This is a genomic window from Treponema putidum (assembly GCF_024401155.1).
Taxonomy (GTDB): Bacteria; Spirochaetota; Spirochaetia; order Treponematales; family Treponemataceae; genus Treponema_B; species Treponema_B putidum.
On the sequence record NZ_CP038804.1, the window covers coordinates 1325784 to 1383454 of the forward strand.

Below are 57671 nucleotides of genomic sequence, written 5' to 3' on the forward strand. Positions count from 1 at the left end.
GTTTACCTATTATCTTTTTTACCAATTCTCTCGAGTTTATTATTATATATTTTTTTTCTTCATTGTTCTGTGCATATAAAGGAATCATGGTGAAACTATATACCGAAAACAAAATTATAGCAGCACTCTTTTTAGTTAATTCTTTCATTTCTCTTAAAATTATTTTTTTAAAACCTATCTTTTTCATAACTGTCTCCTTAATATTTATTTTTCATACTCTATATGTACAAAAGTGTCAGGAAAATTGTCTTTCGGAGATATTATTCCTATAACTCCGGCTTCTCCTTCCCCCAGTTTATACTTATCGGGATTTTCTATTATATAATCCGAAGGAACTCCTTCTTCATCATTAAAATAGATTTCAATTGCCTTTCCGTTTTTTTTAACTCTTATTGTGTTTGTTACTCCAATACCTTTTTGTAATTTTTCACATTCTCTTTTCCATACGATAGTTTCATATTTACCGTTTACAGCATATCCTACACTATACTTTCCATCCATGTATACCAATATACACAAAAAACGATCTTCATTATTCTGCTTATTTCTAAAGCAAATAAGGCCATAACCAGCCCCTGCTTCTCCTTGAAGTTTTCTTACCTTAATTTTAGGAGCCAAGTTATCTACAATTTCTTTATTAAAGAATTTCCACAAGGTATACCCCCTAACACTCCAATATTTTAAATTATTTGTATAAAGCGTTATTTTTTCTCCTTCTTTAATAAACAATTTATCAGAAAATTCTCCTTCATCTTCATTTATTATATTCTCATTTTCTTCCACCTCAGTGCCTTCTTCAAAAGGCTTATAAACAGTTTTAATACTTTCATTATAAACATTAAAACAGCTTGTTAAGCACAAAAATAAAATCGATATTAAAAAACACAAAAAAAGTTTTTTCATTTTTCTTCTCCTTCAATATATTTTTCATATAAATATTTCAATTTTTCATTAACGGTTTTCTTTTTTTCACTTATTTTATGAAGATAAGGAACTATATATATTACCATTTCCGTTACTGTTTCAGATGCATGTAAGTCTTTAAATCCGTAACCTAACACAGGTATATCGCCTAGCCCAGGCACTTTTTTTTCATCCGTATTTTTTTCAAGTTGTAATAAACCGCCTATTATAATAGGTTTCCCGGATTCACTTCGCACCTTGGTCTTTACTATTTTTTCCGAAGTTGGAGGCAGCACTCCGCTGGTACTTCCGCCCGATCCTTGTTTTGATACTTGCGCACTAACTTCCATAGTAATCATTTGGTCTCCAGACACAACTCCTTTTATTTTTAAAAGCAAGCCGGAGGTTATCTCACGCAAAGCTCCATACAAAGGCTTTCCATTTGCATCAAGCGTTTTGTCTACATAACGGAAAGTGTTTGTATTTTGAAAGTTTACTTCTTCTCCGGTCAAACCGTTAAGAGTTGTATCGGCTAACACTCTTGCTTTATTTTCACTTAATTCAAAGTTAAGTTTTGCAATAAATTGATAACCAAATTTAGATACTATGTCAAAGTTTATGTTAAAAATATTACTCATTATTCCGCTAAACTCATACATCGGCGTTTTTTGATTGGAAGAACCTGCTACTTCTTTCTTATTTAAAGACAAGTTCTTAGCCCAATTTAAATTATCGCTTTTTTCATATTGGACTACCAAAAGCTGATACCGTATCTGAGGCTTGGGTTTATCTACCATATCAAGTTCTTTTGTAACTTTTTCCTTTTTACTCTCACTGCCTTTAAAGAATATAAGATTGGGGTTTCCTGTTAAAATTATATTTTCTCTCGATGCAGAAGGAGGTAAATATTTTATTAATTCTTCAGAATTTATATATTTTAATTCAATAGGATAAATATCTTGTTCTATATCTATTTGCTTAATGTATCTTACTATCGTACTATGCTCTTTCTCACCTGCAGTTATTATAAACCCATTCAATCCTTCAATAATGCTCGGTCTTCTTTTTTTTATTTCTTCAGGAAGCGTTTCAATAAACTGTTTTACATTCATGTATTTAATTATATATTTTTCACTTTTTAAAATACCATCCAATTCTTCACCGTATATTTTTTGAGAAAAAATCAGATAAACAAAACTAAAAGCTATAATTATTTTCTTTATTACACTTATCATCATACCTCCTAGTCCTGTATTGCAGTCTCCGACTTCAACTTCAAAGTATATGTATAAAATGCACTTGCAGTTAAAGGTGAAAAAAGCGTTTTGTCTATTTTTATTTTAAAATAAAAATATTTTTCCTCATGATCGTCATTACGTATTTTAAAAGGTGCATCGCTTGCAGGTTTTAACTCATCTCCGTTAGGAGGTAAGCTCACAATAAATATGGGCTGAACGGCAGAATACGTAATAGTTATTTCTACCATACGTTTTGCCTTTATTTTTACTTTATACCAATCAACATCTTCAATTGCGGTACCTTCATAGGAACTATAATAATATAAATTTGCTCTTTTAGGATCTTCAAGAAAACAGGCATTTTCTTTTATATCATTGGGCTCATACTCATCCCGTTTTTTATCATTAAACACACCTAAAAAATGCTTTATTCCTATAAACCGTGATGAGCCTCGAATTTTATCTAATCGGTAAATATATTTTTTATTATCCGGCAAATTCATATCGATGTATGATAAATCTTCACCTGAGTATATTTCTTTAAATTTTAAATTCTGTATATCGTCACTCCGCATAAGAATGTATTTATCTGCAGCAAGATCTTTTTCCCATGAACATTTTATTTTATTTTCTTCATCAAATGAATCTACTTTCATACTAAAATCATAAGGATCATTTTGAGGTCTTGACACTAGTTCATACATTCCGGAATCACATGAAATTAAACATAAACATACAAGAAAAATTATCAATCCTTTCATTTTACTTTATACTCCTTTTTAAATACTTCAAATTCTATACCGAATTTACCTCTAAATTTACTCATAAGTTTAGAGTAAAAAATTATTTCTTCCCCAAACTCAAATATTAATTTTAACTTCGGCTTTACCGTATATTTATATCCCCCGCCGATAATTAAGCCGAAGGCTCCGCTTACATTCACTTCTGCAGCTCTATATTTATCCTTATAATACAGTAAATCAAGACAATAAAGCATACCTAAGTTTGCATATATATTATGAATATCATGAACATTAAGATATGTATTTGTATAAACGTTGGAACTTATTGTATTAACATAACTTTGTAAACTTCCTTTCTTGCTTACACCCAATAAGTAATCTATCGAAAGTCCTATAGAAAAATATAACGGTTTATCTTTTATATAAATAACTTTATTATCGGGTATCACCTCAAATCCGTTTTGCAAACTCACCGTTCCGGTCAGATGTTTTACCCAAGAACCTGATGTATAAGCCCAGTATCCTATTCCCGTTTCTACATTGATTATAGTTTCCTTATTGATATCTTCCTTCTTAGGAATAAAAAATAATTCATGTAATTTTTTTAATATTTTTCCACTTATATTTTCTATAAATTTTTCATAATTCTCTTTTCCGTCTTTTGCATATACCGTAAATATATTTTTACGGCCTTCTCCATCGAATATTCTAATTTCACACTCATAAGTATATTCGGTTTTCTTAACCCACCCGTATATTAAATACGATATTTTTTCTTCCTTGCATAATTTTAATGCATCATAAGAAGATCTTATATTTTTTATGTGACTACGCGTTTTTATAACCTCAATACCTAAAAATTCTTTTTTTTCATTTAATTCATACGTTAAATCATCTTGAAAATTTTCATCCGCTTCATACCGTTCTTCATTTTCATCTACAAAAAGTATCGGAGCCACATATATCTGTTCAGCATTTAATGTTATGATTTTAATTAAGCTAAAAAATATAAATAATTTTAATCTTCTCATTTTTCAATCAAAGCCTCTCTTTCCAATTTAATGGCTTCTTCTATTTTGTATAAACTTACCTCATTTATCCCTTGACTTTTAAGATATTTTATTTCTTCTTCTATCTGCTTATAACTTTCAATATCCAAAGGATTAGAATAAAACCTACAATAAACGGCATAGTACCTTGCAGTCAGCCGTTCAGGATCACTTTCAATTATTTCGCTAAATATTTTATGCGCTCGGGCATATTTACCTTCTTTGTACAATATATAAGCCTCTCCTTCTTTTTTAGAAAGGTAATTTTCGGCATAAAGAAGTTTTACCTCCTGTTTTTCTTTATCGCTTTTCAGATCTTTTTGATTTTTTAAAATATTATCCATTTTTACATATAAGTTTTTATTTTCACTATTTAAAAACTTTGTCAGCTCAATCTTAGTATCTTTTAATTCTTCATATAGTTTTTCTATATCTTTGTTTAATTTTTCATAAGCACTATCACTTTTTTCAGTATGGTTTGCAATTCTATTCTCAAATTCTTTCTCAATATTACTTAATTTTCTATCTAATACCTTTAGATAATATATATTATAAAAAAGAGCAGCACATATGATAAAAAAAACAAGTTCTGTAATAAAAACTTTCCTTTCTTTCATCCTAATTACCCTCCTTTTCAGCTTTATTTCAGCCGTTCCTTTAACTTTTTTACATAAATATTGTCTTTTAACTTCATTAAATCTAATAATTTTTCTGCTTCCTTTTTATCTCCTTCTTTATATTTAATCACTGCTTTTAAAAAAAGACCTTCATCCCGATACTCTTCTATCTTTATAGCCCTATCTATAGATTCTTCTGCCCGTCCATATTCTTTTTCATCTATCAAATTTTCAGCTTCTTTTAATATATCTTCTCCGCTTTCCATCCTTATATGCAATAAGCTCATCGGCTCATAATAAAATACATCCTCTATTTTTTCATAGCCTTCTTTCTCCAGCTCTATCCTTTGTTCTTTTTTATCCTTGATGTCTGCATATAAAAATTTTAAGATAAATCTGCCCTGCCCGTCCGATACGGCCTTTAGCCAACCGTTTACTTTTACACTTACTCCTGAAACCCCTTCTTCATTCCCATCATATATCATCCCGTACATAACGCCTGCATCGTCTTTGTATTTCTTGCTCCATACGCTTGAACAGCCGGTTGCAAGGATTAAAGCAGAGAATAATAAACATAAAATCTGTTTAATATTTAATTTTTTCATAAAAGTGATTTTCCTAAAAATAAAAGTATTAAGCCGTCAAATTGAAGGGAGAAAATGATACGCACACAAAACGGCCGATTTGTAAACCTATCATACATATATTAATTTGTCAAGACGCAAATTTAAAAAAAAATACATTTTTTTACTTTTTTTGAGATATTGCTTAAATATCTCTCTTTAGGCAAGCCTTAAGGCTAGCGAGTGATGCGTCTTTATCATTATAATATAATAAGTAACACTTTACCTATAAAAGTGTTTTACTAAGCAGTTATGCCAGCTTTTAAAGGAGCTCAATATGATTTTTTTTAAATTCGGTTTAAAAGTGAAAGTTTTTTTTGTTTTATGCTTTTTTATGATAGGATCGGCAGTTTTTGCCTATGATCCCATGCCCGGAGGGGAAGAAAAGCCCGCTCTGCAATCCCCATCAGTTGCCGGAGGACAGGCCTCTGTTACAGGCGGACCTTTCGGGGACACTGTGCCGGGCAGTCTTGCCGTAAATCCGGCTTTAGGCGGGGCAGAACAAAGGCCTATTCTCGATGTTTCCTATTTTTTACTTGCAGGCCTCAGCAAAGAAAAAGGAGCCGGCCATGCAGCCAATGCAGGAGTCCTCTACCCCTTTAGATGGGGAAACCTTGCAGGAAGTCTTCACTTTTTAAATTCGGAATTTGATTCCTTAAAACTTGGAACAATGGGAGGCTTACGCTTTTCATATTCAAAAGATTTAACCGATAAACTTTTAGTAGGAGCCGGAGCCTATGCCGACTTTGGAAAGGACTGGGGACTCGGGCTCGATATCGGGGCTCTTTATATGTTCGGAGACCTCGGATTTTTAAAAAACTCCAAGCTGGGCGTTTCGATAACGGGACTCGGCAAAACCTATAACCCAAAGTCAACAGGCATAAAGGGCGGAGCTTCAAGCGGAAGCCCTGCAATACTCACTCCGAGGGTAGGCTTTGCTTCAACCTTGGTAGATATTGACGGCTTCCAACTCGGAATGCACGCAGACCTCTTGGCTCCCTTTTTCCAAAATCTTATTTTTAATACGGGACTTCACATGCTCATGGCCGATATGATATCCTTTAAAACAGGCTTTGTCATCAACACGGTCGAAGCAATTAACAAAAAACAAACATTTATCCCCTCCTTCAACATAGGAGTAAATATAAAGATTAAATCTAAAGGATCAAACGATTCCTTCTTAAAGAAAAACGGCTGGGAAGAAAACGAAATCCGTCCCGAATTTGCTGCAAAACCATTCCATAACGGAATTTGGGCATTCGGCGGAGGCGTAAATGTTCACTTCGGGGTAAAGGACAACGAAGGGCCTAAAATCCAAGCCGAAATGCCCGAAAACGGCACACTGTACTTTTCTCCCAATAATGACGGAGAAAACGACGCAATGGAAATCCCCTTAAAAATTACCGATAAAAGGTATGTAACGGCTTGGAACTGCGAAATAAAGGATGAAAAAGGAAACACTGTCCGCACAATTTCAAACAAAACTCCTTTACGCGAAATGAAAGATGCCGCTTCATTCTTTAAACTTTTAGGAAAATCAAAAGAAAGCGTTGAAGTGCCGGAAACCCTTCGATGGGACGGACGCACTGATTCGGGAGAAATAGCCCCCGACGGAAAATACAGCTTTGTAATAAGAGCCGAAGACGATAATAAAAATAAATCGGAATCTCAAGTTTACACAGCCTATGTGGATAAAACTCCTCCCGCTCTTACATTTAATAAACCTCAAAACCAAGAAGCCCTCATCTTCAGTCCTGACGGGGACGGAAATAAAGATGTCTTTGTTTTCGACAATAAGGGTTCAAATGAAGACCGTTGGACGGCAAGCATAAGCGATGCCCAAGGCAAGGTCGTAAAAAAAATAGAGGTTAAAAATAATGAACTTTCTCCTTTAAGCTGGGACGGAAAAGACGATTCGGGTATTTTTGTACCTGACGGAGTTTACAGCTATAAAATCGAATCTATCGACAGGGCAAAAAATAAAACAGTATCAAGCCTTTCAAACATCATTGTAGATACCTACAAGCCCTCGATTAACATAAATATAGATAAAAACGCCTTTTCGCCGGTAAGCAGCTCAAACAATAAGATAAGCTTTATTCCTTCAATTCCTATTACCAAGGGACTTGAAGAATGGAAGATTGAAGTAAAAAATCAAACAGGTGCAACCGTAAAAACATATATGGGAAGCCCCTCAAAGATAGAAACCAAAAGTTTTGACGGAAAGGACGAAGCAGGAAAGCTCTTGCCTGAGGGCACATACAAGGCCTTTATTTCCGCAAGGTATATAAACGGGCATAAGCCTTCAACTCAAACGCCCTCTTTTACCTTGGACATTACACCACCCAAGGCTGAAGCAAGTACAAACCAAAAACTATTTTCTCCCGACGGCGACGGAGAACTGGACAGCATCATCTTTACCCACAAGGAAGAAAACCCCGGCTTATGGACGGCGGAAATCTATAAGGCCTCAAGCGGAAATACAATCAGCGGCACACCGGTTTATACAAACAATTTCGGAGGTAAACTTCCGGCTCAATTTGAATGGAACGGAAGAAAGTCCGACGGCAGCTTTACCGAAGACGGTAAGTACATCTATGTGTTAAGGGGAATTGATGAGGCTCAAAACGAAGCTTTATCCAATCAGGTACTAGTAGAACTTAATACCGAAAAAGCCGATATCATTCTCCAATCAAATTATACGGCCTTTTCTCCCAATAATGACGGGGTAAAGGACAGTATGGAATTCTATCCTGTCATAAAATCAAAAACGGCTGTCAGCTCATTTAGTCTTAATATTAAGGACTCAAATGGAAATGTTATTAAAACATACAATGGCAGCACAGCTCCAAAAAAGATAACTTGGGATGGAATGCCCGATAAAATTTCTTCTTTAGAAAAAAATAAACCGGCTCCTGACGGCGTTCCTGACGGAATATACTCTGCAGAATTTGAAGTAGAGCTTGCAAACAAAAACAAGGCAAAATCCGTTATTTCATCGATAACGATAGACACCGTTTATCCTGAAATTGAAATTTCCGCTCCCTATTTGGCCTTTTCTCCTGTTGAAGGAAACAACAAGCCGAACCTTCCCATAGGTCAAATTTCTTCTTCCGAAAAAGAATGGGTAGGACGCTTTGTCGATTCCAAAAACAAAACTGTAAAAACCCTAAAATGGAAAAACAAGGCAGATAATTTTATATGGGAAGCAGATGACGATAAGGGCAATAAGGCTCCCGATGAAAAGTATACCTATGTCGTAGAGGCTGAAGACGAGGCAGGAAACAAGACCGTTCAAAAACTTGAAGGAATCATCGTAGACCGCCGTCAAGCCAAGGGTTATATAACCGCCGAACACAAGGTATTTTCTCCTACAGGTAACGGAATAAAGGATGTTCAAAATATTTCGGTACTTACAAACATTGATGCCGAAATAGATAACTGGAATATACAAATTTCGGATGTCGAAAGCGGTAAGATTTTTGCCGAATGGACTTCCAAAAAGGACGGAAATCTGCCTAAAAAACTTATATGGGACGGCAAGAGCGGAAATTCAAAGGCTCCCGACGGCAGATATCTGGCAACTATGTACATAGAATATAAAAAAGGCGATATAGTAACGGCCTTTACCGATGTCTTCATCCTTTCAACTGAAGCACCTAAGATCGGAGTCAGCACAAGGCCTAAATATTTCAGCCCCGATAATGACGGCACCGATGATGACCTCTACATAAGCCTAAAAGCCGATTCAAAGGCCGGTATCGAAAACTGGAAGTTTGAAATTACCGAACCGGAAGAAAACGGCGGAAAGCTTTTCTGGAAAACAGACGGAAAAGAAAAGATAACTAATGAACTCATCTGGGACGGCCGCTCTCTTTCAGGAGAAACGGTACAGTCGGCAACGGATTATCCTTTTACCTTTACGGTAACCGACAAGGTAGGCCTTACCTCGGTTTACAGGGGCTACATTCCGGTAGATATCCTTGTTATCAGGGACGGGGATAAACTTAAAATAGCCGTACCTTCGATTATTTTTAGAGGAAATGCAGCCGACTTCAACGGTCTCGATAAAGCCATTGTCGATAAGAACAATAATATCTTAAAGCGTATTGCCGTTATCCTCAATAAATTCCCCGAATATCAGGTTCAGGTTGAAGGACACGCCAATACTACGACAGGTACCGAAAAAGAAGAAAAAGCGGATCTCCTCCCCTTATCAAAACAAAGGGCGGAGGCTGTCCGCCAATTCCTTATAAAGGAAGGCGTCAGAAGCTCCCGTCTTTCTTCGGTTGGAATGGGAAGCTCCAAGCCCGTTGCCTCCTTTAACGACAGGGACAACTGGTGGAAAAACCGCCGAGTAGAATTTATTTTGATTAAGCAGTAAAATTTAAAGCTTTTTAAATAAAACAAAAGGCTGTTCCCCATACGGGATCCACACAAGGGGCTCCCATAAGGGCGGACAGCCTTTTTACTGTAAAGAACCTTTTTTTAAACTATACGGGACCTCTAAAAACTAACCGAGTTTTTAGATATGCCCGACACTACCTTACCAAAAAACAAGAACAGCAGTTTTGATAAATTTGTTCTGCCAATGCTTCCATAGATTTACCTAAAATCTCGGAAACGGCGGCATAGGTGTATTCTATTAAAAGAGGAGTATTTATCTTTCCTCTAAAAGGAACAGGGGCTAAATACGGGGCATCCGTTTCAAGCAAGAGCTTATCGGCAGGAATGGCCTTCACAAGCTCTGCAATCCTATCCTTATCGGCCTGCTTTTTAGCATAAGTTACATTCCCGGGAAAGGAAATATACCAACCCCTTTCCAAAAAGGTATAAGCCTCTTTAAGCCCATAGGAATAGCAGTGAATTATCCCTTTGTGATGTCCTACCTCATCAATACATTTTAGGGTATCTTCGTAAGCATCCCTTGAATGAACGATTACGGAAAGATTTTTTTCTTTTGCGATTTTTAACTGCTCTTTAAAAAGAAACTCCTCCCCTTCTATATCGCTTGTGCCTTTTTCTTCGGAATTTAAATCCCCTCCCCTTTTTTCGGCAGCAGGACCGTTCCAGTAACGGTCAAGCCCGCATTCTCCAAGGCCGCAATAAAAGGGCTTACCCGAATTAGTCTTTTCCGCTTCGGCTTTTTGCAAAAAAAGAGTATCAATATCGGTTTTTAAGGCTGCAAGAGCATTTTCTGGATCGGCAATACTTTCGGCATGGGGCCAAAGACCTGCCGCAAAATGCATAAAATCGGGAAAACGCTCAGGCTCATGAACGGTCGCTTGCATGGTCATTTGACCGTGCATTAGCCCGGGCATTTGCCCTTGAATTTTGTCGCTAAAAACATCCGAAATAAATTTTTGCCTTTCTTTTAAATCACCCGGCTGAGTACCGATATCCATAGCAAACTTAAAATTTCTTTCTTTCATTGTATGTAAAAACGAAGTATCTCCTTCATTCCTTTGAAAAATCATAAAAAAATGCGCATGAGAGTCGGAAAACATCTTGACCTCCTTTAAAATTTATGATAGTATACCACATCCGCTGAAGTGGTGGAATAGGTAGACACTAGGGACTTAAAATCCCTTGGCAGTAATGCCGTACGGGTTCAATTCCCGTCTTCAGCACAAAAGCCCTAAACTTAAACGGTTTAGGGCTTTTTTCTAATCTTATTTTTTTTTATTCCGATACTGAATATATGAGATTTTAATTCGGGAGGAATTAAATGAAAAAAACAATCTTTATATTAATTTTGTCCTTGTCAATTATAGGTTCATTAACGGCACAAGGAGAAATTATAAGCGAGGAAACCTATGCTTCGTATTACGGAGAAGCCTTTAACGGAAGGCCTACCGCAAACGGGGAAATATTCGATATGAATACGTATACTGCAGCGCACAAAACGCTTCCTTTTGGAACTCTTGTTGAAGTTACCAACTTAGAAAACGGAAAAAAAGTCATCGTAAGAATAAATGATAGAGGCCCCTTTGTAGGTAACCGTGAAATAGATGTCTCAAAGGCAGCTGCAAAAGCCTTAGATATGCTCTCTCATGGGGTTGTAAGGGTAAGGCTAAGAAAGATAGACCCAGCCAATATGGAATCCTTTACTAATACCGAAACTTCAAAAAAACCGGTGACTAAAGAAAATATTCCAGTAAAAACGGAAGAAACTGCCGTGCAATCCGTAAAACAGTCTCAAAGTCAATCCCCGAATTACATACCTGATACAAAAAATCGCGATCTTGTTTATATACCGGCTAAGGCTTCGGAAACAGAGGGCGTTTTATGGAGAATTCAACTGGGTTCATTTAAACGTGAAGAAAACGCTATGAGGCTTGTAATCAAATTAAGAAAAATAGGCTTTGAACCTGCCTATGAAAAAACCGAAACAACTACAAGAGTTGTCTTGTACGGTATCAGACCTCATGAACTTGAAAAAGTAAAAAAGGTACTTGAGCTAAATTCCTTTACAGATTATATCCTCCGCCAAGAAAGTTGGTAATACATAAAACCTGCCGAACTGTTTATCATACCTCCTAAAATAATTTTACCCGGGCTCCAAAAGAGCTCGGGGTTTTTTATTTAAAATTATCAAAAAAAAATCTATTTTATTATATGAAAAATAAAGCCTAAACTTATACGGCCGCAGTGCAGGGAAGCTCCGGCAGCACCTGTAGCTGAATAGCTTTTTAATAAACCTGATTTTAAAAAATAAACAAAGGATTTTCCGTTATAAGCCGTAATCGAGGTGTAGTCAACTGAAGAAAAAAAAGAAAAATACTTTGAAAGTTTTTTTGCTGCCGAAAGATATAAGTAAAAAGATATATTTTTCTTTTCAAATACATCTACAAATTTTAGTCCGCTGCCATCTCTCTTATAATGAAAATCCTCTGCAAACCCAATAGCACTCGGACAAAGTTGGGTAGATAAATCAATCTTCCAGTCTCTTGGAAGCTCAAACCTAAATAGCATCCCGATATAAGGCAAGATAAAAGCCTGCTTATAACTTATGCCTATACCGCTTACGGGAACTATAGGCGTATCGGGTAAAACAGGACTTGGAGGCTCGGTATCAGGAGGATACTTGGTATAACCGTCCACGGCATCCCACGAATTTAAAATATATCTTATTCCTAAAGACGGCCCGCAATATATTTTTATATTTTTATTTCCAGACGTCTTATATATAACAAGAGACCTCACCCAACCTAAATTAAAATTTAAATCTACGCCTTGCCTTATATAAGACTTATGTTCAGAAAACTTAGTCAACATAAAAGGATCAGAATTGTTAAGGTAATCATAGTCAAATATCTGGCCGGAATAGGAAGGAATAATAAATGAAGAAAAAAAAGAAAGGTAAAGGCCTTTTTTAAACCTAAATTCGGTATTAGCCGTAAACCCTCCGGAAGGTAAAAGAGGCCAATCTAAACGGCTTCTAGTTATATCATATTTTAAAACATATTCAAAACCTGAGCCTATTATCAGACAAGGAGAAGCGGAAAAATTAAAGGAAGTCTCTTCTTCCGGACTTATAGCTTTAGCCGTAATAAAAAAAATGAAAAAAATAGCGATTAACCTATTAAATTGCCTCATAACAAGTATTAGTTTAGTTGGTCTTGCAGATTCTGTCAAGCACGGTTAGACATGTCACGGTCAAGACATGAACATTTAAAACACGATTAAGAGTTGTTGTCAAAAAAAATCATTTGTGATAGAATAAACCCGCCTATGATAAATTTTGATTGGAGCTATATAAAATGAAAATAGGAATTTTTACCGATTGCTATTACCCTCAAATAAACGGAGTTATAACCTCCACGATGAACTTACAAAAAGAATTGGAAAAACTTAATCACGAAGTATATATAATTACAACAACTTTCCCTGGGTTTAAGGATGAGGATGAAAAACATATTATACGCATTCCTTCAATTCCGTTCTTTAAATGGTCGGAATTTAGAATAGGATTATTTTTAAAACATACAAAGGCATACAATAAAGTAAAGGCTTTAAATTTCGATATAGTGCATACTCAAACGGAATTTTCTATGGGCAATTTCGGTACTTACATTGCTAAAGACCTTAATATTCCCTCATTGCACACATATCATACAGTTTATGAAGAATATACCCACTATATTTCTAATATTGGAAAAATGCCTTTAAAAAAAATAGTGCGAAAATTCTCAAAACATTATATTGCCCATTTTTCAGGAATTATAGCCCCCACAGAAAAAACAAAGGACTTGCTTTTAAGCTATGGAGTAAAAAATAAAATTTATGTTGTCCCCACAGGAATAAATCTTGAAAAATTTAAAAAAAGTTTTACTGACACCGAAATAGACAACTTATTAAAATCTTTTAATATAAAAAAAGATTCATTTAAAATTATATTTTTAGGAAGAATCTCAAAAGAAAAAAATATTGAAACTTTGATTAATATAATGCCTGAAATAATAAACAAAGATAAAAATATTCAATTAATTATTGTAGGTGACGGACCTGATAGATTAAAACTTGAAGAAAAAGCAAAAGATTTGAATTTAGAAGATAATGTTATATTTACAAATAGAATTCCAAACGACAAAGTTCCCATATATTATAAAATAGCAGATATATTTATAAGTCCGTCAAAAACGGAAACACAGGGACTAACTATTCTTGAAGCAATGGCTGCAGGGGTCCCCGTTTTGGTATATGATGACACAAATGTTAAGGGACTTGTGTTTCATAAAAAAAACGGTCTATTGTTTAAAGAAGACCATGAGCTTTTAGATAATATTAAATTTGCTTTACAAAACAAAGCAGAAATAAAACACTATGCAGAAGAAGCATTTAAGCTTGCCGATAATTTTTCGTCTGCTAACTTTGCAAAAAGAATAGAAAAAATTTATAAAGAATTAGTAAATTAGTCTGGTAAAATCTTAAAAAGCATTATATAATATTAGAGAGGGGGACGTCTATGACAAAAGTTCTTTCTATAATATTAGGAGGCGGAAAAGGAACACGTCTTTATCCGCTTACCATGCATCGATCTAAACCGGCTGTACCTTTTGGAGGCAAGCATCGGATTATCGATATTCCTCTTTCGAATTGTATAAATTCCGGTTTTAGGAATATTTATATTGTAACACAGTTTAACTCGGCATCTTTGCATATTCATATTGCAAAAGCCTACACTTTTGATACGTTTTCAAACGGATTTGTAGAGATTCTTGCAGCAGAACAAACTTTTGACAATACGGGCTGGTATGAAGGAACGGCCGACTCTATCAGAAAGAACCTTCATCATTTTAGACATCAAAATCCATCCCACTATTTAATTCTTGCAGGTGATCAGCTCTACCGTATGGACCTAAAAAAGTTTTTAGAATTTCACAATGAATCGGGCTCAGATATTACCGTGGCTTGCACCCCTGTGACAAGGGAAGACGCTTCAGGTTTCGGGATTATGAAGGTAAATGCGGATTCGGTAATTACCGAGTTCATGGAAAAACCGGGAACAGACAAAAACATAGATGATTGGAAAATCCCTGAAAAATCCCCTATCAAACCTGATGATCCTAATAAACTGTACCTTGCGTCAATGGGTATATACATTTTTAGTGCAAAGATTATGGAAGAGTGCCTAGACAGTGATTATACCGATTTCGGAAAAGAAGTTATTCCTGCAGCAATAAACAGCGGATACAAGGTCTCGGCTTTTCCTCATAACGGCTACTGGTCAGACATAGGAACAATAAAATCTTTCTATGATGCAACCCTTGACCTAACGGAGATAAAACCTAAATTCGACTTTTACGATGCTGAAAGGCCGATATACACCCATAACAGAAATTTACCGCCGTCAAAGGTAAACTATGCACACTTAAGCAGATCTATCTGCAGCGAAGGCTGTGTTATAACCAATTCCACAATAAATCATTCCGTAATAGGAGTCAGATCCATCATAGAAACGGGCAGCTTTGTAGAAGACTCTATCTGCATGGGAGCGGACTATTATGAAACACATGAGGAAAAAGAAGCTCGATTAAAAGAAGGCAGCCCCAGCTTGGGTATAGGAAATCATTGCAGAATACGTTCTGCAATAATCGACAAAAATGTACACATAGGTAATAACGTATCAATAGGTATGGACCAAATTCCGCCTGACGGAGACTACGGGTTTTATCATGTAATAGACGGAATCTATGTTATAATAAAAAATTCCATCATTCCGGATAATACGTCAATATAAAACTTTCCAGCCAAGGCCGGACTTGGCCATCAACATCAGTCGGATTCAGCTTCTAATCTGGCTGATGTGCTGTAGCTGTTTTCATAATCGTTATTTTCTTTAATGCTTATAGTTATATCATCGTCTTCTGCCGAAAAGTCAACAAAGGCTGTTTTTCCTTTTGAAAATTCTCCGTTTATTATTTTAATTGACAAAGCATCTTCTATCTTATTTTGAAGAAGCCTTCTCATAGGACGGGCACCATAGGCAGGGTCATAGCCCTTATCGGCAAAGAAGTCTTCAGCTTCCCTTGAAAGCTCTATAAATAACCCCTGCTTGGCGATTCTATCTTCAAATGTTTTAAGTTCAAGTTCTAATATTCTTTTAATATCATCCTTATCCAATGGCCTAAAAACCAGCATCTCATCAATTCTATTTATAAATTCGGGAGATAAAAATTTTTTTATTTCGTTAAGAGCACTTGCTCTTATTTCAGAGTATGCCATAACTCCATCTCCTGTAAGATTAAAGCCCAGCTGCTGCTCCTTTATTATCGATTTAGATCCGGCATTGCTTGTCATAATTACAACGGTATTTTTAAAATTTACAAGATAGCCTTGGCTGTCTCTAAGCTCCCCCTCTTCCAGAATTTGCAAAAGAATATTAAATACATCAGGATGAGCTTTTTCTATTTCATCTAAAAGCAAAACAGAATACGGATTACGCCTTATCTTCTCTGTCAAAAATCCGCCGGACTCAAAGCCGACATATCCAGGAGGGGCGCCTATAAGTTTGGCCGCATTATGTTTTTCCATGTAATCACTCATGTCCACACGGATTAAGGCTTCCTTTGTGCCGAATAAAAATTCTGCCAGAGTTTTTGCAAGAAGAGTTTTACCTACACCGGTGGGCCCTAAAAATAAAAATGAACCTATGGGTCTATCAGGGGAGGAGATTCCTGCTCGGGAACGCCTTATAGCATTAGCAAGAAGAGAAACAGGTTCATCCTGACCTATGACCGTTTTTTTTAATTCTTCTTCCATATGCAGCATTCTTTCAACTTCATCTTGACCTAAACTGTTTACAGGAATATCCGTCATCATTGAAACAACGTCGGTTATATCCTTTTCAGTAACGTAAGAAATAGGATTTTGATAATCGTTTATCCACTTATTTTTGACATGATATAGATCATGCTTTAAATCCAATACTTCATCTCTAATCAAGGCAGCTTTTTCATAGTTTTGCATCTCAACCAATTCGGATTTTTCTGCCAACAAAAAATTAATTTTTTCTTCTATTTCAAAAAGCTCGCTCGGTTTTTTATCAATTATAATTTTTTTCATTGCACCGGCTTCATCCAAAACATCAATAGCCTTATCAGGAAAAAATCTGTCGGGAATATATCTCTTTGCATACTCAATTATCTTTGTAACCGTTTCCGGTTCATAAATTACATTGTGGTGTTCTTCGTATTTGTGTTTTATACCGCATATTATATCAAAGGTTTCTTGTGCATCAGGTTCTTTTACGGATATAACTTGAAAACGGCGTTCAAGGGCTAAGTCATTTTTAAAAAACCTTCTATATTCATCTATTGTTGTAGCCCCAATACATTGTATTTCTCCTCGTGCAAGAACAGGTTTTAAAATATTGGCAGCATCCATAGCTCCTTGCGATCCACCCGTGCCTATCAGGGTGTGAATTTCATCTATAAATAAAATTATATTTTTATTTTCTTTTACCTCATTTATAATCTGCTTTAACCGCTCTTCAAACTGGCCTCGGTACTTTGTACCCGCAATTACCGAAGCCAAATCCAGTGAAATTATGTTTTTGTTAAGAAGATTATGCGGAACATTGTCATTGATAATTGCAAAGGCTAATCCTTCAACAATGGAGGTTTTACCTATTCCGGGCTCCCCGACCAGAATAGGATTATTTTTTGTACGGCGGGAAAGTATTTGAATAAGTCTTTTTATTTCTTTTTCTCTGCCTATTATAGGGTCAAGAGAACCCGATTTAACCGTTTCAGTAAGATTGCGGCCGAATTCCAAGAGAGCCGAATTTTTGTTTTTTATGCTGTCGGATGTCTTGCTTACTTTAGCCGATACTGTTTGATCTATTAATTTTAAGACTGCAATTCTTATATCTTCCGTTAAGATACCGTACCTCATAAAAAATTCGGAAATTATCGAATTTTCTTCTCTAACAAGTGCAATAAGAATATGTTCTGTCCCTACAACACTGTGTCGCATAGTTCTGGCTTCTATGGTAGCAAGATCAATCAAAGTCTTAATTCTTCGAGAAGGAGGAATTTCGCCTATAATTCTATCGCCGCTGCGAACCGGAATATTTTGTTCTATAAATAACTGTAAATTCAAAATGTCTATATTTAACCGTTGCAGAATTAAATAAGCACGGCCAACCTTGTTTCTGATAAGAGCAGACAAAATATGCTCCGGTTGAAAAAGGTCTGCATTAACCCGTCTTGCCTCTTGTTGGCCGAAAAGAGTAAGCAGCTTATGAGCATCTTGTGAAAGACCTTGACACATATAACACCTCACATTATAATTCGGACTTTTGAACATAGTTCTTGAATGATATGAGCCCGATATTCTTCAATCGAGTAATCATTTAAGGCCTTATCGGATAGCAGCATATTACTGTTAAGCATCAAAAAGGCAAGATGCCCCATCTGAGCTTTAAAAACCATAGAATTACATTCTTCATTAGTAATACCCGTAATTAAGCCTAAATTTAAGCCCAATTTAATTTTAAAAACTATATCCGCCGCTTCCTTAAAGTCCATAAGTTTTGCAGCTTGAGATAAGGCAAGAGACCTCCTAAGCATATCTTCAAGTTTTAAAGTATTTTCATTTAAAAAAGTTTGTCTTAAATCTCTTTCCATTTTTATTATTTCATTTAAGCTCGAAATAAAGTCCATAATTTGGGTATCCTCATTATCTCCCGTCGATACGGCAGTTGAAATCAAAAAAAGGGCTCCTATAGAATTTTTTGAGCTGGGAGAAAAATAGCCTGCAACATTAAGATTATTTTTCTTCGTTAGTTCCAAAACATAAGCTATGGAATTTGAATATAATATTCCGGGCAGAGAACATAAAACCGAAAATTTTAAGCCGGTACCTATTCCCGTAATATCGGAAGATAAAAAACCTATTTCTTTATCTTCTGAAAATATAATTTTTTTCCGCATTTCCAATTCTATGGAGGAAGACCTTGCATATACGTCTTCAGTATCCAATCCAGAGGTAAAAGAAGATATATTTATATGATCTTCAAGATTTAAACCTACATAGAGAGAACCGTTTTCATGCATTATTACAGCTTTTTCCGATTTTGCAGGCATATCCGTAAAAAGGACTCCTTTTTCTTCAAGCAATTTTACGGAAAGAGGGCCTATGGATTTAAGTTTTAATTTTTTAAAATAAGCGGCATCTTTTAAAGAATCAAAAAAAGAAAAAACAAGCGAAATCACATCAGAAGAATCTGCAGTATCTATTTTATTAGGAAATAAAAAACCCGATATATTGCGTGCCAGATTGCAACGGCTATATAGGGCAACGTCGGTATCGGGACCGCCTTCTGCATACCAGCCGTCATACTTTGAGATCATTTTTCTTCTCCAAAGCTTTAAGCTCATCCCGCAAAGCGGCTGCCGTTTCATAATCTTCAATTTCGACGGCTTCCTTGAGCTTTTGGCGAAGTTCTTCACAGCAATTTTTTTCTTTAAAAGAATTATCTGAAGAACCTTGTAAAAGTCCCAAATATCTTAGATTTTTCTTTTTTTGTCCCAATATTTCCAAAATTTCGGCTCTAAAAAATGAAAAACATTCGGCACATCCTATTTTTTGCTTAGATTTTATATCGCTTAAAGACTGACCGCAAACAGGGCATTGAGCATATTTTTTGTCTTCGGACATGCTTGTATCGCTATTTTCCAAGAGTTTGGTTATAGAAATATCAATATTTTCAGAAAACATACCGAACCCAAGACGCCGCGAGCAGCTCAGACAAAGATAAATATGTTTAGTAACAACGTCTGTAACTTGTTCCACAGAAACTTTAGCCTCATTTAACTTACATATATCGCAAATCATAACATCCTCATAACTTTCTCATAATTTCTATAGGCTTTTCTTTTCCTGCTCTTACTGCAGGAACCAAACAAACTACTACAGATAATATTAACATAGAAACGGCTATTATGTAAAGATCAAAAAGGTTTAATTTTACAGGAATATATTCCAAATAATATGCAGGGTCTAAAAGATGAATTTCAAGCGGCTTTCCTGTTCCGTTAAAGAAGCTATAAAAAAAATTTTGAAGATAGTTTAAAATTTTTTCTACATAGTCAAATATTTCGTTTATATGTAAGGCCGTCAAAATCCCTAAGGGCATCCCCAAAATGATACCGCCCAAACTTGTTAAAAGGCCGGCAAGTAAAAAAGCAAGGCTTATAGACGAAGGATGAGCTCCGGCAGCTTTGAGTATGGCTATTTCCCGCCGTCTTTCCATAACAAGCATAACAATAGCAGATGAAATATTGGCAGAAGCGACTAAAACAATCAAAAACATTATAAACATCAATATATTTTTTGTGGTCTTAAAAGAAACAAAAGAAGAACGGTTTAAATCGGACCAAGCATATATCGAAAAATTTTCCGGTAATATTGAGCTTAATTTAAATTGAAGAGCCTGCATCTTATCTTCATCAAATGGGTCCTTAGTCGAAATTAGTATTGAGGTTAAAGAAGAAGCCATCGGCATAATCTTCAAACCTTCCTCTAAGGGGATAAAAACCCATAAGGCATCCAGCTCTTGATAACCTGAAGATATAAGGCCTGAAATTTTAAATAAACTTACACGGGGAATTGTTTTACCTTTTTCATTTTTGTTTAAAGTTATAATCCTGCATGTATCTCCTACTTTTAAGCCGAGTTTTTCAGCTATTTTTGAACCCAAAACGGCAGACTTATTATTTTCAAATTCCAAAGAACCGGATATGACCTTTATCAGATTACAAGCTCTACTATTTTGAGTAAAAAACTCAGGCTCTACTGCACGGATAGTACCTCCGCTTCTTCCGTTTTTACCGATAACCAAACCGTTTCCCTGCCTTTCAATCCAAGCATTTTCAACAAAGTCATCTTTATTAAAATCAAGAATCAATGAGCGCACATTTTTTTCGGTTTCGGCATTTTTATAACTTGCGATAGGCCTCATATCTATAGCTTGCAGATGTCCTGTTCCAAGCTCGATTGTTCGGGAAGTTATTCCTTGAATCATACCGTCAGAGACAACTAAAACGACAATGAGGGGAATTATACTTATGCCTATACCTAAAACGGCACCGAATAAACTTTTACGTGCATTGGAAACCGTTTTTCCTGAACCTATACCTAAAAATCTAAATGCCATTTTTATAAAGACGAAATTTTTCATACTTCTTCCAAATTTCCCTTGTAAAGTTTATAAGAAATGTCCGTCATTGATGCGATATTTTGATCGTGGGTAACAAGAACCAAAGTTTTTTTGTGTTTATCTACTACTGAAAATAAAAGATTTTGAACAGTCTCGGCATTGGAAGGATCTAAGTTTCCCGTAGGCTCATCGGCAAGAATAAGTGACGGACTATTTATCAAAGAACGGGCAACTGCAACCCTCTGCCTTTCGCCTCCCGACAGCTGAGACGGAAAATGATTTTTGCGTTCGGCCAATTTTACATCCTCTAAAAGGGAGAGAGCCTTTTCTTTTATTTCTTTTTTCGGTCTGCCTGCAATAAGGGCGGGAAGCATCACGTTTTCAAGAGCCGTAAAATCCTTTAATAAATAATGAAATTGAAAAACCAGACCTAAAAACGAGCTTCGATATTCGGTAAGAGATTTTTCATCAAGGGAATGAACTTTATAAGCACCTGCAATAATCTCACCGCTGTCTGCCGATTCAAGACCGCCCAGTATATTTAAAAAGGTACTTTTACCCGAACCGGATTCACCTGTAATCGAAATCTTTTTCCCTTCTTCAATAGAAAAATTCAGTTTATCGAATATTACAAGTTTTTCGCTTGCCGAAGAAAATATTTTGGTTAAACCTGAAATTAAAACTATATCCCTACTCATAGCGTAATACCTCCGCCGGCTTTAATTTTAATATCCGTCTCGCAGCTATCATAGCCGCTGCGGATGAGGAAAAAATGCCGAACAAAAAAATCAATAAAATTTCATTAAAAAATATTCTAACCGGAACGGTCTCCATGTAAAAATAGACAGGACTAAAAACGGCAAAATCCGCATCGGACGAATTTTGAAACAATACGGACACAAAATTCAAAATCGAATTTACTGCATTTTCTATTAAATTAAAAATAGAATTTATTTGAACCGAGAGCAAAAGTCCCAATAAAAGACCGGCACTTGCACCTATCAAACCTATTGTAAAACCGTTTGCAATAAAAAGGGCCTGTATATGTTTGGAGTAAGCACCAAGAGAAGCAAGAACGGAAATTTCTTCTCTCCTTTCATAAATGGAACGCCTCATTCCGTTGTAAATATTAACCGACACAACCAAAAAAATTAAAATAACCAAAAGCATCATCATATTTTTTTCTATTCTAAGAGCACCGAAAAAAGCATGATTATAAGTGCGCCATGATTCCGATTTTAAATTAAGGGATGCAGCATTTAGGGAAGATATATAGGAAGCATCATTGTTTTGATTTTGCAGCTTGACTGAGGCATAGAGCTTCGATTCTTTTCCGAATAACTTTTCTCCGTTTTCTAAAGACATAAAGGCAAAAGAAGAGTCGACCTCATAATATCCCGTTTTAAAAATACCTGTAACAATTAAGTCTTGATTTTCAGGAAAAAGACTTGTTTCGGATGAGCCTGAAACGGCTATGATATTTACATTGTCCCCTACTTTTATCCCGATTTGGCGGGCTAATTCATAACCTAAAACTACCGCATTTTCTTTTGAAATGTTAAAGGAACCTGAAGACATTTTTAACGCATCGGCAAGCTCTTTATCTTTTTGCATTATATCTTCTTCCACTGAACGGATTAAAACACCGTGCTGTTTACCGTAATTTCCCTGCATAAGAGTTTGCGATTCTTGAAACACAAAAAAGGCCTTATGGAGTTTTAAATTTTCGGCTTTTTTTAGGTCATCTATTTCGCCGTACAACCTTATATGCCCCGAACTAACTTGTAAAATTGTATCTATGTATCCCATCTGGAGACCGTTCATTATGGATAGAACAACAGTCAAGACCATTACGCCGAAGGCAATCCCCAAAATAGAAAAAAGAGTGGAGATGGAAGAGCGCCCCTTTGTATCTGCAGAATTAAAACGATGTAAAACAAAAAAAATCCATCCATAACTATTTTTTTTCATTTTAAGTTTCTTCCTCCACAACACCGATTTCTTTTCCGTACTCGAATAAATGAACTATTTTTTTATCCGTCATATATTCCGTATAAGAAATTTTATTTCCGTTTATAAAGTCGGTTTTAGATTTTATTTTATTTTCATTTCCGTATTCATATTTTGAAATATATTCGGTTCCTTCTTTTTTTAAAAAAGATTCGATCAATAAATTATTTTCATTATAAGTATAAATATTTTTTTCAAGTTCGTTTTTACCTTCTGCATCATAAATGTTTTTTTCCGTTTCCATTCTTTTTTTATTATATTTTATTTTGATAAGTTTATCCGATAAAAAAATATCGCAAGAATCAAGATAACTTTCTTTGTAGGTATATGTTTTTTTTTCTATGAGCTTATCTTTTTCATATAGAACGGAAAGAAGAGGTCTGCCGTGGTCATCAAGTTCTTCAAAAAACCATCGGTCTCCGAAACCGGTTGTAAGCCCTGAGCTTTGAATAGAGTAAAATCCGTTATCGGGTTCTTCTTCAGTTTTTTTAGCTTCATCTTCTTCAGCAATTTTTTTTTCTTCGGATTTAGTTTTATCTTCTTCAGCATTTTCTACGGGAATTTTATTTTTAACATCATCGGCATTTTCCGTTCCGTCTGCAAAAATAAAAAGAGAAAAAACAAGTAAAAAAGGAAAAAACGTTTTTTTAAAATTCATTTATATTTTTCCGATAAATTCCTTTACATAGCTTTCGGCGGAAAACGGCGATATATTTTCATATTTTTCACCCGTTCCTACAAAAACCATAGGAAGATTAAGCTCTTTTCCTACAGTAACGGCAACACCGCCCTTTGCTGTAGAGTCATACTTTGTTAAAAAAACGGCATCAACTCCTATCGCTTCGTGAAAAACTTCGGCTTGCCTTAAACCGTTTTGACCGGTAGTTGCATCCAATACCAGTATCTTTTTATAGCAGCCTTCAGAAGCCTTTGTTTTTGCAATCCGGTCTATTTTTTGAAGCTCCCTAACCAGATTTTCCTTATTATGAAGCCGCCCTGCCGTATCTGCAAGAACAAGGCCTCCGCCTGAGGCAGCCATAGCATCTCCTGCATCAAAGATAACTGCACCCGGATCCCCCCCGTGCTGATGAGCGACAACTCTCACATCATTTTTTTCACCGTGAAATTTCAGCTGTTCGATTGCAGCAGCCCTAAAGGTATCTCCCGCAGCCAAAATAATAGGAATGCCGGATTTTTCTTTATAATAATGAGCCATCTTTCCTATAGATGTTGTCTTTCCAACTCCGTTTACACCTAAAACAAGGTAAATGGAAACCTTGCCTGCTTCAGGATTTAAGGAACAGACCTTTACATAGGGTAATAAAATTTTGTAAAGAGAATTTAAAACATCTTCTTCAGAAACAAGTTTTTCTCTTTTACAAATTTCCCGTAAGGCCTTTTCAATTTCAAGAGCGGTTTTTGGCCCAATATCACCTTCGATTAAAGTATCCGTTAATTCTTCAAAAAAGGTCTCATCAGGCCCCTTATATAAACCGAACAATTTTTTTAATCCGTCGGCAAAACTTTTATTTTTCATTTTTATTCTCCTCGGCATTAATGGTAACATCATTATCCGTTTTAACTTCAGAATAAACAGGCTCGGCATAATCTGGTTTTATTTTTCTTGGCAATGCCTTATCCGTTTTTACAAGATAAATTATCAATTGAATAAAATAATTTACACCCAAAACAATAGTAATACCTTGAAAAACATTTTGAGTCATTCCAAATCTGTTTATACGGTCAACCTCGGACTGTGCATAGGGAAGTTTACGGTTTTGAAAAGCATATATTTGGTCATCTAAACTTGCTTTTAAAATCATAGTTATGGGCAGGCTTATGTAAAAAGCGCCTAAAGACCAATACAATATTTTTCTTTGAGTTTCAATGGAATCTTTTATGTTTTTTTTGTTTAATTTTATAATCATATTTCTAACATTATTCGATAAAAGAATATCCGGAGAGGGTTCAAAAAAACCGAAGGTATGAACTCCTTTTTCTTCAAACTCTAAAATAGACTTTGTTTTGGGCAAATCTATAATACCAGGTATCCTAATAGAATATCGGGATTTAAAAAATAAATCGGGCGCGGCACTTTTTAGATTAAAACCGATTTTTAAAGTTTCAGCTTGTTTTAAATTTATTTTCAAGGTATATGAGTCTTTATCTTTTAATTCTATTTTTTTTGTTTCTTCAACATAATTTTCCGCAGAAGCGCTTACTTGATAAACACCTTCACGCAAAATTACGGGCTTTAAAAAATCATTTATCAATTTACTGTCAATATAAACTTTTGCATTTTTAGGACTTACATCAAAAAATATTTTAACTTCTTTTGTATTTTGTATAATTGTGTATATTTGGCGGGCAATAGTTTCAACAACAGTTTCAACATCATCATATCTCCCTGCTCCTGAGAATTCGTAAACCTTCATTCCGGGAAGACCTGTATCCAAATAAGCGGTTATTACCATGTAGCCTGAAATATCTTTTACCGATCCGTAAATAATGGCCGATATGTTTTCTTTTTTTAAATTTTCACCTAAATTAGAATTTTCCGGTATTTTATATAAAGTTTCTCCATGCTTCCACAAACTTATAGCTTTAGGATCACCGGAAGTAAAAAAACGGGTATCTTCTATTTTTATGTCTATGTCGGCAGCATAAATATCTTTTTCTTTTTTTAAAATTTCTTCTTTAAGTTTTTTTTCTTTTTCGTCTTTAGTTTTTTTGTCTTCAACCGATAAAAAAAGGTCATCCCTGTCTTTGATAAGTTTTGCTCTTTCTTTTATAAGTCTAAGTTTTTTATTTGAAACTTCCATCAGAGCTCTCATTTTTTTTTCTTCAAATGGAACTATTCTTTTTGCTCCTGTGTCCATATAAATTAAAAACATTTCAGGCACTATTGTTTTATAACTTTGATAAGAAGACGGAAGGTCTTCCGTTTTAAATTCCGAAACGGCAATAGTCCAATCGGAATTGGGATTTTCACTCTTTTGGGCACACAAATCAAAAGACATAAAAAAAAGTATAAATAATATAAAAGAAGTTTTAACCCTAGAAAAAAAAATCATAAGCAGTTTATAACTCCTTTTTCGGTAAAGGGACGCAGTAAAAAATCCGCAGCTCCGCATATAAGGGATTTTTCAACCAGATTTTCATCCCCGATGGAAGCAACTGCAACAAATTGGGTCTCGGGGCTCCTTTGTCTAAAAATAGCCGTATCCGTAAAAAGGCCTGCATCAAAAAAAACAAGCCTGACATTTTCATTTATTAACGTATTTATAAGAGATGCCTGAGGTAATATCTTAACAGCCTCTTTTACATGAGAACAGCATATCATTCTTATTTGAGATGCTAAAAATTCCGACTTGCATACAATGCAGATCATAGAGCTTCGTCCTCATCAATGCTCATATCTTCGATTTTTGTGTTTAAAAAACTGTTTATAAATTCGTCTATACCGCCGTCCATTACTGCTTGAATATTTCCCGTTTCACATTTTGTGCGGTGGTCCTTTACCATTGTATAAGGCTGAAAAACATAAGACCTTATCTGGTTCCCCCATGATATGCCTTTTTTTTCGGCTGCAAATTTCATATTTTCTTTTTCTTTTTGTTCTTCATAATAATTATAAAGTCTTGATTTTAGAACATTCATAGCGGTGGCCTTGTTGCTGATTTGGCTCCTCTGTGTTTGACAGGCTACAACTATTCCGGTAGGAATATGGGTAATACGCACAGCCGAATCGGTTTTGTTTACATGCTGGCCTCCGGCTCCTCCTGCACGGTAGGTATCAATACGCAAGTCTTCAGGGCGTATGTCCACCTCTATTGTATCATCAAGAACAGGAAAAACAAAAACTGAGGTAAAAGATGTATGTCTCCTCCCGTTGGAATCAAATGGGCTGATACGTACCAGCCTATGAATCCCCGTTTCACTTTTTAAAAGACCAAATGCAAAATCTCCTGAAATTTGAAAAGTCGCAGATTTAATTCCGCCTTCGGCTTCAATAAGGTCTATTGTTTCTGTTTTAAAACCTCTCGATTCACACCAGCGTAGATACATGCGCACAAGCATACTGGCCCAATCGCAGGCCTCCGTCCCGCCTGCCCCTGCGTGGACTGTAAGATAAGCATCGTTTTTATCGACTTCTCCGGAAAGTAAGCTCAATATGCTTAATTTTTTATATTTTTCATAAATAGAGTTGTAAGTTTCTTCAACTTCATTAGATAGCTCGTCATTTTCAGATTCTTCAGAAAGCTCCATTAAAACTTCCAAATCCGAAATCTCATCCATAAGCTCCTGCCAAGGATAAATTCTATTTTTGAGAGCCTTTATTTCTCCCATAATTTTTTCGGCCCTTTTACTGTCATTCCAAAAATCAGGAGCCAGTGTTAGAGCCTCCTTTTCTGTAATTTTCGCCTTTACCGCATCAGAGTCAAAGACGCCCCCAAATATCATAAATATCGTTTTTTAAGTCTTCCAAATTCGATCTATAATCTTCCATAAAGTTTAAATTCTCCAATTACTTTGCAGGCGGGCGGACAAGCACCCTCCTCCATTTTTTTTTATAAAGCGTAGTTACGGCAAGCACCTCTTGAATAGGGTATTGGTAAAGGCGGACTATATCATAATAGTCGGTAACGCGGTCTATATCCTGCTTTAAGGTAACAAGGCCTTCATCATTGATTGTTACCGATTCCCAACAGGCATGCTGAACCCTTTCAAAGCCGTTGGCCGTTAGGACTTCTGCGAGATGAGAAGCCGATTCCTTCCCTCCCGGGTCTATAACAACTGAAACAAACATAAGGATAGAATACGACAAAAGAGAAAAATTGTCAAACCCCTTTCAATAGTTTTAACATATTTTAAATGGAACCTCTAAAAACCTATGTTTTAGAGTCTTACCTTAAATTTAATTTTTCCAACCGTTCTTATCTCGCTCTTATCTCGCTCTTAGCCTCGACAAAAATTTAAAAAAGCGGTATAATGCCCGTAATGAAAAAAACACTAATTCAAACTAAACTTTTTTCTTTTGAAGATAAAAAGTACAAGGACTTTAATAAAAAGCTGATTCCCAATATTGACGAAAATACGATGATAGGAATCAGAACTCCAGTCTTGCGTAAATTTGCAAAAGATTTTTTTAGAGCCGAACCGGAACAGGTTTCGGCCTTTATGAAGGAAGTGCCTCACAAATATTTTGAAGAAAACAACCTGCACGGCTTTTTTATTGAAAACATAAAAGATTTTGATGAGGCGGTAAAAGAAACGGAAAAATTTTTACCATATATCGACAACTGGGCAACCTGCGACAGCTTCTCTCCTAAGATATTTAAAAAGCACCATGAAGAAATTTACAAAAAAATTTTGATATGGATAAAATCAAAGCACACCTATACCGTTAGGTACGCTATAGGTCTTTTATTATCGAATTATCTTGATGAATATTTTAAACCTGAAATGTTGGAGCTTGTTTCAAAAATCAGATCCGATGAGTACTATGTAAATATGATGATAGCTTGGTATTTTAGCTTTGCCCTCATCAAGCAATACAAAACGACCCTCCCCTACATCGAAAACAAAAAGCTTGATACTTTCACTCACAACAAGGCTATTCAAAAAGCCATCGAAAGCTACCGAATTACGAAAGAAGTAAAGGAGCTTTTAAGGGGGATGAAGGTGGAGGGTTAAGGCTTATGTTAGCCGTTCTTCTACTACACCCTAATCTTCAATTTTGCTTTAAGAGCATTTTGCAATTCTTGCGAAAAATTAAGATTGGCAGTTTCGGCAGCTTCTGCAAGCCATGCGGGAAGCGATACATTTTTTCGCACAGCCCTAGAATATGTCATAGCTTGATATTTTTTTGTATCAGCTTTGATAATAGAAAGTGTATCATTTTGAGTATGTATAATTTTCTGTTGAGGTGTCGCATTAGGAATATCAAAGCCTTCATCTTCTGCAACACAAAGCCAAGCTGACATTGCATCCTCCATTTGCTTTATTGCATCCTGTAAGTTTTTACCGGTTGTTATGCAGCCTTTAAGGTCAGGTACCCGTGCATACACCTTATCCTTTTCTTCCGTAAAAATAGCAGTATAAACATATTTCATTTTTTAGCTCCATATTCAATCTCTTTTTGAATGTACCGCAAGTCATTTTTATCAAAACTATGTCTTTTAAGCGGAATAGAACATCTTAACTCGGTGTTATAATATATATCGTGATTTGCTCCATGCCGTTTTAAAAAATACCCTGCTTTTTCTAATGCTTTTATCGCCTGCATTCGTTCATATTAGAAGTATACACAATTATTACACATTCCGTCAAGATTATTTTCTCACCCAAAAATTCTCAAATTCAAGACTGTCAAATTCAAGACTTGACAAATCATCGTTTATATATTAGTATAGCCTTATGGTAAACTTAATTTTAAACGGCTTGCAATTTAATTTTTCTCAAAGCTCAAATTTGGAGCTGAAAAATACAGAGAAAAATGTTAGCCTAAGTTTACCCCCCCCCCATTTTCTCTATTAGTTCTAATATCTCTAATCAGTAGATTTTTATCTTATTTTTATTCTTATATAAAGAATTCTTTTTGCAAAATAATTAAACTGCAAATAAGGCAAGAAGAATTTAAAATATATGGTAATACTATATTCTTTTACAAATTTTTTAATTACACAAATTTTTATAATCGAAGATATGTTAGGTTGGCGAGTTATTCTCTTGAAGAAAAACTTGTGCGGAACCAATTTGATATCTCTTCGGAAAAAAATAAAATCATAGGAGGATTTTATGAGTAAAGGGTTGATTGCTGCTGAAGCGTTGATTGACGCTGCAATTGAGTATGATTCTTCTGTATTGAAAAATAAGGAGATTCTTGTTGAAAAAGTGCTTAAAGCTGTAAATTCAGTTTTGAGTTCATCTTCTAAATATGTAAATGAAGGAGCTCATTTAAAGTGTTATGTTAAACAGTATTTGGAGGACAAATAATATGAAAAAAACAGTTCTATTTTTTATTATTTCTTTATTTGTAAGTTTTTCAATTTTCTCACAGAGTTCTGATTCTGATTATATCCATGAATATCTTTCAAAAGAATCATCATGTAAAAGTGGAGCAATAACTGATACTTATGGATATGTTGTATTGTCAGGAAGAAAGTATGCAGCATGGTCAGGTATTCCACGATCATTGGCAGAGTATTTGCAGAATGAACTTAATGCTGGAAGGGTTATAGATGATATTTGCTTAACCGAAAAAGGTTCATGGTATTGTGTTGGTGACAAACTTTATGGAGAAGGATGTCCACAAAGTATGCATGATGAAATTAGCGAATATCTAAAAAAAGGAGATAGGATAAACTGTGTTACTTTCAATGATTATGGTGAATGGATGGTAATTACAGATAATCATTTTTCTGCATCTGATGATTATATTCTAGATATTATGAAAGAAGTATCAAAAAAATATGGTTTTATACATGCTGCTTCAATGAATAATCAAGGATTAATCATCGTAGGAAATGATGGTTTTCAATCAAAAGGTAATATTCCAGATTCTTTAGACAAATATTTAAGGTATGATCAATCATTTGACATAAAATACATTAAATTTACAGAAAACGGATCATGGCTTGTTACTGATGGATATTCTAAATATGCATATTCCCTTTACTAAGTCTTACAAGAATATATTATCCTAGTTTCTTTGTGGTTAATTAAATAAGGGAAAATATCTTATTTAATGATAGGAAATTTATGATTTAGCTGCATAAATTTTTTACTATGCCTGTGTATAAAATGAGAGCTGGAGCTTTGACAGGAACACTAGCATGGGTTGGGTCAGCTGTTGGTGGAGGAATTGCTCTAGGTATAGCAACAGTTGCAGCTATACCTCTTGCCGTTGGAGGAGGTGTTTTTGGATTATGGTATTTGTTAGGAGCAGATAGACTAATATTGACAGAGGTACAAATAGAATAGTACTTGAAATTTTTGAAAATGAACAAAACTTTCTAAACAAAATTTGCTTTGGTACGAAGTTGGCGAGAAAAATGAGCAACAGGCAGGTAGTTTTTGAAGCAACCTTCGTACCTGTTTTTATCTTCATAAATAAGCAAACCCGCTCAAAACCAACACTTTATCCCTACCCTTGAATTTTTCCCTCGGTTCAAGTATACTTATCTAAAATCCATCGGAGCTTAAGAGGTTGTCTATGAATATTTACCGATTTTGTGTTAAAAGTAAGAAAGGCTTACACTTCCAAATACCCAAAAATGAGGAGCTTTTAAAGCAGGCCCATATTCTCGGCTTTAAAACCGTTAAAGAAATAAATACCGAAGCCCTTTATTTTGTACGCGGAAATCTTTCAAATGAAGAAAAAAAGGTACTGGCCGATTTCTTGTTTTGCGATGAGCTTTATGAGTACAGCCAAACCGAAGGCTTTACAATAGAAGATAAAAAAAATATTTTCCATATTGAAACAGCCTTAAAGCCGGGAGTTACGGACTCATCTTCACGCGAGGCCTTGAGGGCAGTCAAAGAACTCGGTATTCTCGGCGTTGAAGAAATTACCAGCGGAAAAGCCTACGATATTCAGGGCGAACTGAGCCAAGCCGAAATAGAAAAGATTGCAAAAAGCCTTTTATGCAATGACGTTATAGAACAGTATAAAATAGGCTTTGTAGAACCTGCATGGGCTCATGAACATGACGGAAAAAATGAACCTAATACTAGCGTTGAACTCATAGACATAGCCTCCATGAACGATGAGGAACTTTTAGCCCTCTCAAATGAAAGGCGGGCTGCCTTGGATATTTACGAGATGAGGGCTATCAGGGAATTCTACAAGACGGAAAAACGGCCTTGTACCGATGCGGAATTTGAAATGATAGCCCAAACTTGGAGCGAGCACTGCGTTCATAAAACTTTTAAGGCAAAAATAGACATTGACGGCTCTTCTCTCACTGAGGAGCAAAAAAAGGCCTATCCCGGTCTTTGTGTAAACAGCATAATTAAAACCTATATCAAAAAGGCCACCGATGACATCAATGCTCCTTGGGTTCTATCTGCCTTTGTGGACAATGCCGGAATTATCGAATTTGACGAAAAATACGAAGTTTCCTTTAAGGCGGAAACTCATAACCATCCTTCCGCCATTGAGCCCTTCGGAGGAGCCAATACCGGAGTCGGAGGTGTTATCAGAGACGTTATGGGCGTTTCAGCCCGTCCCTTTGCCGTAACCGATGTCCTTTGTTTCGGCCATCCCGACACTCCGGCAGAAAATGTTCCCAAGGGAACCTTTCATCCTAAACGCATAATCTCAGGCGTTATAGAAGGAGTTAAGGACTACGGAAACAAGATGGGCATTCCGACCGTAAACGGAGGCGTTCACTACCACGAAGCCTATGCGTCAAATCCCTTAGTTTACTGCGGATGTGCAGGTATCGCCCCAAGAGGCAAGCACCGCACAAAACCCTCGGCCGGAGATCACATTATTTCCTTAGGCGGAAAAACGGGGCGGGACGGTCTTAGGGGAGCAACCTTTTCTTCGATGGTAATGGATGCAAGCACAGGAGATGTTGCAGGCTCATCGGTTCAAATAGGAGAGCCCATAATTCAAAAAAAGGTAGCGGAAGTTCTAATCGATGCCCGCGATCAAGGCCTTTATTCGGCAATTACCGACTGCGGAGCGGGAGGTTATTCTTCTGCCGTAGGCGAAATGGCTTCGGCACTCGGCTGCGATGTAGACCTCGCAAAAATCCCCGTAAAATATCAGGGCCTTGCCCCATGGGAGCTCTGGCTTTCGGAGGCACAAGAAAGAATGGTTATCGCCGTTCCCAATGACAAACTTGAAGCCTTACAAAAACTTTGCAATGCCAACGATGTGGAATTAACAAACCTCGGCCGTTTTACCGGAGATGCCGTTTTAAGGGTACGCTTCGGCGAAAAGGAAATAATAAACCTTTCATGCGGCTTTTTACATTCGGGCCCGCCGCAGAGAAAACTAAAAGCGGCTCCTCCAAAAGATGGAAAACCTTTTATAAAATATCCTAAATATACGGAACCCGATCTAAATGAGGCTCTAAAGGCTGTGATAAATCATCATGCCGTAAATTCAAAAGAAGACATAGTAAGGCTTTACGACCATGAGGTTCAAGGCGGAACAATTCTACGCCCATACGACGGCCCTGAAGGAAATGTGCCTCAGGACGCAGCCGTTATAAAGCCTATGGAAACGGAAGGAAAAAAAGCCGTTGCTATCTCAAATGCCTTAAATCCGAGGCAGGGGCTTTTGGATCCTTACGCAGCCGCAGCAAGTGCGATAGACGAAGCTGTCCGAAATGCCGTTGCAGCCGGAGCAGACCCCGAAAAAACAGCCATCCTCGATAACTTTTGCTTAGGAGATCCCAACCGTCCCGAAACCATGTGGGCTCTGATAGAGATGGCACGCTCTTGCTATGACACAGCCCTTGTCTTTAAAACTCCCTTTATTTCGGGGAAGGATTCCTTTAATAACGAATACCTAAGCTCGGAGGGAAAAAGAGTTTCCATTCCGCCGTCACTTTTAATATCGGCGATGGGAATAGTTCCCGACATCGGAAAGGTTCCGGGCTCGGACTTTAAAAAAGAAGGTTCGGCTATTTACCTCGTAGGTAAACCTCAATTTTCTTTCGGCGGCTCGGTTTTTGCAGAACTTTTCGGCATTCCTTCAGGAGAAAGCGGAGCTGTTCCTCCGTTTAAAAAAGAAGCGGCTGAACTTTATAAAAAACTTCACTCCAACATAATGAAGGGCTTAGTTCTTTCATGCCACGACTTAAGCGAGGGAGGCTTAGCTGCCGCTCTTTACGAAATGTGTTTAAGCGGCATAGGAGCCGAATTAAAAAATGACTTCCACACAGGGCTGGGGGCTTCAAAAATTGCAAGCCTCTTTGGGGAAACCACAGGCTGTCTCCTTGTAGAAGTAAAGCAAGAAAACCGTTCAGCCTTTGAAAAAGGAATGGAAGGCTCTTCAATTTACGAAATAGGAAGAACCTGCGGAAAGGCAGGATTAAAACTTTAAGAAAAGCCTCTAAAAGCTGAAATTTTTAGAGGCTCTAAAAGAGGAAATATGAGCGGAATTGATTTGGAAAAAATAAAGGAAGAAACTATAGCAGCCTTAAATGAACTCCTTGAAGCGGCCTCTTTAAAACCCGGTGAAATACTTGTTCTAGGCTGCAGCACCAGCGAGGTCTCGGGAGGAGTAATCGGTAAGGCTTCAAATGAAGAAGCCGGAAGAACAATAGTTTCCGCCCTGCTTTCTGTCCTTCAGCCGAAAGGAATCTTTTTGGCCGTTCAAGGATGCGAACACATCAACCGGGCTCTCGTTATCGAAAAGGAAGCTAAAGAAAAATACGGCTTTGAAGAAGTTTCAGTAGTTCCCGCCCTCCACGCAGGAGGAGCCGCTTCCCTCACCGCCTACAATCTTTTTAAGTCTCCAGTTATGATAGAACACGTAATCGCCCATGCCGGTATGGACATAGGAGACACCGAAATCGGAATGCACGTAAAATTTGTGCAAGTCCCCGTAAGGCTTAAAACCAAGTACATAGGCTCGGCGAGGCTAACAGCCCTCAAAAGCCGCCCCAAATTGATCGGCGGCGAAAGGGCTGTGTATAAATAGAGGATAAGGGTGATAGATATTATGATAGCTGCAATGAGTAAATTGCGGCAGTGATCAAATATCAAAATTTTCCTCTAAAAAGTTTTTTCAATGTTGCTACACTTTGCTGAAATTTATCAAAATTAAAAAAACATATTTTTTCAAATTTTTTGTATTTTGTAAATTTATCTTGATAAATCGTAAAAAAGATATATACTATATATTGAGAATGATAAAGCTATGCCTTTAGACATGGATATGTTTTCGGTAAAAAATCCTTTGCATGGAATTCTTGCTCAAGATACCTTTTTATTTTAAATTAATTGGAGATTTATATGAATAAGAATATTAAAAAAGCTTTTTTACAGTTTTGGTGGCTCTCAGGTATTCTCTTATTTTTAATACTTTGGAAACTGGTACAAATATTAAATCCTGATATGGCTATACTGGATTTAAAAAAAAGATATTTTTATGGAATAGCAGACATTCTAGATTTGTATTTGGTTATTTTTTGTTTTAAAATAAACCGTATTAACGTTAAAGAGTATTTTAAATTTAAAAATCCTGATTTTCTTTTAATTTTTAAATATACTTTGATTGTTCTTGCAATAAGTGCAATTTATTATCAGTTTAATACGCTTATTCCTGATATAAAATATTCTTTTAGTTTTTTTAAAGAAAATATGGGGAAAATATCCTATTACGATGTTTTTAAAAATCCGGATTTATGGAACTATGTTCTTATTGGAGGAATGATATCTGGACCTGTAGCGGAAGAATTGTTGTTCAGATACTGCATGTATAATGCTTTAAAATATAAATATTCGAGTGTCTTTATAGCTAATATTATTTCAAGTGTAATATTCGGTCTTATTCATATTAACGTGTATGGATATGATCTTAGTGCTGTTATGATAATAAGTATACTGGGCATGGTTCTTGCTTACGGTTATGAAAAAACAAAAACCATTTGGACGCCGATGATTATGCATTCCCTTTATAATGGTCTTATATATTTTGGAAGATGTTTAACTACCCCTTTTTTTACCATTTTAACTCTTACTTATATAATTTTAGGCGGCAGTATTGGAATAATTGAACTTATCAAATATCTAAAAAGGAGAAAAGAGATTAATGAAGTACAAACTGATACCTTACCTCATGTACAAGAATGATGAGATTACCGTCATTCAAAATGAAAAAACTACGTGCATTATAACTTGTCTGCATAGACTTTCTCTTTGATTTGTTTTACGGCATTTTTTGCCGCAGCATTTTTTGCTGCAGCATCTTCTGTCTAAGAGGCTTCGGCATTTTCGTTTGAAGTCAGTTTAAACTCGAAGATATAAACATTGTTCTTGAACTCTACAACACAATCGGCTCTGCCTGTTGCAAACCAATAACTTGAAAATTCCGATGAAGCAAAAACATTTAACAAGCTGAATGGATTGTACATTGCTTTTCCCTTTCTTGCAAAAAGGTAGCCGTCATATTTTTGTTTTAACTTTGAAAGGACTTCATCATAAGTCAAGCTATTTTTTTTCTGCGAGGGCTGCAATCTCAGGTTGAACGCCTATCGGCATTTTTCTAATCGTACTCATGGTCATATTATATCAAAAAAATATAAAACCTGCAATCAAAAGCTGCGGGGAAAATCTATGTTAAATCTTTTTCCCTCGAATAAGAAAGTCCTTCGTCTGCGTATTTTTTTAGTTGGCTTGCAGCAAGTTTTTGGTTTGTGATAACCGAAGGTCCGCCTATGCAGCCGCCTTCACATGACATAACTTCTACAAGGTTTGGGGTAGACGAATCATGAGGAAGCTCTCTGCTTTGAATTTTACCATAGGAGGCAAGCTGCTTCATTCCTTCTTTATTAAGGCCGTTTATAAGCACGGGGCGAAGGTTTTCAGGTTTTTTAAGGCGTACTCTTACAGCTTCTGCAACTCCACCTGATGTTGCAAAGCCCCTTCCCGAAGAGGTAGGCGTAATTGTACCGGGTAAGGCTTCCTCCTTGGAAATATCTATCTCTTTGGCTGTCAGCAAGGCTCCCAATTCTTCTATCGACAAAACATAGTCTACAAACTCGTCTTCCAAGCCCTCCCTCCTCTTTGCAAGACATGGGCCTATAAATACGGTAACACAGCCAGGGTCTTCTTTTTTTGCCAACTCAGCCGTATAGTGCATCGGGCTTCTTGTATCCGAAATACAGGGAACAAGTGCCGGAACATGTTTTTTTACTGCCCTGACATAGGCAGGACAGCAGGAGGTAGTCATTAAAATATGCCCGCTTTCCATTCTCTCTTCAAACTCGGAAGCTTCACGGTCAGCCGTTATGTCCGCACCTATAGCTACCTCCCAGACCTTATTAAAACCCGCCTTTTTCAAAGCAGATTCAAGCTGTCCCGGCACGGTCTTAAACTGTGCTGCAACTGCAGGGGCATAGAGGGCGGAGACATTCTTTCCGCTCATTAAATGCTTTATGACATCCACAATCTGCCCCTTATCCATCATAGCCCCAAAAGGACATTCTCTCATACAGTTTCCGCAAAAGATACATTTATGATAATCGATTCTTTCTTTTCCGTTTTCATCTTTTGAGATAGCGCCTACAGGGCAGGATTCTTCACAAGGAACGGGAATTTTTATAACGGCATGATATGGACAGTTTTTTAAACAGATACCGCAGTTTATGCATTTTACTTCATCAATGCGGGCTCTTCCTTCCGAAATTGTTATCGCGGTTTTAGGACAGTTCATCATGCAGGGACGGGCAACGCAGGCTTGACAAGCATTTGTAATCATATATTTGCTTCTTACACAGGCATTACAGGCTTCATCCAAAACGGTTAGCATGGGCCATGTCGGTTTTTCTCTTTCTAAAGCTTCTTTTGCAAATTCGGCCAAGGTTTTTTCTTCATCATAATTTTCCAAAGAACAGCCGAGCCTTGCAATTACCCTATGCCTCATTATTTCTCTATCATGAAAAATACAGCATCTTATAGGTGTACTGTTTCGCGGCACCATTTCCCTCGGAATATAGTGAACTCCTTCTTCAAGCTTGCCTTCAAGCTGGAGCTTGGCAATGCGTACAAGAATTTCTCTTTTAATATTAGATGTGTTATTATTTATGTTAAGCATACTCTCTCCTAAAAAACGGCAGATTAAATATATATAAAAAAATATTTATGTAGTCAAGAGGCAGGAATAGGGCAAACTAAATTTAAAAACTGATGTTTTTGAAGGCTCCCCATTATAAAATAAACGGGAATTTTGTGAATTTGAAAAATCATTAGTAGTATTGACAAAATATAAAAATACAGTTAGTATAAACAAAACTAAGTTTCAAAATAAAAATTTTATAAACTTAGCACTTTTTAATATTTTTTATAGAAGGCAAAATATGAAATTTAAATATGTAATTAAAAGATTACTCATAGCCGTCCCCACTTTTTTGGGCATAACTTTCTTTACATATTTAATTCTTTCTATGGCTGGAAGTCCGCTTGATGCATACTTAGCTGATCCAAGAATAACGGTAATGGAGCTTGAAAGAAAAAGAAATTCTCTTGGGCTGGATCAATCTATATTCATTCAATACTTTATATGGTTAAAAAATTTTTTTAATATGGATCTCGGATTTTCGTTTCAATCACAAAGACCCGTAACACAAATGATTTTTGAAAGAATGGGTATTACAGCTTTATTGGCTGGATCTTCACTGCTTCTCTCCTTATTGATTTCAATTCCGTTAGGAATATTCTCTGCATCTAAACCTAATAGTTTTAGAGACCACGCCAGCAGCGCATTTTCATTTATTCTAGTAGCTACACCTAATTTTTTTATGGGGCTAATATTAATATATTTTTGTGCAATTAAATTAAGACTTCTTCCATCAGGAGGCTTGTTTGATGCAAGCGGAAAGAAAACTGCTCTTATGCTATTAAAACACATGATTTTACCAACTTTGGTTCTATCATTTCAACAAATAGGCAGCTGGATGCGTTACATGAGGGGCAGTATGCTTGAAGTATTGCAAGAAGATTATATCACTACAGCAAGAGCAAAAGGCCTAAAAAGAAATCAAGTTTATTATACACATGCGCTTAAAAATTCACTTATACCTATTATAACTGTAGTAGGTATGTCAATTCCTTCATTGGTTGGAGGTGCAGTGGTTACAGAACAAGTGTTTGGATGGCCGGGAATAGGAACTTTAATGGTTCAAGCCATTAATGCTAAAGATTACCCTGTAATTATGGGTATTACAGTAAATATATCTATTGCCGTATTAATTGCGAATTTAATAACAGATCTGGCTTATGGATTAGTTGATCCTAGAATTTCATATAAGTAGGCGTACATTATGGAAAACAATATAACAGAAGACAAAACATATTTTTCAGAAAATATATCTGAAGAAAAAAAGAACACTTATTTTAATGAAGTTATGGAAAAATTATTAAATAATAAATTAGCAATGGCCGGTTTAATATTTTTTTTACTTCTATCTCTTTTAGTAATTATTTTACCTTTTATTTTAAAATTAGATCCATACACATCAGATCCGGCTGCATTTAATTCTGCGCCGACAAGTTCACATATCCTTGGTACTGATGCCATAGGAAGAGATTTATTTGCAAGATTAATATATGGAGGCCGTACATCACTTATGGTCGGAGTTGTATCGACATTAATATCTCTTAGCATAGGAGTTCCTTTAGGATTAATTGCAGGCTACTATAAAAAAATCTGGGAAGTATTTATCATGAGATTGGGAGATATATTTTTATCCTTTCCTTCAATAATTTTAATTTTAGTATTAGTATCTGTAATAGGTCCGTCAATATGGTCTGTTACCATTGTATTAGGAGTTTTGCAGTGGACAGTATTTGCCCGATTAATATATGCAAATGTGCTTAGTATAAAGGAAAAGGAGTATATTGAAGCGGCAAGATCAATAGGCACTTCAAATTTTTCAATTATTTTAAAATATATTTTACCAAATGCTTTTCCTCCAATTTTAATAACAGTTACATTTAATGTTGCAAGAGCAATTTTAAGTGAATCAGCCTTGAGTTTTCTTGGGATGGGTGTTCAGCCGCCAAAAGCAAGTTGGGGTAATATGCTATATGATGCTCAATCTATTACTGTCTTATCAAGATATTATTGGGTATGGCTTCCTCCTGGATTATGCATTGTACTTACAGTACTAAGTATCAATTTCTTTGGAGATGGAATTAGGGACGCTTTGGATCCGCGTTTAAAGATCCAAGTAAAATAAAAAGGAAGGTTTCAAAATGAAAAAAGAAATCAAGAAAATGAGATGGATTATGTATGTTGCGTTATTCATAATCGCAATTATTTTATCTGCATGCGGAAACTCTGAAACTGCAGATGTACAGACAAAAAAAATTGTTTCTGTAGCTATTGCAAAGCCATGGGATTCAATGATGCCGCTTAATACAAACAGCAATTACAGTAGATTTGTTTATGATCAAATCTATGATAGATTGTTTATGTCAAAGGCAAATGGTGATTATGAACCTCGATTGGCAAAAAGTTGGAAATTGAATGCAGACAGTTCTGCAATAACTTTTAAGTTGCAAGAAAATGTAAAGTGGCACGATGGAACACCCTTTACTGCCGCAGATGTTGTTTTCAGTTTCCAAATGTATTCTAACCCTGAAGTCGATGCACTGAGCCGATATCATTTGCAATACATTAAAGGAGTTGATTCATCAGGTGTTCAAATTTCGGATAAATCCATAGCAGTATTTGCAAATAGTGATTATGAAGTTACATTTGAATTTAAAAAGCCCATGTATTTCGGAAGTGTTATGAATGACTTAGATACAGTATTTATTATTCCAAAACACATTTTTGAAGGGAAAACCCCGCAAGAAATAAATGCACCTGAATTATGGGCGAAAGCAATAGGAACAGGGCCATTTAAATATGAAAGCGAAATCAGCGGAGAAAGAATGGAGTTAGTCAGAAATGAAAACTACTTCCAAGGAACGCCTGATATTGAACGTTTGGTTATAAGAGTTGTAGATACTACAAGTTTACTGGCTAACTTGATGAGTAAAGATGTAGATATAAATGTATTAGGTTCTATTCCATTACAAGATTGGAGTGCAGCCGTAGAAGATAAAAACATCAACACCACGTCAGTTCCCACAACAAACTATACTATGCTCATTATCAACATCCAAAAGCCATATATGACAAAACCTGTACGGCAAGCAATAAATATGGCTCTAAACAGAGGAATATATGTTAATTCTCTTTATCAGGGACAAGCTGTGCCGATTGTAACACCTATTTCACCTCTTAGTCCATATTACAACGAAAAGGTAAGTATTTGGTTTGATAAAGAAAAAGCAAAACAAATTTTACTTCAAGAGAATTTTCCGTTTGATACAACATTAAAATTTTATACCTCAGCAGGAGGGGACAATCAACGATTAGCAGCTTTAATTGTCCAAGATTTGGAAGCAATTGGTTTAAAAGTAGAAATCATTCAGGCAGATTTTTCAAAGCTAATGGCTGACATGAGAAAAGGCAGTCATGATTTTGGAACAATAGGATCCGGAGGATCAATGGATCCTGGAGAAAGCCGTGAAATGATTGCTGTAGATAGTGCAGTAAACTTTTCACATATTCAGGATACAAGACTCAGCGATTTAATTGATGAGGGCAACGGTAAACTGGATTTTAACGAAAGAAAGATTATTTTTGATAAATATCAAGAAGCTGTTAAAGATGAGTCAGCTATTGCATATTTGTTTACAAAAAATAGCCTGGTAGGTTATAATCCAAAACTTGATAATGTTATCATTGAAGATTTTTCCAATCTCAACTGGAAAATTTGGACATGGAAAGTAAAATAAATATTATGAATTAACAGACTTGAAAAGTCTGTTAATTCAACAAAAGGAAACAAATGCCGAACCTTTTATCCGTAAAGGAATTGACTGTAAGATTTGCAGGAAAAACAGGATATACTACAATTGTTGATAGAGTTTCATTCGATGTTCAAAATGGGGAAATCCTTTGTGTTGTTGGGGAATCCGGATGCGGGAAAAGTACTATCGCAATGTCGATTTTACAATTATTATCAATCAACGGGGAAATATCAGGAGGGCATATTATCATGGACGGACAAGAGCTGACAGCTCTCACCGAAGATGAAATGTGTGAAGTCAGAGGAAATAATATTTCCATGATTTTTCAAGATCCTATGTCCTCACTAAATCCAACAAAAACTGTTGCGTCACAGTTAATAGAACCATATATAATACATAAGGGAATGAAAAGAAAGGCTGCCAGGACTGAGGCTCTCAAAATGTTAAAAGATGTGGGGATTCCAAATCCGGAAAAAAGATTAGATGAATATCCGCATCAATTGTCCGGAGGTATGCGCCAAAGGGTAATGATTGCAATGGCCTTAGCCTGTCAGCCAAAACTTTTGATTGCTGATGAACCGACTACGGCTCTAGATGTTACTATACAAGCTCAAATACTTGATTTGATGAGAACACTAAGAAAAGAAAGAGGAACAGCCATTGTTTTTATTACACATGATCTTGGTGTTGTAGCAGAAATGGCTGATAAGGTGCTTGTATTGTATGCGGGACATGCAGTTGAATATAATACTGTGGAAAAAGTTTTTAACTGCCCAAAACATCCTTATACCATGGGATTGCTAAAATCAATACCTCCTGTGGACAAACATATTGATTTTTTGCCGTCAATTGAAGGGATTGTGCCAACACCGGGGAATATGCCTAAAGGATGCCGATTTTACCCGAGATGTAAAAATAGACTGGATATCTGTAAAAACAGTGAACCAAAAGAATATAATCTTGAAGATGGTTGGGTAAAATGTTTTTTGTACAGCAATTTAAAAGAGGATAAAAATGAGCTCTGAATACCTGCTGGAAACAGTAAATTTAAATAAACACTTCTCTGAATCAAGGAGCCTTTTTAATTGGAAACCTAAATCAGTAAAGGCTGTAAACAATGTAAACATAAAAGTCAGACCCAAAGAAGTACTTGGTTTGGTTGGAGAATCAGGTTGCGGCAAAAGTACATTAGGTAGAACAATACTGCGTTTACTACCTGCAACAAGCGGAAAAATATTATATAGGGGCGATGATATTTTAAAATATAATAATAAACAGATGTTTGAGTTGAGAAAAAAAATGCAAATTATATTTCAAGATGTATACAGCTCACTGAATCCGCGAATGACTGTCGGTGATATTATTACAGCCCCCCTAAATGTTTTTAAGGATGGGAATAAAAAATACAGACGAAATAAAGTTATAGAAATTCTAGAAGAAGTAGGCCTTCGGGCACAATATTTAAATCGATTCCCTCATGAATTTTCAGGAGGCCAGAGGCAAAGAATTGTAATTGCCCGCTCTTTAATAATGAATCCTGAACTGGTGATTTGTGACGAACCTGTTTCGGCATTAGATGTTTCAGTCAGAGCTCAGGTTTTAAATTTAATGAAAAAACTTAAAGAAGAAAAGGGATTAACATATATTTTCATATCTCATGATTTAAGTGTAGTAAATCATATAAGTGATAGAATAGCAGTTATGTATCTTGGAAATGTTATTGAATTGGCAGAACGAGACGAATTATTTAAAAATGCTTTTCACCCATATACTAAAGCTCTTTTATCTGCTGTTCCTATTGCAAGTATGGAAGTTAGAAAAAATAGAATTATTTTAAAAGGGGATATTCCCAATCCATATGATCCGCCAAAAGGATGTTGCTTTAATACACGATGTCCAAAAGTTACTCAAAGATGCAGAGAGGAAATTCCGGAATTAAAAACACTGGCCAATGATCATTTATGCGCCTGTTTTTATCCTGATTAAATATTTATATTTATGGAGGTTTTATGTCAACATTTAAAGCGAAAGTAAGAAGAGAGGAAAAATTCAGAATGAAATGCGAATCCGGCAATCACACTATGCTGCTGGATGAACCAATAAAAGCGGGAGGAACGGACTTAGCCATGAATCCTGTTGAAGCACTTCTATCATCTCTCGGAGCATGCAAATGTATAAATGCTTGGATTTTTGCTGAACAATTCGGTATTAATCTTAAAGATATAGTTTTTGAAATAGAAGGTGATATAGGAGCACTGGAAAAAGTAAATAATTGCCTACCCTTGATTTTTAAAAGCATTCATACTAAAGTTACCGTATTCTCAGATAATACGGAAGAAGAGATCAAAAAGTTTATAGAATATATTGAACTTCGTTGTCCTGTAAGGAATACTATTATTAATCAAGTACCATGTACAAGTGAAATTATAATAAAATAGTTTACCTTTGGAGAAAGAAAGATGATTCCATTTAGAAATTATCTAAAAAAAATGGTCTTCGTTTTATTTTTAGCGGTACTATCCTTCTACGTTTATGGGTTTGACCTTAATTCTTATTGGGCATTGGGAGATGTAAAACTCGGAGGTTTATTCCAAGCACAAAAACCTAAGGCTGACTGGAATCTGAATATTTCTGCCTTTAAGTTTTATTTTAAAGACTTGGATTCGGGATTTAACTTATCCTTAAGTCCTTTTTATATGGATATAAAAGGCGGCAATAAAGGAATAGAAAACATCAACGGAGAATCCGCTAAAAGATCGGCTTTTTTTAAACACGGACTCTTTATTATGTCTTTTATAAATGCAGAATTAAGCTTCAATACTTTAAATTTTATATCCGATACTTTTGAACTAAATCTTTTTACGAGTATTCATGCCGCCGATCCTGTCATAATCTCAAGGTTTCAAATAAATGCAGGCTTGGAGTTTGCAATTACAAAAGAAATATATCCGTTTGCAGGAAGAAAATATCCTTTAAAATCAAAACTTTTAAGTACAAGGACAGGATTTAGATACACCGATAATAAACCTTTTTTCTTTTGTGATATAGGTTTTGACTTAGGTTCCATTTTATTTATTTTTAAAGGCGACTACGAAAAGGCAAAAGAAAAGGCTCAAAAAGAAACCGTAAAGGATATTTTTGATAAGGATTAAATTAAAAATTACTTGATTAGTAGAAAATTATTTGGGATGATTATAATGTACCAATTTGATATTTCTTTAATAAAAAAATACCACAATAAATCTCAGATAGTGAGAGTTTTAACCGAGGATTGGGTACTAAAAAACTTTAATTGCCCGATTTGCGATAAATTTAAAATTGAGGCATATCCAAATAACTATCCGGCAGGAGATTTTTTCTGTAAAAACTGTAAATCGGATTTTGAGCTAAAAAGTAAAAAAAGCATCTCCGGAAAATTACCGAATATAATTATGGATGGTGCCTATAAAACAATGATTGAAAGAATTACATCTTCAAAAAATCCTAACTTTCTTTTTCTAACCTATAAGGACTACGAGGTATCAAATTTCATTTTGATACCAAATCATTTTTTTACTCCATCTATTATTTTAAAGAGAAAACCTCTATCAAATACGGCAAAACGAGCCGGATGGGTAGGATGCAATATAGATATTTCGAGAATTCCTGATGCAGGAAAATTATTTATAATAAAAGACAAAATCGAAACAGATCCGAAAGAAATAATAAACAAATATGCAAAAATAAAATCCCTAAAAAAGACCAATATTGAATCGCGAGGCTGGCTGCTTGATATCATAGCTTGTATAGAAAAAATAAGCGCAGAAGAGTTTTCTTTAAACCAAATATACGCCTTTGAAAATGAGTTGAAATTAAAACATCCTGAAAATAATTTTATCAAAGACAAGATAAGACAACAACTCCAATATTTAAGAGACAAGGGGTTTATCAAATTTTTAGGAGAAGGAAAGTACAAAAAATTATAAATCTCCCTCCCCTTGTCCCTCCCTCCCTATTTTGATATACTTGAACAAAACATCAGTACCTTACTTATGGAGGAAAAGATGAACATACTGCTTGTCGGATCAGGCGGAAGGGAACATGCAATAGCCTTAAAGCTAAAAGAATCTCCTTCTCTCGGTAAACTTTTTATAGCTCCCGGAAACGGAGGCACGGCTTTCTTGGGTGAAAACGTGCCCATAAAGGCCGACGACATCGAAGGGCTTGCCGATTTTACTCTTTCTGCCTCAATAGACCTTGTAATTGCAGGCCCAGAGGTTCCTTTATGTCTAGGCCTTGAAGACCTGATAAAAGAAAAAGCAAAAGCTCAAAACAAAAAAATAGCATTTTTCGGGCCGTCAAAGGCTTGTGCCCGATTGGAGGCATCCAAAGATTTTTCCAAAGAGATGATGAGCCTTCTTTCCATTCCCACGGCAAAATATTCTTCTTTTACCGATTTTCAAAAAGCAAAAAAATATATTGAAAATTTGGATTACCCCTTTGTAATAAAGGCTGACGGCCTTGCGGCTGGAAAAGGCGTTATCCTGCCTGACTCAAAAGAGGAAGGCATAGCCGAACTTAAAAATATAATGATCAAAAAACAATTCGGAACATCAGGAGACAAGGTTGTTATAGAAGAACGCCTTGAAGGGGAAGAGGTTTCAATACTTGCCTTTTCGGACGGAGAAAAAATAGCCGTAATGCCGCCTTCACAGGATCACAAGCGCCTAAAAGACAATGATGAAGGCCCCAACACCGGAGGGATGGGAGCCTACGCCCCTACCCCAATCTGCTCCTACAAAGAAGCCGAAAAATATGCAGCTCTTACGATTCTTCCCATTATAAAAGAAATGAAAAAAAGAGGCACACCCTACATCGGGGTTCTATATGCAGGCCTCATGCTCATAAAGGAAGGCAAAGGTTTTGCCCCTAAAGTGCTTGAATATAATTGCCGCTTCGGAGATCCCGAAACCCAAGTCTTAATGCAGCTTTTTGACGGAGACCTTGCCCTAACCATGAGCTCTTGCGCAGAAGGAAGGCTGGACAAAGCTATGCCTAAATGGAAGAAAGGCTATGCAGCAACTGTCGTGCTTGCAAGTGAAGGCTATCCTCTTTCTTCATCAAAACCGGTAGAATTGTCCGCTTCGGAATTGGAAGGTTCCACTGAGATGAGCGTAATACATGCAGGCACAACTCTTAAAGAAGGAAAGATTTTGACAGCAGGCGGAAGGGTTCTTTGTATAAGCTCAAATGATAAGAGCTTACAAAAAGCTATGGATAATATCTATGCAAAAATAAAAACCATACACTTTCCCGGAGTACAATACAGAAAGGACATTGCAAAACGCGGACTGGAACATCTAAATCAACAACCCCGATGCAAGCGTCGGGGTATGTTGTTCTCATAAGGTGGTTGCAGTCGGCTTTAATACCCTTTGTTACGATGCAGAGCATCGGGGTATTAAACCCTCCGCACGAATAAACTTAAATAAATATTTATTTAAATATAAAATAAAAAGGAAGAAATAAAATGAACGAAACAAAAAATAAAAACAAAGAGCTATCCAATGACAAAAGCCAAGAGCTATCCAATGATAGAAGCTCGGTATACAGCGCCTCAGGCGTAAACATTGATGCAGGAAATGAGGCCGTCCGCTTAATGAGTGCAGCGGTTAAGTCAACCTTTAATAAATCCGTTCTTTCGGATGTAGGCACCTTCGGGGGGCTTTTCGGAACCGAAGAGCTTTTTAAAATGAAAAAACCCGTTCTTGTAGGTTCTACGGACGGAGTCGGAACAAAAGTAAAAATAGCAGCCGAGGCCGGTATCTACACAACAATAGGCCAAGACATAGTAAACCACTGCATTGATGACATCCTCGTTCAAGGGGCAAAACCCCTTTTCTTTTTGGACTATGTTGCAAGTTCAAAGTTAAACCCGCAAATGATTGCCGACATAGTAGGAGGCATGGCAAAGGCTTGTAAAGAATCGGGCTGCGCCCTCATAGGAGGCGAAACTGCAGAAATGCCCGGAGTTTATATGGAAGGAGAATTCGACATAGCCGGAACCATTGTCGGAGCAGTAGATGAAGAAAAAATTCTTCCCAAAAAAGAAATAAAAGAGGGAGACCTCCTGATAGGTCTTGCCTCGGACAGTCCCCATACAAACGGATACTCATTGATTAGAACAGCCTTTAAGGGTATAGATCTTAATACCGTCTATCCGGAATTAAAAGCACCCTTACATGAGGTTCTATTAAAACCTCACCGCTCCTATCTTAATGTACTCTATCCGATCTTACAAAAACATCCCGAAATCGTAAAAGCCCTAGCCCACATCACAGGCGGCGGTTTTATCGAAAACATCCCGAGAGTTATTCCTACAGGCCTCGTTATCAAAGTAAAAAAAGGCTCGTGGCCCGTCCCGCCCCTTTACCCCCTTATCCAAAAACTGACAGGTGCAAGCGGGGACGAAATGTACAGAATCTTCAATATGGGAATTGGAATGATAGCCGTAGTTTCCCCAGACATGGCCGAAAAATACCGTGAGCTTGTAGGAGAAGAATCATGGATAATCGGCAAGCTGGAAAAAGCTGACAATCAAACCCAAAAACCCCTAACAATATTAGAGTGATTTTATGGAAAAGATACAAATGAAAACAAAAAAAGATAAGAGAAATTTTTCGATTGTAGGAAAATTTATTGCTGCAATGATAATTATAGTTATCGTTTTGGTTCTATTTATTTGTACCATTATAGGAATACAAATTTATAAAATGAATGTTGCAAAATTTGACCATGTTATTCAGCAAGAATTTTCAATAATAAACCGGACAATTGATCTTTTTATGCAATCCAACAAAAAGATAGTAAGCGTGCTTGCAGAACATCCGGCATCTAAAAATGCCGATGATACTTTATTCGATTACACAGATAAAACAGGAGATGTTTTTCTTAAAGATATAGATATTAGTAAAGCAGAAAATGATCTTCAATTGCTTTTTAATCAAACCATAAAAATTTATCCCGAATTTATAGTAGCCTATTTAGGAACAAAATGGGGTACTCATACATCTTCTATGGAATCAATACCCGGAGGCTATGATCCGCGAACAAGACCTTGGTATAAGCAAGCAATGGGGAACCTCGGCAAACCTATAGTAACCGAAGCCTACATCTCCACTGATTATACTCCGGTTATAACCTTTGCCAAAACAGTACAGGCTGAAAATGGAGAACAGATAGGCTGTTTTGGAGTAGATATAAATCTTACCGAACTTACAAATTTTATGAGTACTATCCGAATAGGGGATACAGGATATGCAATGCTGGTTCAAGATGACGGAATTATACTTGCAGACCCTGCACATAAGGGTTTAAATTTTAAAAATTTAAAAGATGCGGACATATCGGCTTTCTCACAGTTAGAAAATATCAAAGAAGAACCCCAAATTATAAATATGGACGGGAAAAAATGGAGGACTCAAGTATTTAAAATACAGGGACTTCCGTGGAAAATTATTATTTTTATAGACTATGAAGAAATTTTTGAAATGTTTAATAATCTGATAAGAAAAATAATAACAATAGGACTTATAATTTTAATACTGGCAACGATTTTTGTCTATTTTGTTTCATGCCGAATAGTAAAACCGATACGTAAAGCCGTTGCAGCATTAAAAAATATCGCATACGGGGAAGGAGATTTAACTGTAACTCTTCCGGTTGCAGGTAATGATGAAATTACGGATTTATCCAAATATTTTAACCAAACAATCAAAAAAATTAATCTATCTGTAAAAACCGCCGGAAAAAGCAGCGAAGAAATGCAAAAAACAGGTAATACACTTGCAGCAAATATGACTGAAACAGCAAGTGCAATTTATGAAATAAACACCAATATTGAACATGTAAAAAAACAAATTATGACACAATCCAAAAGCGTTGTTGAAATAGATTCTTCATTACAGGCTATGATGAAAACAATTGAAAAGCTGGATGAACATATTGATACACAAACAAAAACTGTTGACGATTCCAATTCTTCTATAAAAGAAATGGTTTCCAATATTCAGTCGGTTACATCGATTATACAAACCAATTTTAATACCCTTGAAGAATTAAAAAATGCTACGGGAAACGGAAAAGATATTATTGCTGAAACGGTAGAGCTGAGCAAAGCTGTAGACGAAAGCTCGGATATATTGATGGAAACAAGCGGAATCATTCAAAATATAGCTGCTCAAACAAACTTGTTATCTATGAATGCAGGAATTGAAGCCGCCCACGCAGGAGAAGCGGGAAAAGGTTTTGCCGTAGTTGCAGGTGAAATACGAAAATTAGCTGAAGAATCAAGTAATCACGGAAAAAACATAAGCAGCACCTTAAAAGACTTAAAAGAAAAAATAGAAAGGGTAAATGATTCTGCTGCGACAATTGCAAATCATTTTGACAATATTTCGAATATGGTAGAAAAAACAAAAACAATGGAACAGACTATTATGGACGCAATGGAAGATCAAAATGAAGGCAATAAAAAAATCTTGCAAACAATAGATATAATCAACAATGTAGCCCATGAAGTACAAAACATATCCCATGAAATGCTTATGGGCAGCAATCTCGTTTCAGAAGAAATGGGTAAATTGGCAAATATGACAGACAATATTGCAAGCAGCATGAACGAAATGGCTTCAGGAGCATTGCAAATAAATACGGCTATTCAAGATGTAAACAATATCAGCCAAAAGAACAAGCAATGTATAGAAGACCTATCAAATGAGATACGAAAATTTAAGGTAGAATAAAACCATTAAAACAAATTTCCTTTTCTGCCGATAATGAACTGATATGAACTCGATAAAAATACCGCGGAAAATTGAAATCGGCGGAAAGGGAAAGGTAAAAAAACTCACTCTCGGAGGCACTTCACCGATTTTGCTTCAGACTATGTGGAAAGAAAGCCTATTGGGGGCTGATCTCCTTTCTATTGTAAAAAGCCTAAATGAATTGGGACAATTAGGCTGTGACATTGTGCGCTTTGCCGTTCCCGACATGAATTCTGCAGAGGAATTTATAAAACTCACCCGATTAACGGAGATGCCCCTCGTAGCCGATATCCATTTTGATTATAAACTTGCCTTACGGTGTATGGACGGGGACACGGCAAAAATACGGATAAATCCCGGAAATATCGGTTCAAAAGAAAAAACGGAAGAAGTTATACGTAAAGCAAAGGATACCGGAACTGCTATCAGGATAGGGGTCAATTCGGGCTCTCTGCCTTCCGACTTAAAAAAACAAATAGAAGAGACTAAAGCAAAACAAAACCGCAGCACGGAGAAAAAAGCATTTGATGATGAAATTTCGCTTTTAAGGGCAAGGGCATTAACCGAAGCTGCGGCAAGAGAACTGGAAATTTTTGAAAAAGCCGATTTTAAAGATGCCGTCGTTTCTATGAAGGCTTCCAATGTGCGGGAAACGGTCATGGCAAACGAAATCTTTGCAAAAAAATTCGATAACCCGCTTCATTTAGGAGTTACGGAAGCAGGCCCCCTTATTCAAGGTATTGTAAAAAGTACGATAGCCTTTTACCGATTGCTGGAACAAAACATAGGAAGCACCATAAGAGTAAGCCTCTCCGATTCTTGCGAAAATGAAATTATAGCCGGAAGAGAAATCTTAACCGAATGCGGTAAAAGGCAAGGAGGAATAAGGCTCATATCCTGTCCTCGCTGCGGAAGAAAGGGCTTTGATGTTCAAGCCTTTGTAAAACGATGGCAGACAAAACTCTTATCCGAAAAGAAGGATATAAGTATTGCCGTTATGGGCTGTGTAGTCAACGGCCCCGGAGAAGGTAAACATGCAGACCTTGGAATTACCGGAGCCGAAGATTCCGTTATAATATTTAAACACGGAGCAATTACCAGACGCTTGGATTTAAAAAAATTAACCGAAGAAGAAAAAATTAAGGCAGTGGATAAAGCCTTTATAGAGGAGCTTCAAAGTCTATGAAAAAGCAATTAAAAATTATTTTTATCGTACTATACGTTTTTTATTTTTACTCAAACCTTTTTTGTTTGGAAACTATTGATGAAAAAGAACTGCCTTGGCATCTGTTAGAACAGGCAAAAATTCAAATGGAAAAAGGAGAATTCGGTCAGGCTCTCCGCTTAACAAATAAGGCAAGGGATATTCATAAAGAGCAAATGGAAGCAAAATATTCTTATATGTTCAATGCCTTAAAACCGAAAAGGGTAAAACTCGAGGGTGATAATATTTCGGATGTCTATGCAATTTTAAATAAAAGGGAAGACTATGATGCATGTAAAATTTTGGATGAAATCTTTTTAACTCATCCACCCGTATTTTTTGATAAATCTATTTCAAAATTAATGTCATGGCTTGAAAAACGCAAAGCCTTTCCTGAAACGGATTACTTGGCAGGACGAATTTATTTTGCAGAAGGAGACTATGAACAAGCCATGCACTATTATAAGGAGGCATGGAATTCCCACAATTTTTTGGAAATCCCCGATGAAAGGTTCAATATAATTTATGCACTTGCCGACACATCAAAACTTTTGCGTAAATACGATGAACAGGAAAAATACCTCTTGCTTGTTTTAACCGAAGACCCCATATACGGAACTACGAATTTGGAAAGCGATGCCCTTCAAGCTATGATTAAAACAATAAGCTCGGAAAAAACAACTGAAAAATTCTTTTTGCTATACCGAAACCGTAATCCGATAGCCTTAAAAGCCTACATGGATTTAACCGACATATATTTAGAAGCAGGCAAAAACAGAAGAGCTCTTGCAACGGCTGTCCTTGCCTCTATAATTGTCATAACAAACCTTGACGATGCTATCTCAAAAGACAATTACACTTATGAATACACCGAATTTTCAGACTTGCTCAATAGACTTAATAGAAAACCGGAAGTTGTATTATGGGCCGAAAAACAAAACTTTTGGCGGGCTTTTATGAATCTTGCTGATTGCCTTTCCAATAACGGTAATACCGAACAGGCTTCTTATCTCTATTCAAAATTAGCGGAATCAATTCCTTCAATTAAGTATGCACAAGAGGCCGTATATAAAAAAGGGCAAATGGTAAAAAATAAATAGAATGAAATCACTATTCTTCCGAAGGCACCGAAGCAAATTCAGCTATGCCCCGAACTCTCTATCGGCAAAGCTAAAAAAAATTCAAAACAGGTTTTAAAAGAAAAAAGGATTATCAAGATAAGCGCTTAAAATCATAAAGCTGTCCATATAACCGGCTCTGACTTTTTTTGTGTAAATACGCACATGAATAATCTCTTCATTGTCCTCGTCCCATTTTTTTCCGTTAAGTTCAATATAATCGTTTATACCGAAGGAGTTTTCTGCGGCATAACTTCCCGGTATTACTTCTGCAATACGGTAGGTATTTTTTTTACCCAGTGATTCAAGCTTAAAACCAAAGACAGGAAGCATCGATCTTTCGATGCTGTCTCTTTTAAAAACGGAATTTCCCGGATATAAGGGGCGTTCGGCACATAAAACAGGCCAAGTTTTTTCTTCATAAACACCTGCTTCATTTTTTTGATAACCTTTGATACGCACAATCGTTTCAGGAGAGATTGATAGTAAATGGGCCTGTATTTCTTCAACCGAATTTACCGGAATATCATTAACTTCTTTTATTATGGTACCTTCATTTATCCCTGAAATAGAAAAAGGCCCGTCAGGAAGAACATAATTTACAAGAACACCGTTCAGAACTCCGTTCGGTGCATTAGATTCACCTTTTTGGGTTTGACCGTGGCAGCCAAACCAAGAATGCTTAACTTCTCCGCCCCTATATAGATCGGGAAGAATAGTCTTTAAATGCTCCACAGGTATGGCAAAATTAAGCCCCTCATTTCTTTCAAGACCGGCAAATACCACGGCCTGCACAAGCCCTTTATCATCCACTATAGGACCGCCCGAGTTCCCATGATTGACGGCTGCATCTATTTGCATTATATCCACCATCGAAAAAAGCCTGCGGTATTTTGCCGATACGATACCTGAGGTAAGAGTTTTTTCCAAACCTGCCGGAGAACCTATCGCATAAATACGGCTTCCTACACCTAACTCCTTTGAAGATCCCAGACTAAAAATAACGCTTGGCGAGTACTCAGTCTTTACCAACGCCAAATCAAACAAGGGATCCCAGCCGACTACCTTTGCAGGAATTTTTATATTGGGATTATCCGGCGACTTTATATAAAGTCTTGAATATCCGTTATATTTTTTATCAACTTCGCTTTGAATAACATGATAATTTGTGATAAAATAACCGCGGGAATCTATAAAAAAACCTGAACCTATAACGATGTCGGAAGATGCGAAACCTTTTTGTATACGGGTGCCTCTATCAACCCAAACGGTAAGAGTCCCTTTTATCATATCATCTATATTTTTTGGAAAAGAAGCGGAATCACCTGCAAGCTGTTTTCCGTTATTTTGTAAGTTTAAAAGAGGAAAATCGGAATGTTTTTTCCATATAATACTTTTTTCATTAAATATACGTTCCTCAGTCCAACCTTCCGGCCTTTTTCCAATTGCCGTAAGCGATCTAAAGTATTTTAAAGCTTCATTCCAGTTTTTTTCATTTACACTCTTAAAAAAAGCAGATTCAGCTTGTTCTAAAGATTTTGATATGATACCATCAACCTCTTCAAAACCATTTGTATTAAGATAAAGAATCTGAGAACGAATTAATGCATCGGCAATTTTCCCTGATTTTAAGAGATTCTCGGTGTGCTGTACTTGGTATAAAACACTGGATCTGTCCGAATAATCAATATAAGCGGCTTTATAAGAATTTTCTTTAATCGAAGTACACGACAAAAACAATAAAATAAAAATAAAAAAATATAGTTTATTCATTAACGATTTCTGCAAAAACAAATCCTCCCGATCGAACAGCATAAACTTCAATATTATTGATACTAAACATATATGAAACAACCGCTAGACCTGTTTGGTTAAAGATTTCTATAATTTTTTCATTTATCTTTTCAATATTTGTAGGGCTTTTATTAAGCCAAAATAAATTACCCTTATCAGATGGTATAAGATCCAGTCTTTTTTCTCCATCAAATAAGTTTACGGGAATACCGTTTTTAAAATTTACACTCACCCGTTTATTAAGTTTCGGATGGACCCATTCCGTTTGAGAATCTCCGTTTTCATATTGAATATATTTAATTTCAAAATTTCCGTCTTCATCGTTATCCCAAATTTTTATAATGGAAGCGTCTTTTTCATAAAGTTCGGAATACTCATAAAGTTTATTCTTATTTAAATCTATATCAATCCTTTTTAATAAACCTACGGAATCATATTCAACCCTTGTTTCAAAATACCCGTCTCCGTCTTTATCTATGTTTTCAAAAACAGGCAAACCGTTTCTATAATTAGTTTGTGAATATAAGTTACCGGATACGGTTACCTCTGCTTTTATAGGGATACCCTTATCAAAAAAAACTTTTTTTACGCCCCCGTCTATGTAAGGAGTATTTTCTTCAGAAAATGCAGAAGAATAAATTAAGGTTCCTTGATGTAAACTTTCAGCATTTTTATCGATCTTTAAAGAGAAAAAAGCATTTTGCTTTTGATTGATGCCGTATAGTTTTAAATTTAATTCTTTTAATTCGATTGGTGCCCAAGTTAAATCGAGAGGCCTCATTACATATATTACGGAGTTTTTTGTAAATGTTTTAACGGCAGGATAAGCATCATAAACGGCGGTATATTCGTTTTTTTTGCCATGTATTGCCGAAGGGATTCCGAAGTTACATTCTACCGTATATTCCGGATAACCTGTTTGGAAGGTATCGAATTCGGCGCACCAAGGTCTTCCGTTTTTATAATAAATTTTAGAGTCTATAATTAAATCGGCATTTTCATCATTTACTATCAAGCCATCATAAACCGATAAAAAATTTTTAATCTCATTTCGTAATATTGAATTTGAAACCAAGCGTAAAAGTTCAACCAAATGGGATTCATACATAGCATGCGTAAGAGTATATTCTTTTAAAATGGGATTAAAGTAATAGACCTTAGAGGATAAAAATTCACTCACAGCAGTTTGTTCATCAATTATACCGTACCGTAAACAAAGTAATGTAGAATAAGATCGATAGTACAAGTCTTCAAGATAATTGGATTCACTGAAAGGCAAATACATACCTCGATATAATTTTAATCTCCTGATATTTTCCTCCGACTTTGTTTCAAAGGGACTGGCAAGTAAAAGTAATGAAGGATTTTCTTCTTGCCATACATATAGTCTGGAAAGAATATGTTCGGATAATTTTTTACCTAAAAAGTCGATTTTTTTTCCTCTTTCTCTTAAAAAAAACAATTTTGCAAAACGGGCATCAAATGACCATCGATCAGAAGCCTCTAAGATTAAGCGCTTTGCTTCAGTATCCCGTCCAAGACCGTAAAGAGCATCGGCTTTTACATAATCACTGTCGGCAGATTCAAATGGTAACAACCGTATAAGGTCTAAAGCTTCTTTATATTTTAACATCCTGCAATTAATCTGAGCAGCCAATAATCTGCCGGCATTTATATCATATAAACGCCAAACCATTCCGTCCGTACAGGAAGCATCGGCTTTTTCCAGTATATCCTCATTAGGATGATTTAATTTTAAACCGCACATTGCCTGAATATATAAAAAATCGGCAGTCTTTGGATCATAAACTTCACCGAGCTGTGCCTCAAACAAGGCTTCGTTCCATTTTTCTTCAGTAAAAAGCCTTGCCGAATTCTGCAAGTAAGAAAGAGCGGCAGCTAAATTTACCCCCTCACTTTGATTTGCATAAAGACCTACACAAATTAAAATAAAAAAAGCACATAGCTTATGCTTGAGCTTAAAATACTTGAACCTACAGGAATATTTCATTTATTTTACTCCTATAACATACCAATTTTTTTTACCGATAGCGGCACCGTATATTCCTTTAACTACCCCGCCCTCTTCGATTATCGGCAAAATATTTCTATTTTCATAGCTTATATCCCACTCATTTATAATTTTTTTTATCGATTTTTTTGAGCCTGATGAGGTTTCAATTTCATCTCCAAAAAGACGCGATCGCATACAAAAAGGAGGCTTAAAGGGCCCGATTCCGCAGGTATCATCGTTTTCATGCACGATAAAAAAGCCGTCTTCACCTTGTAAAGCCTTAAAATTCCCTGCAGGTGTATCAAAACTGCAAGGTTTATCAATCCAAATAGAATAAAAGAGCTCACTTTTCTTTTCCTCATATACGGTTTTAAAAAGCAATAGGTTATCTCCTTCTTTTTTTATACAAAACCCGCCCGAAAAAATTATCTTTTTTGCAGCGGAAATTTTCATCAAATCGTCAAAAACCGAATATGGAATTCTTCTTTTTCCCTTCAAAAGAATTATGCCCTCTTGAAGAAATTTAAGCTTTAAGACTTTTTCAAGACTTATAAAAAAAAGAAATTTACATAGGCAGTAATTCTCCTTTTTATCCAATACCCATTTTTCTTTCTTTGTTTTATAGGCTTCAAATACAAAATCATTTTGAAATTTTATCTTTTCTAAAGTTTTATCTAAACCGTTTTGCCAACCGTCAAAACAAAGATTTAAGGCAGGAACAAGGTTATGCCGGATATTATTCCTAAGATAGGATGTTTTAAAATTAGTGGAATCTTCTCTCCACGGGATATTTTTTTCCTTAAGATAGTCTTCGATTTCTAACCGAGTAATATTAAGCAATGGCCGTATAAATCTTCCCCGCTTGGGTAAAATTCCCATAAGAGCTTCAGGCTCAGAACCTTGAAAAAGTCTCATTAAAACGGTTTCATAATAATCATTTTTATTGTGAGCCGTCAAAATATAATCAGCCTCTAAGGTTTCTGCAGCTTTTTCAAATTCTTTATAACGTAAAAAACGGGCAGCATCTTCAATTCCCGTCTTTTTGATGCCGGCTTCTTCAAATACCTTATTTTTAGGAATTTCGGCTAAAATACAGGGGCATTTATTTTTGCAAAAGTCTAAAACAAAGGAAGCATCTCCTGAGCTTTCTTGTTCAGACCGGATATTGTGGTTTACTGTTATTACGAAAATGTCGATGTTTAACCTGATTTTTAGTTCCAAGAAGGCCGACAGCATTGCCATGGAGTCGGCTCCTCCCGATACGGCAAGCAAAAGTTTGACATGTCCTCCGCCTTTTTTATCCGTTAAAGAGTAAAAATTATGCACTACCTTTTT

General features: G+C 36.0%; 50 protein-coding genes, 1 tRNA gene and 1 pseudogene (2 of these 52 cut by a window edge). 24 read left to right on the top strand and 28 right to left on the bottom strand.

The annotated features are described in order from the left end of the window. The 7 genes from E4N74_RS06230 to E4N74_RS06260 all read right to left on the bottom strand — a co-directional run. Positions 1–187 carry the 5' end (the start) of a SpvB/TcaC N-terminal domain-containing protein gene (locus tag E4N74_RS06230; RefSeq protein ID WP_255819288.1) on the bottom strand. 4589 nt of this gene lie to the left of the window's left edge, so the window shows 187 of its 4776 coding nt (coding positions 1–187); the start codon lies at positions 185–187; the stop codon falls past the left edge of the window. Between the two features lie 17 nt (positions 188–204). Then, complete coding sequence (locus tag E4N74_RS06235) at positions 205–783, bottom strand: hypothetical protein (RefSeq protein ID WP_255804682.1); 579 nt, start codon at positions 781–783, stop codon at positions 205–207. A gap of 116 nt (positions 784–899) precedes the next feature. Continuing rightward, positions 900–2141 carry a type II secretion system protein GspD gene (locus tag E4N74_RS06240; RefSeq protein WP_255819289.1) on the bottom strand — a complete coding sequence of 414 codons (1242 nt, stop codon included), beginning with the start codon at positions 2139–2141 and terminating at the stop codon, positions 900–902. A 5-nt stretch (positions 2142–2146) separates the two neighbouring features. Further along, positions 2147–2902 carry a hypothetical protein gene (locus E4N74_RS06245; protein ID WP_255819290.1) on the bottom strand — a complete coding sequence of 252 codons (756 nt, stop codon included), beginning with the start codon at positions 2900–2902 and terminating at the stop codon, positions 2147–2149. Then, complete coding sequence (locus tag E4N74_RS06250; protein ID WP_255804685.1) at positions 2899–3915, bottom strand: hypothetical protein; 1017 nt, start codon at positions 3913–3915, stop codon at positions 2899–2901. Before E4N74_RS06250 ends, E4N74_RS06245 begins: the two co-directional genes overlap by 4 nt. After that, positions 3912–4550, bottom strand: a complete 639-nt coding sequence (locus tag E4N74_RS06255; RefSeq protein ID WP_255819291.1) for a hypothetical protein — start codon at positions 4548–4550, stop codon at positions 3912–3914. The genes E4N74_RS06250 and E4N74_RS06255 overlap by 4 nt, the downstream gene beginning before the upstream one ends. A gap of 23 nt (positions 4551–4573) precedes the next feature. After that, entirely contained in the window at positions 4574–5155 is a 582-nt protein-coding gene (locus E4N74_RS06260; RefSeq protein ID WP_255819292.1) for a tetratricopeptide repeat protein, read from the bottom strand. 295 nt (positions 5156–5450) lie between these two features. On the opposite strand from E4N74_RS06260, the gene E4N74_RS06265 reads away from it, so the two are divergent. After that, positions 5451–9557, top strand: a complete 4107-nt coding sequence (locus E4N74_RS06265; RefSeq protein WP_255819293.1) for a FlgD immunoglobulin-like domain containing protein — start codon at positions 5451–5453, stop codon at positions 9555–9557. Positions 9558–9714: 157 nt separating this feature from the next. On the opposite strand, the gene E4N74_RS06270 is transcribed toward E4N74_RS06265, so the two are convergent. Further along, positions 9715–10680 (bottom strand): TatD family hydrolase, encoded by a 966-nt coding sequence (locus E4N74_RS06270; protein WP_255819294.1) that lies wholly within the window; start codon positions 10678–10680, stop codon positions 9715–9717. 39 nt (positions 10681–10719) lie between these two features. Here E4N74_RS06270 and E4N74_RS06275 point away from each other — a divergent pair. Next, positions 10720–10803, top strand: a tRNA-Leu gene (locus tag E4N74_RS06275). A gap of 98 nt (positions 10804–10901) precedes the next feature. Beyond that, positions 10902–11678, top strand: coding sequence for a septal ring lytic transglycosylase RlpA family protein (locus E4N74_RS06280; RefSeq protein ID WP_044979535.1), 777 nt, complete (start codon positions 10902–10904; stop codon positions 11676–11678). Between the two features lie 101 nt (positions 11679–11779). Here the strand turns inward: E4N74_RS06280 and E4N74_RS06285 are convergent, their stop codons facing one another. Then, positions 11780–12772 carry an omptin family outer membrane protease gene (locus E4N74_RS06285; protein WP_255819296.1) on the bottom strand — a complete coding sequence of 331 codons (993 nt, stop codon included), beginning with the start codon at positions 12770–12772 and terminating at the stop codon, positions 11780–11782. 164 nt (positions 12773–12936) lie between these two features. Here E4N74_RS06285 and E4N74_RS06290 point away from each other — a divergent pair, with 164 nt between their 5' ends. Together E4N74_RS06290 and E4N74_RS06295 are read left to right on the top strand one after the other, a co-directional pair. Then, the gene (locus E4N74_RS06290) at positions 12937–14091 is read left to right on the top strand and encodes a glycosyltransferase family 4 protein (protein WP_255819298.1); all 1155 of its coding nucleotides are present in this window, start codon (positions 12937–12939) and stop codon (positions 14089–14091) included. Positions 14092–14141: 50 nt separating this feature from the next. Continuing rightward, positions 14142–15416, top strand: a complete 1275-nt coding sequence (locus E4N74_RS06295) for a glucose-1-phosphate adenylyltransferase (protein WP_044979538.1) — start codon at positions 14142–14144, stop codon at positions 15414–15416. A gap of 35 nt (positions 15417–15451) precedes the next feature. Here E4N74_RS06295 and E4N74_RS06300 read toward each other — a convergent pair whose 3' ends face one another. From E4N74_RS06300 to E4N74_RS06355, 12 genes are all read right to left on the bottom strand, one after another. Continuing rightward, a complete protein-coding gene (locus tag E4N74_RS06300; protein ID WP_255804692.1) occupies positions 15452–17950 on the bottom strand; it encodes an ATP-dependent Clp protease ATP-binding subunit in 2499 nt (832 codons plus the stop codon). Between the two features lie 8 nt (positions 17951–17958). Then, positions 17959–19032 (bottom strand): ATP--guanido phosphotransferase, encoded by a 1074-nt coding sequence (locus E4N74_RS06305; RefSeq protein WP_255804693.1) that lies wholly within the window; start codon positions 19030–19032, stop codon positions 17959–17961. Next, entirely contained in the window at positions 19016–19516 is a 501-nt protein-coding gene (locus E4N74_RS06310; protein WP_255819299.1) for a UvrB/UvrC motif-containing protein, read from the bottom strand. Before E4N74_RS06310 ends, E4N74_RS06305 begins: the two co-directional genes overlap by 17 nt. A 7-nt stretch (positions 19517–19523) precedes the next feature. Then, complete coding sequence (locus tag E4N74_RS06315; RefSeq protein WP_255819300.1) at positions 19524–20861, bottom strand: ABC transporter permease; 1338 nt, start codon at positions 20859–20861, stop codon at positions 19524–19526. Next, on the bottom strand, positions 20858–21538 hold the full coding sequence (locus E4N74_RS06320; RefSeq protein ID WP_255804695.1) for an ABC transporter ATP-binding protein: 681 nt from the start codon (positions 21536–21538) through the stop codon (positions 20858–20860). Before E4N74_RS06320 ends, E4N74_RS06315 begins: the two co-directional genes overlap by 4 nt. Further along, positions 21531–22811, bottom strand: coding sequence for an ABC transporter permease (locus tag E4N74_RS06325; protein ID WP_255804696.1), 1281 nt, complete (start codon positions 22809–22811; stop codon positions 21531–21533). Before E4N74_RS06325 ends, E4N74_RS06320 begins: the two co-directional genes overlap by 8 nt. A 1-nt stretch (position 22812) precedes the next feature. Continuing rightward, positions 22813–23508: a hypothetical protein gene (locus tag E4N74_RS06330; protein WP_255819301.1), complete on the bottom strand. Its 696-nt coding sequence runs from the start codon at positions 23506–23508 to the stop codon at positions 22813–22815. Continuing rightward, entirely contained in the window at positions 23509–24387 is an 879-nt protein-coding gene (ftsY, locus tag E4N74_RS06335) for a signal recognition particle-docking protein FtsY (RefSeq protein ID WP_044979546.1), read from the bottom strand. Beyond that, positions 24377–25924 carry a PEGA domain-containing protein gene (locus tag E4N74_RS06340; protein ID WP_255819302.1) on the bottom strand — a complete coding sequence of 516 codons (1548 nt, stop codon included), beginning with the start codon at positions 25922–25924 and terminating at the stop codon, positions 24377–24379. The genes ftsY and E4N74_RS06340 overlap by 11 nt, the downstream gene beginning before the upstream one ends. Beyond that, positions 25921–26241 carry a response regulator gene (locus E4N74_RS06345; RefSeq protein WP_044979548.1) on the bottom strand — a complete coding sequence of 107 codons (321 nt, stop codon included), beginning with the start codon at positions 26239–26241 and terminating at the stop codon, positions 25921–25923. Before E4N74_RS06345 ends, E4N74_RS06340 begins: the two co-directional genes overlap by 4 nt. After that, positions 26238–27360, bottom strand: a protein-coding gene (gene prfB / locus E4N74_RS06350; RefSeq protein WP_255819303.1) for a peptide chain release factor 2 whose coding sequence is annotated in 2 segments (ribosomal slippage) — positions 26238–27293 and positions 27295–27360 — 1122 coding nt in all. Because the reading frame shifts where the segments join, the coding sequence is not laid out codon by codon here. Before prfB ends, E4N74_RS06345 begins: the two co-directional genes overlap by 4 nt. A gap of 18 nt (positions 27361–27378) precedes the next feature. Beyond that, the gene (locus E4N74_RS06355; RefSeq protein WP_044979549.1) at positions 27379–27660 is read right to left on the bottom strand and encodes a CRISPR-associated protein Cas2; all 282 of its coding nucleotides are present in this window, start codon (positions 27658–27660) and stop codon (positions 27379–27381) included. 191 nt (positions 27661–27851) lie between these two features. On the opposite strand from E4N74_RS06355, the gene E4N74_RS06360 reads away from it, so the two are divergent. Next, the gene (locus E4N74_RS06360) at positions 27852–28547 is read left to right on the top strand and encodes a DNA alkylation repair protein (protein ID WP_044979865.1); all 696 of its coding nucleotides are present in this window, start codon (positions 27852–27854) and stop codon (positions 28545–28547) included. Positions 28548–28570: 23 nt separating this feature from the next. Here the strand turns inward: E4N74_RS06360 and E4N74_RS06365 are convergent, their stop codons facing one another. Together E4N74_RS06365 and E4N74_RS06370 are read right to left on the bottom strand one after the other, a co-directional pair. Next, a complete protein-coding gene (locus E4N74_RS06365; RefSeq protein WP_255819306.1) occupies positions 28571–28966 on the bottom strand; it encodes a type II toxin-antitoxin system HicB family antitoxin in 396 nt (131 codons plus the stop codon). Continuing rightward, positions 28963–29139: a type II toxin-antitoxin system HicA family toxin gene (locus E4N74_RS06370; protein ID WP_144242290.1), complete on the bottom strand. Its 177-nt coding sequence runs from the start codon at positions 29137–29139 to the stop codon at positions 28963–28965. The genes E4N74_RS06365 and E4N74_RS06370 overlap by 4 nt, the downstream gene beginning before the upstream one ends. A gap of 512 nt (positions 29140–29651) precedes the next feature. Here E4N74_RS06370 and E4N74_RS06375 point away from each other — a divergent pair. The 5 genes from E4N74_RS06375 to E4N74_RS06395 all read left to right on the top strand — a co-directional run bounded on the left by E4N74_RS06375 (position 29652) and on the right by E4N74_RS06395 (position 35669). Beyond that, the gene (locus E4N74_RS06375) at positions 29652–29849 is read left to right on the top strand and encodes a hypothetical protein (RefSeq protein WP_044979551.1); all 198 of its coding nucleotides are present in this window, start codon (positions 29652–29654) and stop codon (positions 29847–29849) included. A 1-nt stretch (position 29850) separates the two neighbouring features. Beyond that, the gene (locus E4N74_RS06380) at positions 29851–30534 is read left to right on the top strand and encodes a hypothetical protein (protein WP_044979552.1); all 684 of its coding nucleotides are present in this window, start codon (positions 29851–29853) and stop codon (positions 30532–30534) included. Positions 30535–31068: 534 nt separating this feature from the next. Continuing rightward, positions 31069–33915, top strand: coding sequence for a phosphoribosylformylglycinamidine synthase subunit PurL (gene purL, locus E4N74_RS06385; RefSeq protein WP_255819309.1), 2847 nt, complete (start codon positions 31069–31071; stop codon positions 33913–33915). A gap of 48 nt (positions 33916–33963) precedes the next feature. Beyond that, on the top strand, positions 33964–34515 hold the full coding sequence (locus tag E4N74_RS06390; RefSeq protein ID WP_255819311.1) for a TIGR01440 family protein: 552 nt from the start codon (positions 33964–33966) through the stop codon (positions 34513–34515). A gap of 314 nt (positions 34516–34829) precedes the next feature. Continuing rightward, entirely contained in the window at positions 34830–35669 is an 840-nt protein-coding gene (locus tag E4N74_RS06395) for a CPBP family intramembrane glutamic endopeptidase (protein ID WP_255819313.1), read from the top strand. 170 nt (positions 35670–35839) lie between these two features. On the opposite strand, the pseudogene E4N74_RS06400 reads toward E4N74_RS06395, so the two are convergent. Together E4N74_RS06400 and E4N74_RS06405 are read right to left on the bottom strand one after the other, a co-directional pair. Continuing rightward, positions 35840–36062, bottom strand: a pseudogene (locus E4N74_RS06400) (AAA family ATPase); the annotation flags it as partial. Positions 36063–36150: 88 nt separating this feature from the next. Beyond that, on the bottom strand, positions 36151–37632 hold the full coding sequence (locus tag E4N74_RS06405; protein WP_255819314.1) for a 4Fe-4S dicluster domain-containing protein: 1482 nt from the start codon (positions 37630–37632) through the stop codon (positions 36151–36153). A 262-nt stretch (positions 37633–37894) separates the two neighbouring features. Here E4N74_RS06405 and E4N74_RS06410 point away from each other — a divergent pair, with 262 nt between their 5' ends. The 13 genes from E4N74_RS06410 (at position 37895) to E4N74_RS06470 (ending at position 52510) form a co-directional block, all read left to right on the top strand. After that, positions 37895–38848 (top strand): ABC transporter permease, encoded by a 954-nt coding sequence (locus E4N74_RS06410; protein ID WP_145475275.1) that lies wholly within the window; start codon positions 37895–37897, stop codon positions 38846–38848. A gap of 9 nt (positions 38849–38857) precedes the next feature. Then, positions 38858–39775: an oligopeptide ABC transporter permease gene (opp4C, locus tag E4N74_RS06415; RefSeq protein WP_145475274.1), complete on the top strand. Its 918-nt coding sequence runs from the start codon at positions 38858–38860 to the stop codon at positions 39773–39775. Between the two features lie 16 nt (positions 39776–39791). Beyond that, positions 39792–41387 carry an ABC transporter substrate-binding protein gene (locus E4N74_RS06420; protein WP_255819316.1) on the top strand — a complete coding sequence of 532 codons (1596 nt, stop codon included), beginning with the start codon at positions 39792–39794 and terminating at the stop codon, positions 41385–41387. A 53-nt stretch (positions 41388–41440) separates the two neighbouring features. Further along, positions 41441–42427: an ABC transporter ATP-binding protein gene (locus tag E4N74_RS06425; protein ID WP_255819317.1), complete on the top strand. Its 987-nt coding sequence runs from the start codon at positions 41441–41443 to the stop codon at positions 42425–42427. Continuing rightward, the gene (locus tag E4N74_RS06430; RefSeq protein ID WP_255819318.1) at positions 42417–43388 is read left to right on the top strand and encodes an ABC transporter ATP-binding protein; all 972 of its coding nucleotides are present in this window, start codon (positions 42417–42419) and stop codon (positions 43386–43388) included. Before E4N74_RS06425 ends, E4N74_RS06430 begins: the two co-directional genes overlap by 11 nt. Before the next feature lie 23 nt (positions 43389–43411). Then, complete coding sequence (locus tag E4N74_RS06435; protein WP_044979562.1) at positions 43412–43840, top strand: OsmC family protein; 429 nt, start codon at positions 43412–43414, stop codon at positions 43838–43840. Between the two features lie 21 nt (positions 43841–43861). Further along, on the top strand, positions 43862–44554 hold the full coding sequence (locus E4N74_RS06440; RefSeq protein ID WP_255804713.1) for a hypothetical protein: 693 nt from the start codon (positions 43862–43864) through the stop codon (positions 44552–44554). 45 nt (positions 44555–44599) lie between these two features. Continuing rightward, positions 44600–45367, top strand: coding sequence for a DpnI domain-containing protein (locus E4N74_RS06445; RefSeq protein ID WP_255819319.1), 768 nt, complete (start codon positions 44600–44602; stop codon positions 45365–45367). A gap of 78 nt (positions 45368–45445) precedes the next feature. Beyond that, entirely contained in the window at positions 45446–46789 is a 1344-nt protein-coding gene (gene purD / locus E4N74_RS06450; RefSeq protein WP_255819320.1) for a phosphoribosylamine--glycine ligase, read from the top strand. Between the two features lie 122 nt (positions 46790–46911). Then, the gene (gene purM / locus E4N74_RS06455) at positions 46912–48012 is read left to right on the top strand and encodes a phosphoribosylformylglycinamidine cyclo-ligase (protein ID WP_044979566.1); all 1101 of its coding nucleotides are present in this window, start codon (positions 46912–46914) and stop codon (positions 48010–48012) included. A 4-nt stretch (positions 48013–48016) separates the two neighbouring features. Further along, complete coding sequence (locus E4N74_RS06460; RefSeq protein WP_255819321.1) at positions 48017–50185, top strand: methyl-accepting chemotaxis protein; 2169 nt, start codon at positions 48017–48019, stop codon at positions 50183–50185. Positions 50186–50228: 43 nt separating this feature from the next. Then, positions 50229–51392 (top strand): (E)-4-hydroxy-3-methylbut-2-enyl-diphosphate synthase, encoded by a 1164-nt coding sequence (gene ispG, locus E4N74_RS06465; protein WP_044979567.1) that lies wholly within the window; start codon positions 50229–50231, stop codon positions 51390–51392. Further along, complete coding sequence (locus tag E4N74_RS06470) at positions 51389–52510, top strand: tetratricopeptide repeat protein (RefSeq protein WP_044979568.1); 1122 nt, start codon at positions 51389–51391, stop codon at positions 52508–52510. Before ispG ends, E4N74_RS06470 begins: the two co-directional genes overlap by 4 nt. Positions 52511–52603: 93 nt before the next feature. Here E4N74_RS06470 and E4N74_RS06475 read toward each other — a convergent pair whose 3' ends face one another. The 3 genes from E4N74_RS06475 to tilS form a co-directional block, all read right to left on the bottom strand. Continuing rightward, the gene (locus tag E4N74_RS06475) at positions 52604–54217 is read right to left on the bottom strand and encodes a S1C family serine protease (protein ID WP_420832868.1); all 1614 of its coding nucleotides are present in this window, start codon (positions 54215–54217) and stop codon (positions 52604–52606) included. A gap of 76 nt (positions 54218–54293) precedes the next feature. Continuing rightward, positions 54294–56333 carry a tetratricopeptide repeat protein gene (locus E4N74_RS06480; RefSeq protein ID WP_255819323.1) on the bottom strand — a complete coding sequence of 680 codons (2040 nt, stop codon included), beginning with the start codon at positions 56331–56333 and terminating at the stop codon, positions 54294–54296. Continuing rightward, positions 56334–57671 carry the 3' portion of a tRNA lysidine(34) synthetase TilS gene (gene tilS / locus E4N74_RS06485; protein WP_255817071.1) on the bottom strand. Its footprint extends 18 nt past the window's final position, so 1338 of the gene's 1356 nt are visible here — the last part of the coding sequence; its start codon lies off the right edge, out of view — the gene reads right to left on this strand; the stop codon is at positions 56334–56336.

Excerpts from the sequence above, each read along its gene's own strand:
- E4N74_RS06240 (WP_255819289.1), bottom strand. The coding sequence starts at position 2,141 with ATGATGATAAGTGTAATAAAGAAAATAATTATAGCTTTTAGTTTTGTT.
- E4N74_RS06245 (WP_255819290.1), bottom strand. The coding sequence starts at position 2,902 with ATGAAAGGATTGATAATTTTTCTTGTATGTTTATGTTTAATTTCATGT.
- E4N74_RS06250 (WP_255804685.1), bottom strand. The coding sequence starts at position 3,915 with ATGAGAAGATTAAAATTATTTATATTTTTTAGCTTAATTAAAATCATA.
- E4N74_RS06255 (WP_255819291.1), bottom strand. The coding sequence starts at position 4,550 with ATGAAAGAAAGGAAAGTTTTTATTACAGAACTTGTTTTTTTTATCATA.
- E4N74_RS06260 (WP_255819292.1), bottom strand. The coding sequence starts at position 5,155 with ATGAAAAAATTAAATATTAAACAGATTTTATGTTTATTATTCTCTGCT.
- E4N74_RS06265 (WP_255819293.1), top strand. The coding sequence starts at position 5,451 with ATGATTTTTTTTAAATTCGGTTTAAAAGTGAAAGTTTTTTTTGTTTTA.
- E4N74_RS06270 (WP_255819294.1), bottom strand. The coding sequence starts at position 10,680 with ATGTTTTCCGACTCTCATGCGCATTTTTTTATGATTTTTCAAAGGAAT.
- E4N74_RS06280 (WP_044979535.1), top strand. The coding sequence starts at position 10,902 with ATGAAAAAAACAATCTTTATATTAATTTTGTCCTTGTCAATTATAGGT.
- E4N74_RS06285 (WP_255819296.1), bottom strand. The coding sequence starts at position 12,772 with ATGAGGCAATTTAATAGGTTAATCGCTATTTTTTTCATTTTTTTTATT.
- E4N74_RS06290 (WP_255819298.1), top strand. The coding sequence starts at position 12,937 with ATGAAAATAGGAATTTTTACCGATTGCTATTACCCTCAAATAAACGGA.
- E4N74_RS06295 (WP_044979538.1), top strand. The coding sequence starts at position 14,142 with ATGACAAAAGTTCTTTCTATAATATTAGGAGGCGGAAAAGGAACACGT.
- E4N74_RS06300 (WP_255804692.1), bottom strand. The coding sequence starts at position 17,950 with ATGTGTCAAGGTCTTTCACAAGATGCTCATAAGCTGCTTACTCTTTTC.
- E4N74_RS06305 (WP_255804693.1), bottom strand. The coding sequence starts at position 19,032 with ATGATCTCAAAGTATGACGGCTGGTATGCAGAAGGCGGTCCCGATACC.
- E4N74_RS06310 (WP_255819299.1), bottom strand. The coding sequence starts at position 19,516 with ATGATTTGCGATATATGTAAGTTAAATGAGGCTAAAGTTTCTGTGGAA.
- E4N74_RS06315 (WP_255819300.1), bottom strand. The coding sequence starts at position 20,861 with ATGAAAAATTTCGTCTTTATAAAAATGGCATTTAGATTTTTAGGTATA.
- E4N74_RS06320 (WP_255804695.1), bottom strand. The coding sequence starts at position 21,538 with ATGAGTAGGGATATAGTTTTAATTTCAGGTTTAACCAAAATATTTTCT.
- E4N74_RS06325 (WP_255804696.1), bottom strand. The coding sequence starts at position 22,811 with ATGAAAAAAAATAGTTATGGATGGATTTTTTTTGTTTTACATCGTTTT.
- E4N74_RS06330 (WP_255819301.1), bottom strand. The coding sequence starts at position 23,508 with ATGAATTTTAAAAAAACGTTTTTTCCTTTTTTACTTGTTTTTTCTCTT.
- ftsY (WP_044979546.1), bottom strand. The coding sequence starts at position 24,387 with ATGAAAAATAAAAGTTTTGCCGACGGATTAAAAAAATTGTTCGGTTTA.
- E4N74_RS06340 (WP_255819302.1), bottom strand. The coding sequence starts at position 25,924 with ATGATTTTTTTTTCTAGGGTTAAAACTTCTTTTATATTATTTATACTT.
- E4N74_RS06345 (WP_044979548.1), bottom strand. The coding sequence starts at position 26,241 with ATGATCTGCATTGTATGCAAGTCGGAATTTTTAGCATCTCAAATAAGA.
- E4N74_RS06355 (WP_044979549.1), bottom strand. The coding sequence starts at position 27,660 with ATGTTTGTTTCAGTTGTTATAGACCCGGGAGGGAAGGAATCGGCTTCT.
- E4N74_RS06360 (WP_044979865.1), top strand. The coding sequence starts at position 27,852 with ATGAAAAAAACACTAATTCAAACTAAACTTTTTTCTTTTGAAGATAAA.
- E4N74_RS06365 (WP_255819306.1), bottom strand. The coding sequence starts at position 28,966 with ATGAAATATGTTTATACTGCTATTTTTACGGAAGAAAAGGATAAGGTG.
- E4N74_RS06370 (WP_144242290.1), bottom strand. The coding sequence starts at position 29,139 with ATGCAGGCGATAAAAGCATTAGAAAAAGCAGGGTATTTTTTAAAACGG.
- E4N74_RS06375 (WP_044979551.1), top strand. The coding sequence starts at position 29,652 with ATGAGTAAAGGGTTGATTGCTGCTGAAGCGTTGATTGACGCTGCAATT.
- E4N74_RS06380 (WP_044979552.1), top strand. The coding sequence starts at position 29,851 with ATGAAAAAAACAGTTCTATTTTTTATTATTTCTTTATTTGTAAGTTTT.
- purL (WP_255819309.1), top strand. The coding sequence starts at position 31,069 with ATGAATATTTACCGATTTTGTGTTAAAAGTAAGAAAGGCTTACACTTC.
- E4N74_RS06390 (WP_255819311.1), top strand. The coding sequence starts at position 33,964 with ATGAGCGGAATTGATTTGGAAAAAATAAAGGAAGAAACTATAGCAGCC.
- E4N74_RS06395 (WP_255819313.1), top strand. The coding sequence starts at position 34,830 with ATGAATAAGAATATTAAAAAAGCTTTTTTACAGTTTTGGTGGCTCTCA.
- E4N74_RS06405 (WP_255819314.1), bottom strand. The coding sequence starts at position 37,632 with ATGCTTAACATAAATAATAACACATCTAATATTAAAAGAGAAATTCTT.
- E4N74_RS06410 (WP_145475275.1), top strand. The coding sequence starts at position 37,895 with ATGAAATTTAAATATGTAATTAAAAGATTACTCATAGCCGTCCCCACT.
- opp4C (WP_145475274.1), top strand. The coding sequence starts at position 38,858 with ATGGAAAACAATATAACAGAAGACAAAACATATTTTTCAGAAAATATA.
- E4N74_RS06420 (WP_255819316.1), top strand. The coding sequence starts at position 39,792 with ATGAAAAAAGAAATCAAGAAAATGAGATGGATTATGTATGTTGCGTTA.
- E4N74_RS06425 (WP_255819317.1), top strand. The coding sequence starts at position 41,441 with ATGCCGAACCTTTTATCCGTAAAGGAATTGACTGTAAGATTTGCAGGA.
- E4N74_RS06430 (WP_255819318.1), top strand. The coding sequence starts at position 42,417 with ATGAGCTCTGAATACCTGCTGGAAACAGTAAATTTAAATAAACACTTC.
- E4N74_RS06435 (WP_044979562.1), top strand. The coding sequence starts at position 43,412 with ATGTCAACATTTAAAGCGAAAGTAAGAAGAGAGGAAAAATTCAGAATG.
- E4N74_RS06440 (WP_255804713.1), top strand. The coding sequence starts at position 43,862 with ATGATTCCATTTAGAAATTATCTAAAAAAAATGGTCTTCGTTTTATTT.
- E4N74_RS06445 (WP_255819319.1), top strand. The coding sequence starts at position 44,600 with ATGTACCAATTTGATATTTCTTTAATAAAAAAATACCACAATAAATCT.
- purD (WP_255819320.1), top strand. The coding sequence starts at position 45,446 with ATGAACATACTGCTTGTCGGATCAGGCGGAAGGGAACATGCAATAGCC.
- purM (WP_044979566.1), top strand. The coding sequence starts at position 46,912 with ATGAACGAAACAAAAAATAAAAACAAAGAGCTATCCAATGACAAAAGC.
- E4N74_RS06460 (WP_255819321.1), top strand. The coding sequence starts at position 48,017 with ATGGAAAAGATACAAATGAAAACAAAAAAAGATAAGAGAAATTTTTCG.
- ispG (WP_044979567.1), top strand. The coding sequence starts at position 50,229 with ATGAACTCGATAAAAATACCGCGGAAAATTGAAATCGGCGGAAAGGGA.
- E4N74_RS06470 (WP_044979568.1), top strand. The coding sequence starts at position 51,389 with ATGAAAAAGCAATTAAAAATTATTTTTATCGTACTATACGTTTTTTAT.
- E4N74_RS06480 (WP_255819323.1), bottom strand. The coding sequence starts at position 56,333 with ATGAAATATTCCTGTAGGTTCAAGTATTTTAAGCTCAAGCATAAGCTA.